The sequence below is a fragment of the Enterobacter sp. BIDMC92 genome, from assembly GCF_001030225.1.
In the GTDB taxonomy this organism is placed as follows: domain Bacteria; phylum Pseudomonadota; class Gammaproteobacteria; order Enterobacterales; family Enterobacteriaceae; genus Enterobacter; species Enterobacter sichuanensis.
The window spans coordinates 3,770,061-3,827,510 of sequence record NZ_KQ087598.1 but is presented as its reverse complement, the minus strand read 5'-3'; the positions used below and the strand labels follow the sequence as shown (position 1 = coordinate 3,827,510).

Here is a 57,450-nt window from a genome sequence, read left to right as displayed (position 1 = left end):
ACACGGGGAAGTGTTCGTTACTGAAGACGGCGCTGAAACCGATCTGGATCTTGGCCACTACGAGCGTTTCATCCGCACCAAAATGACCCGTCGTAACAACTTCACGACGGGCCGTATTTACTCCGACGTTCTGCGTAAAGAGCGCCGTGGTGACTACCTGGGTGCCACCGTTCAGGTTATTCCGCACATCACTAACGCTATCAAAGAACGCATTGTGGCGGGTGGCGAAGGCCACGACGTAGTACTGGTTGAAATCGGCGGGACCGTGGGTGACATCGAATCCCTGCCGTTCCTGGAAGCGATTCGTCAGCTGGCGGTAGACATTGGCCGTGAACACGCGCTGTTCATGCACCTGACCCTGGTGCCTTACATGGCCGCTGCAGGTGAAGTGAAAACCAAGCCGACGCAGCACTCTGTAAAAGAACTGCTCTCCATTGGTATTCAGCCAGACATCCTGGTTTGCCGTTCTGACCGTGCGGTTCCGGCGAACGAACGTGCGAAAATTGCATTGTTCTGTAACGTGCCAGAAAAAGCCGTTATTTCAATGAAAGATGTCGATTCCATTTATAAAATCCCGGGCCTGTTGAAATCGCAGGGCCTGGACGATTATATTTGTAAACGATTCAGCTTGAACTGTCCGGAAGCTAATCTGTCTGAATGGGAACAGGTTATTTACGAAGAAGCCAATCCGGCAGGCGAAGTGACTATCGGTATGGTCGGCAAGTACATCGAGCTGCCGGATGCCTATAAGTCAGTGATTGAAGCGCTGAAGCACGGTGGTTTGAAGAACCGTGTCTCCGTGAACATCAAGCTGATTGATTCACAGGATGTTGAAACGCGTGGCGTTGAAATCCTGAAAGATCTGGATGCTATCCTAATCCCTGGCGGCTTCGGCTACCGTGGTGTAGAAGGCAAGATCGCCACCGCGCGCTATGCGCGTGAAAACAATATTCCTTACCTCGGCATCTGTCTGGGTATGCAGGTTGCGCTGATCGAATTTGCGCGCAACGTAGCGGGAATGGAAAACGCGAACTCTACGGAATTTGTGCCAGACTGTAAGTACCCTGTGGTGGCGCTTATCACTGAATGGCGTGACGAAGAAGGTAACGTCGAAGTCCGTACCGAGAAGAGCGATCTGGGTGGCACCATGCGTCTTGGCGCACAGGCGTGCCAGCTGACTGACGATAGCGTGGTTCGCAAGCTGTATGGCGAGCCGGTCATCACCGAGCGCCATCGTCACCGCTATGAAGTCAACAACATGTTGTTGAAACAAATTGAAGCTGCGGGTCTGCGTGTTGCGGGCCGCTCCGGGGATGATCAGTTAGTCGAGATCATCGAAGTGCCAAATCATCCGTGGTTTGTTGCCTGCCAGTTCCACCCGGAATTTACTTCAACGCCACGCGACGGGCATCCGCTGTTTGCAGGCTTCGTGAAAGCCGCCAGCGACTACCAGAAGCGTCAGGCGAAGTAAAAAAAGTTAGAACGGCAACGCGTACCCTGGGTACGCGTTGTTTGTCTGGAGTTTTAGTTTAACTTGTACTGAGGAAAATCTAATGTCCAAAATCGTTAAAGTCATCGGTCGTGAAATCATCGACTCCCGTGGTAACCCGACCGTTGAAGCCGAAGTTCACCTGGAAGGTGGTTTCGTTGGTATGGCCGCTGCTCCATCAGGTGCTTCTACCGGTTCCCGCGAAGCGCTGGAACTGCGCGATGGCGACAAATCTCGCTTCCTGGGTAAAGGCGTACTGAAAGCGGTTGGCGCTGTAAACGGTCCGATTGCTCAGGCAATCATTGGCAAAGATGCCAAAGACCAGGCTGGCATCGACAAGATCATGATCGATCTGGACGGTACTGAAAACAAATCTAACTTCGGTGCAAACGCCATTCTGGCGGTTTCCCTGGCGAACGCCAAAGCGGCTGCAGCAGCGAAAGGTATGCCACTGTTCGAGCACATCGCTGAACTGAACGGCACCCCAGGCAAATACTCCATGCCTGTACCAATGATGAACATCATCAACGGTGGTGAGCACGCAGACAACAACGTTGATATTCAGGAATTCATGATTCAGCCAGTTGGCGCGAAATCCCTGAAAGAAGCGGTTCGTATGGGTTCTGAAGTATTCCACAACCTGGCGAAAGTGCTGAAAGCGAAAGGCATGAACACCGCTGTCGGTGACGAAGGTGGCTATGCGCCAAACCTGGGTTCTAACGCAGAAGCTCTGGCTGTTATCGCAGAAGCGGTAAAAGCAGCGGGCTACGAGCTGGGCAAAGACATCACCCTGGCGATGGACTGTGCAGCATCTGAATTCTACAAAGACGGTAAATACGTTCTGGCTGGCGAAGGTAACAAAGCGTTCACCTCCGAAGAGTTCACTCACTTCCTGGAAGACCTGACCAAACAGTACCCAATCGTGTCTATCGAAGACGGTCTGGACGAGTCTGACTGGACTGGTTTCGCATACCAGACCAAAGTACTGGGCGACAAAATCCAGCTGGTTGGTGACGACCTGTTCGTAACCAACACCAAGATCCTGAAAGAAGGCATCGAGAAAGGCATCGTTAACTCCATCCTGATCAAATTCAACCAGATCGGTTCTCTGACCGAAACCCTGGCTGCGATCAAAATGGCGAAAGACGCTGGCTACACCGCTGTTATCTCCCACCGTTCTGGCGAAACTGAAGACGCTACCATTGCCGACCTGGCTGTGGGTACTGCTGCAGGCCAGATCAAAACCGGTTCTATGAGCCGTTCTGACCGTGTTGCTAAATACAACCAGCTGATTCGTATCGAAGAAGCGCTGGGCGAAAAAGCACCATACAACGGCCGTAAAGAGATCAAAGGCCAGGCATAATTGCTTAAGCCTTAAAATGAAAATGCCAGTCGAATGACTGGCATTTTTTTTGTCTATTTGAAGTCGACCGCCATTTGTTCCGGTATGCTCAGCCCCCGGGTGGTTTGCACGCAGCGGGCGATATAATCCGTAAACCGGGGTGGCTTCGGCATCCCCATGCTCAGCAGCTTGTCGTTGCTAAAGCGAACGTTAAGCGTGGCGAACGCACCGTATAACCGCATGGCTTTAAGCATCAGACGTTCATTGCACGGGCCAAAAATGTCCTTCAGCTCGCGGCGCATTCTGACCAGCGTTTCGTAGCTGACCTGCGCATATTTATCACCCACGGGGGCTTTCTCCAGCGCCTGCGCCATCGCATTATCAATATCCGCAAAGCGAACGCTGTTCTCTTCACCCGCCGAAATATGCACCACTTCCCCCGGACGAGCATTGCTGTGAAGCAGCATCAACAGCGCATCGGCGCAGTAGTCCACCGGAACAACGTCGATTCGGTCTTCCATGGAGCACATAAACTTCTGCAGCATCAGACCCATGCTAAAGACCCAGAAAATGCTGCTCGATGGCGTGCAGCCGTGGCGGGTATGGCCAACAACGATGGACGGACGGGCAATCAGCAGCGGCAGGTCTGGACACGCCTGGCGCATCAGCTGTTCGATGGTTGACTTCGACCAGGTGTATTCCACCAGGTGTTCAGCATTCTCTCTGAATTCAGCGCTTTCGGCGACCAGGGAATCCTGCTCAGGCGTGCATGACATTGCCGTGCCGACGTGGAGGAAACGCTGTAGCGTTGAAACCTGCTCCATGCGGCTCGCCAGCGCCAGGGTACCTTCTACGTTGACTTTCCAGATCAGCGGGTTATTTCCAAATGAGGCAACGGCCGCACAGTTAACGACATGTGTGACCTGATCCAGACGCGGATCGTTCAGGAAGGCTTCCGGCTGGCTGAGATCGCCAATAAGGATATTCTCCACGCTCAGGGAGGCCAGTTTATCTTCGGGAACGTTAAACTTGCGCATGTTCTCCAGCACCCGCTCCAGCCCGCTCTGCGCATCGCCGGCTCGCGCGAGCAAAAGCAGTTTCACGGATTGATCGCCGGTTAGCACTTTTTCCAGTACTGCACCGCCCAGAAACCCCGTCACGCCTGTAATCATTAACATCTTCATTAATACCGTCTCATTATGATTGATGAGGCGGATTGTAGGCGTGCAAAAGTAAACGGCATTTAAATAATAAAACGCCGAAACCGACGGCCTCTTAAGCTTATTTTAAGGAAAGGAAATCAGGTGGAGATATTGGACATTGCAGGTGGGGCAAAAATTCAATTTATTAATTATTATATTTTAATTGTTTGATTTTAAAGTATTTTGAATGGTTTTGTTAGCGTGTTAAGCATAATTCAAAATGTAATTAATAAAATACTTTGTTACACCAAACATTTACCGGATAAATCATTTAAATAGAGCTTAACGCAAATCAGATGATATTAACCGCAGGCTATTTTATTTAGCCTGCGAAGGGTTTTCAGAGTAACAGAGGAAGCGTGGCGCTGGCGGTTTGCTGGCTAACGTCCCCGTAATGACTGTCCAGCGCAATCATGGATGTGGTCAGCAGCTCAACCAGCAGCATAACCCCAACCTTAGCATTGAGCGCGCCTGCGCTCAGTGGTCCCTCCGGTTTGGCGGCTACCAGCTGCATATCGCTCAGTGATGCCAGCGGGCTACGTGGCGTATTGCTGAGCGCCAGCACCGTAACGCCGCGCTTGCGGGCCAGTTTCACCACGTGAAGCAAATCCCGCGTTGAACCGGAGCTTGAGATGGCCACCACCAGGGTCTCTTTTGAAAGCGTGGTCGCATTCATGGCCGCGCGGTGCATATCGCTAAACAGCTGCGCCGGTTTGCCCAGCCGCAGCAGCTTATAGTGCAGATACTCCCCGAGTATGGCGCTGGCCGCAACGCCGTAAATCTGCACGGACTGTGCCTGATGCAGCGCCAGCGCGGCCTTTTCCAGCAGCGCGCGGTCGAGGAGTCGGGCGGTATCCTGCAAAGCCTGCACCGATTCCTCCACGACGTTATCAATTTCGTCCCCGGCCTGACGCGCGGGCTGGCCCTGCTGAATATCCAGCGCAAGCGCCATCTTAAATTCGTTATAGCCCTTGCAGCCCAGCGTGCGGCAAAGACGCGTGACGCTGGCCTCGCTGGTATGGCTTTCGCGGGCCAGCTCGGTGATCGTCAGGTAGAGCACCCGGGCTGGATCGCTGAGGACAAACTCACCGAGTTTCTGTTGTGTTGGGCTGTACCCGGAAGCCTCCTGGCGGAGCTTCAGCAGCAGGTTTTCATGATCCGACATGCCACGTCCTTAATGCGTTTCTCTGCGCCTAGTGTGGCGGAAAGCGGGGGAAAGATGCCAGTCATTTCGAAAAAGTATGATCGGGCTCCTGGTTTATGATGATAATTTTCACTAATAAATATTAATATGGTAAAAATTTTCATCTATAAAAAGGGGGATGAAAAAATGATGCAAATGTTCAGTGGGGCTTCTTCGGGCGGATGGTTTGAAAAAGCGCAGCGCTTTGGCAAATCCTTCATGTTGCCCATCGCCGTGTTGCCTGCGGCGGGTCTGCTGCTGGGAATAGGCGGCGCGCTATCGAATCCTAATACGCTGACGGCTTATCCATTTTTAGATGTGGGCTGGCTACAGGCGATTTTCACCATCATGAGCAGCGCAGGTTCAATCGTCTTTGCGAACCTCCCGGTGCTGTTTGCCGTTGGGGTGGCCGTCGGGCTGGCCAAAAGTGATAAGGGTACGGCTGGGCTGGCGGCGTTACTCGCATTTCTGGTGATGAATGCCACCATCAACGCGCTGCTGATCCTCACCGGCAAGCTGGCGCACGAGAACCCGGGAGCCGTGGGACAGGGCATGACGCTGGGCATTCAGACGCTGGAAACCGGCGTGTTTGGCGGCGTGGTGATTGGCCTGGTAACCTGCGCGCTGCATCATCGATTTAATAAGATTGCGCTTCCGCAGTTTCTCGGGTTCTTTGGCGGCTCACGTTTTGTTCCCATTATCAGCTCCCTGACGGCGATCCTCGTCGGGGCCGCAATGACCGTGGTCTGGCCGCATTTTCAGAAACTGATTTTTGGTCTGGGCGGGCTGGTGGATGCCACCGGTTATCTGGGGACGCTGCTGTACGGCTTTATTCTACGCATGCTGGGCCCGTTTGGGCTGCACCACATCTTCTATCTGCCGTTCTGGACCACCGCGCTCGGCGGCAGTGAGATGGTCAACGGTCACCTTGTTGAAGGCACACAGCGAATTTTCTTCGCCCAGCTGGCCGACCCTGCGACGCGTCAGTTCTATGAAGGTACGTCACGCTTCATGTCCGGGCGCTTTATTACGATGATGTTTGGCCTGCTCGGAGCGTGTCTGGCGATGTACCACACGGCAAAACCCGAGAATAAAAAACGCGTTGCCGGGCTGTTACTTTCAGCGGCGTTGACCTCGTTCCTGACCGGGATCACCGAGCCCATCGAGTTCTCCTTCCTGTTTATCGCACCGGTGCTGTACGTCATCCATGCGCTGTTTGACGGGCTGGCATTTATGCTGGCGCACATGCTGCATATCACCATCGGGCAAACCTTCTCCGGCGGTTTTATCGACTTCGTGCTGTTCGGCATTTTGCAGGGGGAGGCCAAAACCCACTGGATGTTCGTTCCGCTGGTCGGCGTGCCGTGGTTCTTCCTCTACTACTTCACGTTCCGCTACCTGATTAACCGCTTTGATTTTGCCACGCCGGGCCGTGAAAAGGAGACGATGTCTGACGAGGTGACTCTCCCGCAAAGCGATCGCGCCGCGGCGGTGATTGCCGGATTAGGCGGAAAAGACAATCTGGAAGAGGTGGACTGCTGTGCCACGCGTCTTCGCGTCACGGTAAAAGACGGCAGCAAAGTGAATGACGCGGCGCTGAAAGCCACCGGCGCGCGCGGCGTTATCGTGCGCGGAAACGGTGTTCAGGTCATCTATGGCCCGCACGTCACGATTATCAAAAACGAAGTGGAAGAGATCTTATCGTAATGAAAACTGTACTGGATATCCTGAAGGGAAAACTGGTTGTCTCCTGTCAGGCGCTGGAAAACGAACCCCTGCATAGCCCGTTTATTATGTCGCGAATGGCGCTGGCAGCGGCGCAGGGCGGAGCCGCCGCCATACGCGCCAACAGCGTAGTGGATATCGTGGCCATTAAGCAGCAGGTGTCGTTGCCGGTTATCGGCATCATCAAGCGGGATTATGCCGACAGCGAGGTGTTTATCACCGCGACGATGAAAGAGGTGGATGAACTTATGACCGTCTCTCCGGAGATCATCGCGCTTGATGCGACGGCGCGGGCACGCCCCGGCGGTGAATCGCTGGAAGCCCTGGTCACGCGTATCCGCGCACGCTACCCCACGGTAGTGATGATGGCAGATATTTCCTCAACAGAGGAAGCCGTAACGGCGCAGGCGTTAGGTTTTGATTGCGTCGGCACCACGCTTTATGGCTATACGGCGGACACCGCGGGCCATGCTCTTCCGGAAAATGACTGTGCGTTCCTCAAGGCGGTGCTGGCGGCCGTCACGATTCCCGTGGTGGCTGAAGGCAACGTGGATACGCCCGAGCGTGCGGCCAGGTGTCTGGCGCTGGGCGCGCATACGGTTGTCGTCGGCGGCGCGATCACCCGTCCACAGCAAATTACCGAACGGTTTATGGCGGCGATTGACGCGCAAAGCACCGATGGAGCATGACCATCCGGCGGGGATCTGCGATACTTATCGTTTATCCCCTTTACTGAGATGACTATGCAGTACCCGATTAACGAGATGTTCCAGACCCTGCAAGGCGAGGGTTACTTTACCGGCGTTCCCGCTATCTTTATCCGTTTACAGGGATGCCCGGTTGGCTGTGCCTGGTGTGATACCAAACATACGTGGGATAAGCTCGCAGATCGGGAAGTGTCGCTGTTTAGCATTCTGGCGAAAACCAAAGAGAGCGATAAGTGGGGCGCGGGCAGTTCAGAAGATCTGCTGGCCATCATTGGTCGTCAGGGCTGGACAGCGCGCCACGTGGTGATCACCGGCGGCGAACCCTGCATTCACGATCTGACCCCACTGACCGAGCTGCTCGAAAAAAACGGCTACAGCTGCCAGATTGAAACCAGCGGCACCCATGAAGTGCGTTGCTCGCATACCACCTGGGTGACGGTCTCGCCGAAAGTGAATATGCGCGGCGGATACGATGTGCTGTCTCAGGCGCTGGAGCGCGCGGATGAGATTAAGCATCCGGTGGGACGCGTGCGTGATATCGAAGCGCTGGATGAACTGCTGGCGACGCTGACGGACGAAAAGCAGCGGGTGATCGCCCTGCAGCCTATCAGCCAGAAAGAGGACGCGACGCGCCTGTGCATTGAAACCTGCATTGCGCGCAACTGGCGCCTGTCGATGCAGACGCACAAATATCTGAATATCGCCTGAAAAAAAGCCCGGTGGCGCTAGCGCTTACCGGGCCTGCGGTTCGAGGCGTTTGTAGGTCGGGTAAGGCGAAGCCGCCACCCGGCAAGCATCACTCGCCGCGATACACGCAGCCTGCCGTACAGGTCTCTTTGATCATCACCGCGCTCAGCAGCGGAACCAGCGGTTTCATCTGATCCCAAATCCATTTCGCCAGCACTTCGCTGGTCGGGTTTTCAAGACCCGGGATATCGTTCAGGTAGTAGTGATCCAGACGATCGTAAGTCGGTTTGAATGCAGCCTTCAGCTCGGCAAAATCCATGATCCAACCGGTATGCGGATCAACTTCACCGGTGATCTCAAGACGCACCATAAACGAATGCCCGTGCAGTCGGCCGCATTTGTGTCCTGCAGGAACATGCGGGAGGTGGTGGGCAGCTTCGAAGGTGAAATCTTTAAACAGTGTGGTGGACATGATCGCTCTCAGTAATGCGGAAAAAACCGCCGCATAGTACCGGAAAGCACAATTTTTCGCATTAACTAAAACGGCTCTGAAGCCTGAGCTTGCATTAACAGCGGTTTTATATGGTTTTTATTTAACAATTTCAAAAAGTTACTTAATCGGTTTTATCGCTAAGAATGATAACTAAAACAGGTTAGTCCATTTGGTTATTTATTATTTCCATCCCTTCTTTAATTGTTATTATCCTCGCCGTTAACCTTATCTCTAGTTTGGTCTTTTTGCATAAATTCCGCTTTGCTACTGGAACATAACGACGCATGACAACACAGGCCCCACCTTCAAATTTGCTTCCCCTGAACCCGGAGCAACTGGCGCGTCTTCAGGCTGCCACCTCTGACTTTTCTCCCACTCAGCTTGCCTGGGTCTCCGGTTATTTCTGGGGAATGCTCAATCAGCAGCCTGGCGCTGTGGCGGGGGCACCGGCAACGGCCGTTGAAATTCCGGCCATTACCCTGATTTCCGCTTCGCAAACAGGCAATGCCCGCCGCGTGGCTGAAGCACTGCGTGACGACCTGCTGGCCGCCAAACTGAACGTGAACCTGGTCACCGCCGGGGATTATAAATTTAAGCAAATCGCGTCGGAAAAACTGCTGGTGGTTGTCGCCTCTACCCAGGGTGAAGGTGAACCCGCTGAAGAAGCGGTGGCGCTGCATAAGTTCCTGTTCTCGAAAAAAGCTCCAAAACTGGATGGCACGGCGTTTGCCGTATTTGGCCTGGGCGATACCTCCTATGAATTCTTCTGCCAGTCCGGGAAAGATTTCGACAGTAAGCTGGCGGAGCTCGGCGCGGAGCGCCTGCTGGACCGCGTTGACGCAGATGTCGAATACCAGACCGCCGCAGCGGAATGGCGTGCCCGTATCGTTGAGGTGCTGAAAGCCCGCGTGCCAAAAGCGACGTCGGCGCAGGCGGCGTTCACCGCGACGGGGGCGGTCAACGACATCCACACCAGTCCCTACACCAAAGAGGCGCCGCTGACCGCGAGCCTGTCGGTGAACCAGAAAATTACCGGCCGCGATTCTGAAAAAGACGTGCGCCATATCGAAATCGATCTCGGTGACTCTGGCCTGCGCTACCAGCCTGGCGATGCGCTGGGGGTCTGGTATCAGAACGATCCGGCGCTGGTGAAAGAGCTTGTTGAGCTGCTGTGGCTGAAAGGCGACGAGCCGGTCACTGTGGAAGGCAAAACGCTGCCTCTCTCTGAAGCATTGCAGTGGCATTTCGAGCTGACGGTCAACACGCCGAACATCGTCGAAAATTACGCCACCTTAACCCGCAGCGAATCCCTGCTGCCGCTGGTGGGTGACAAAGCGAAGCTGCAGCATTACGCGGCGACGACGCCGATTGTCGATATGGTGCGTTTCTCTCCGGCGCAGCTGGATGCCGGTGCGCTGGTCGGCCTGCTGCGTCCGCTGACCCCACGCCTGTACTCCATTGCCTCGTCTCAGGCCGAGGTGGAGAGCGAAGTGCATATCACCGTGGGCGTGGTGCGCTACGACATCGAAGGCCGCGCCCGTACGGGTGGAGCATCGGGCTTCCTGGCTGACCGCGTAGAAGAAGAGGGCGAAGTGCGCGTCTTTATCGAGCACAACGACAACTTCCGCCTGCCGGCGAACCCGGAAACGCCGGTCATTATGATTGGCCCGGGGACCGGTATTGCGCCGTTCCGCGCCTTTATGCAGCAGCGTGCGGCAGACGGTGCGCCGGGTAAAAACTGGCTGTTCTTCGGGAACCCGCACTTTACGGAAGATTTCCTCTACCAGGTGGAGTGGCAGCGCTATGTCAAAGAAGGCGTACTGACCCGCATCGATCTGGCCTGGTCTCGCGATCAGAAAGAAAAAGTATACGTACAAGACAAACTGCGCGAACAGGGCGCAGAGCTGTGGCGCTGGATCAATGACGGTGCCCACATTTATGTCTGCGGCGATGCCAATCGCATGGCGAAAGACGTTGAGCAGACATTGCTGGAAGTGATTGCCGAGTTCGGCGGTATGGATGCCGAAGCGGCGGATGAATTTTTAAGTGAGCTGCGCGTTGAGCGCCGTTATCAGCGAGATGTCTACTAATGAGCGAAAAACATCCAGGGCCACTGGTGGTCGAAGGTAAACTGACAGACGCCGAGCGCATGAAGCTGGAAAGCAACTACCTGCGCGGCACCATTGCTGAAGATCTGAATGACGGTCTCACCGGCGGTTTCAAAGGCGACAACTTCCTGCTGATCCGTTTCCACGGCATGTACCAGCAGGATGACCGTGATATTCGTGCCGAACGTGCGGAACAGAAGCTGGAGCCGCGTCATGCGATGCTACTGCGCTGCCGTCTGCCGGGTGGGGTAATCACTACCAAACAGTGGCAGGCCATCGACAAGTTTGCCGGTGAAAACACGATCTACGGCAGCATCCGTCTGACCAACCGTCAGACCTTCCAGTTCCACGGTATTCTGAAGAAGAACGTGAAGCCGGTGCACCAGATGCTGCACTCCGTCGGGCTGGACGCGCTGGCAACCGCTAACGACATGAACCGTAACGTGCTCTGCACCTCTAACCCGTATGAGTCCGAGCTGCATGCCGAAGCGTACGAGTGGGCGAAGAAGATCTCTGAACATCTGCTGCCGCGTACCCGCGCGTATGCAGAGATCTGGCTAGATCAGGAAAAAGTCGCGACCACGGACGAAGAGCCGATCCTCGGTCAGACCTACCTGCCGCGTAAGTTCAAAACCACGGTAGTGATCCCGCCGCAGAACGATATTGATCTGCACGCCAACGACATGAACTTCGTGGCGATTGCCGAAAACGGCAAGCTGGTGGGCTTTAACCTGCTGGTGGGCGGCGGCCTGTCCATCGAACACGGTAACAAGAAAACCTACGCCCGCACCGCGAGCGAGTTCGGCTTCCTGCCGCTCGAGCATACGCTGGCCGTGGCAGAAGCGGTGGTTACGACCCAGCGCGACTGGGGTAACCGTACCGACCGTAAAAACGCGAAAACCAAATACACCCTGGAGCGCGTGGGCGTGGAGACGTTCAAAGCGGAAGTGGAGCGTCGCGCGGGCATCAAATTTGAGCCGATTCGCCCTTACGAGTTCACCGGTCGCGGCGATCGTATCGGCTGGGTTAAAGGCATCGACAATAAATGGCATCTGACGCTGTTTATCGAAAACGGCCGTATTCTGGACTATCCGGGGCGTCCGCTGAAAACCGGTCTGCTGGAAATCGCGAAGATCCATAAAGGTGAGTTCCGCATTACGGCTAACCAGAACCTGATCATTGCCGGCGTGCCGGAAAGCCAGAAAGCGAAGATCGAGAAGCTGGCGCGTGAACATTCCTTGATGGATGCGGTGAAGCCACAGCGTGAAAATTCGATGGCCTGCGTGTCATTCCCGACCTGCCCGCTGGCGATGGCCGAAGCGGAACGTTTCCTGCCGTCCTTCACTGACAAAGTGGAAGCGATTCTGGAAAAACACGGCATTCCGGACGAGCATATTGTTATGCGCGTCACCGGCTGCCCGAATGGCTGCGGTCGTGCGATGCTCGCCGAGCTGGGCCTGGTGGGGAAAGCGCCGGGGCGCTACAACCTGCATTTGGGCGGTAACCGTATCGGCACGCGTATTCCGCGTATGTTCCGCGAGAACATCACCGAGCCGGAAATTCTTGATTCCATCGACGAGCTTGTCGGGCGCTGGGCGAAAGAGCGCGAAGCGGGTGAAGGCTTCGGCGACTTTACGGTGCGTGCGGGCATCATTCGCCCGGTGCTCGATCCCGCCAGGGATTTCTGGGAGTAACCCATCCTTTGCCCGGTGGCGCTTCGCTTACCGGGCCTACGGGTTTTGTAGGCCGGGCAAACGCAGTGCCGCCCGGCAAAACAGGCAAACGAGGTTCTTATGTCCGTACTCGATCTAAACGCGCTTAACGCATTGCCAAAAGTCGAACGCATTCTGGCACTTGCTGAAACCAACGCTCAGCTGGAGAAGCTCGACGCCGAAGGGCGTGTGGCGTGGGCGCTGGAAAACCTGCCGGGAGACTACGTGCTGTCGTCGAGCTTTGGTATTCAGGCGGCGGTCAGTTTGCATCTGGTGAATCAGATCCGCCCGGACATTCCGGTGATCCTCACCGATACCGGCTACCTGTTCCCGGAAACCTACCAGTTTATTGACGAGCTGACGGACAAGCTCAGGCTGAACCTGAAAGTCTACCGCGCGGCTGAAAGCGCGGCCTGGCAGGAAGCGCGCTACGGCAAGCTGTGGGAACAGGGCGTTGAGGGCATTGAGAAATACAATGAGATCAACAAGGTTGAGCCGATGAACCGGGCGCTGAAAGAGCTGAACGCGCAGACGTGGTTTGCGGGGCTGCGCCGTGAGCAGTCCGGCAGCCGCGCCACGCTGCCGGTGCTGGCGGTTCAGCGCGGGGTGTTTAAAGTGCTGCCGATCATCGACTGGGATAACCGGACGGTGTACCAGTACCTGCAAAAACACGGGCTGAAGTACCATCCGCTGTGGGATCAGGGCTACCTGTCAGTGGGAGACACCCACACCACGCGCAAATGGGAACCGGGAATGGCAGAAGAAGAGACGCGATTCTTTGGGCTGAAGCGCGAGTGCGGGTTGCACGAAGGGTAATTTCATTGACTCCCTCTCCCTGTGGGAGAGGGTTGGGGTGAGGGCATCAGGCCGCACGGCGTTCAAAAACCTCAGGCTTTCCCCGCTTTCGCCAGCTCCTTCACCAGCGGCAGCATCACTTTTACCACATCCCGGCTGCGGTGCTCTATACGCTGCGGCAGGGCGCTATCAATGTGCTGTTGATTATCCAGCATCACGTTATGCCAGCTTGTCCCGTTCGGGAAGGCTTTCGATTTAGCCCGCTGCTGATAGCCATCTTTCTTGCCCAGCGACCAGTTTGTCGCTTCCACATACAGTACCGGAATGCCGGCCTTATCGAACACTTCGCCGTCGTTACAGCAGCCCGTTCCTCGCGGATAGCTGGCGTTCCCGCCAGGATTGGTCGTGGCATAAACGCCGTGGCTGCGGGCAATCGCCAGCGCCCGATCACGGGTCAGTTTCCGCACGGTACCTGGCGTACTCTGTCCGCTATTGAAATAGAGCTTATCGCCGACGATTAAATTATCGAGGTTAATCACCAGCAGCGTATTTTTCTTCTCTTCTGCACTCATGCGCTTAAGGAGATTCTCAGCGCCAAGCTTGCCTTCCTCTTCGCCGCTGGTCGCCACAAAGCGAATCCCATATTTTGTCGGGATGTCTTTCATCCGCTCGGCCAGTTCAAGCATCACGCCCAGGCCTGCGGCGTTATCGTCCATGCCCTGCAGCGTCAGCCCACCGAGGTTGTTATCCGAATCCGCGTCACTCAGCGGGGCGTAGGTATCAAGGTGCGCCATAATAATGATCTGCTCAGCCGCGCGACCTTCATGCGCCGCGATAACCGTACTGCCGGTCACGTTATGCCAGTTTTTGGTTTTATTTCTGGAGGTATAAACGTAGCGGCTGTGAAACGAACGGATATCACTCTGGTAACCCATATCGGCAAACTGCTGACGAATATAGTCGGCGGAGAGCATTTCCGCCGGAGAGCCGGTCATGCGTCCGGGAAAGACGGTAGCAATATGCCGCGCCTGCATATTGGCGATTTCACCATACGGTTGATTTTTTGCCTGAGCCGGAAGGATAAAGCAAACGCCGAGCGCCAGGGCAGCGATACGGTGGCGCGTTGCGGAAAACATAGGGAGTCCTTAAAAAACAGAGCAAAATTTTAACCCGCCTAGTATGAAACTGTGATCGCCCATACACAATTTGAATTGCTCTTAAATGCCCGAAATTTCGCGTGTTAAGCACTTTTTGATATTTGCTTTTTCATTGCGTTATTCCATTGAGTAACTACTCATTCCAATTCGTAATTTCATTCGGTCTAAGCCGCCCCCTATAGTCCCTCTATTCCTTGTTGTGAGTGAGTTGTTGCTTGTGGACTATCTGCCCTTATTTGCCGCGATTAAAGAGAAACCGGTGCTGGTTGTTGGTACCGGTGACATTGCCGATCGCAAAATCGCGTTTCTGCAGCGTGCGGGCGCGCAGGTGCAGACCGTCGCAGAGGCAGATTTTGACGAATCACAGATCGACAGCGTGGTGCTGGTGATTGCGGCAACGGAAAATCGCGAACTCAACCGGCGGATCTCCGAGGCCGCGCAGGCGCGTTACCGCCTGGTGAACGTGGTCGACGACCAGCCTCTGTGCTCGTTTATCTTTCCCTCAATCGTCGACCGATCGCCGCTGCTGGTGGCTATCTCTTCCGGCGGCACCGCACCGGTGCTGGCGCGCGTGCTGCGTGAAAAAATCGAAGCGCTGCTGCCAACCAGCCTTGGACGAATGGCGGAGAAAGCCAGCTATTGGCGCAACCATCTGAAAACCCGCCTGACCAGCGTGACGGAACGCCGTCGCTTCTGGGAGCGCGTGTTTCGCGGCCGCTTTGCCAGCCTGATGCATGCCGGTAATGAGACGGCGGCACAAAAAATTCTTGAAGACGAACTGGATAGCCCCGGCAGCACGGGCGGGGAAATCATTCTGGTGGGGGCCGGACCAGGTGATGCAGGACTCCTGACGCTGCGTGGCCTGCAGGTACTGCAGGATGCGGACGTGGTGTTCTATGACCATCTGGTCACCGACGGCGTGCGCGAACTGATCCGTCGTGATGCGGAGCAAATCTGCGTCGGCAAACGGGCAGGCGAGCACTCTGTTCCCCAGCATGACACCAACCAGATGCTGATTGCGGCCGCCAGAGCGGGCAAGACCGTGGTGCGCCTGAAAGGCGGCGATCCGTTTATTTTCGGTCGCGGCGGCGAAGAGCTGCAGGCGGCAGCCGAAGCGGGCGTGCCGTTCCAGGTGGTGCCAGGCATCACGGCGGCCTCTGCGGTAACGGCCTACGCCGGTATTCCGCTCACGCATCGCGATTACGCCCAGAGCGTGACCTTTGTGACCGGCCATTACAAGGCGGACAGCACGCCGTTTGACTGGTCGCACCTCGCCCAGAGCCGACAGACGCTGGCTATCTACATGGGCACCATGAAGGCGGCGGACATCAGCGAACAGCTTATTCAGCACGGCCGTGAGGCGACGACGCCAGTCGCCGTGATTTCCCGCGGTACGCGCGTCGATCAGCACGTTGCTGTCGGCACACTTCAGGAACTCGCAACCCTGGCGAAAGACGCCCCGATGCCCGCCCTGATCGTGGTTGGGGAAGTGGTGCAACTGCACAGTACGCTCGCCTGGTTTCAGCACACAACCGACACAGAAGGCTTCGGCGCTTCTGTCATAAATTTGGCTTAAGGAACGGTTATGGACCAAAAACGTCTTACTCACCTGCGACAGCTTGAAGCGGAAAGTATCCATATTATCCGCGAAGTGGCCGCCGAGTTTTCTAACCCGGTGATGATGTACTCCATCGGTAAAGATTCCAGCGTCATGCTGCATCTGGCGCGTAAAGCGTTTTATCCGGGTACGCTGCCGTTCCCGCTCCTGCACGTGGATACCGGCTGGAAATTCCGCGAGATGTATGAGTTCCGCGACCGTACCGCGAAAGCCTACGGCTGTGAGCTGCTGGTGCATAAAAACCCGGAAGGGGTGGCGATGGGCATTAACCCGTTCGTGCACGGCAGCGCCAAACACACCGATATCATGAAAACCGAGGGGCTGAAGCAGGCGCTGAATAAATACGGTTTTGATGCGGCCTTCGGCGGCGCGCGCCGTGACGAAGAGAAATCCCGCGCCAAAGAGCGCATTTACTCCTTCCGCGACCGCTTCCACCGCTGGGACCCCAAAAACCAGCGTCCGGAGCTGTGGCACAACTACAACGGTCAGATCAATAAAGGCGAAAGCATTCGCGTCTTCCCGCTCTCCAACTGGACCGAGCTGGATATCTGGCAGTACATCTATCTGGAAAATATCGAGATCGTTCCGCTGTATCTGGCGGCTGAACGCCCGGTGCTGGAGCGCGACGGCATGCTGATGATGATCGACGACGATCGCATCGACCTGCAGCCGGGGGAAGTGATCAAAAAACAGATGGTGCGTTTCCGTACCCTGGGCTGCTGGCCGCTGACCGGCGCGGTGGAATCCAGCGCGCAGACGCTGCCGGAGATCATCGAAGAGATGCTGGTGTCGACCACCAGCGAGCGACAGGGGCGCGTGATCGACCGCGACCAGGCAGGCTCGATGGAGCTGAAGAAACGTCAGGGTTATTTCTAAGGAGCCGCCATGAACACCACTATTGCTCAACAAATTGCCAAAGAAGGCGGCGTGGAAGCGTATCTGCACGCGCAACAACATAAAAGCCTGCTTCGTTTTCTGACCTGCGGCAGCGTGGATGACGGGAAAAGTACCCTGATTGGCCGCCTGCTGCACGATACGCGCCAGATTTATGAAGATCAGCTCTCTTCCCTGCATAACGACAGTAAGCGTCACGGTACCCAGGGCGAAAAACTCGACCTGGCGCTGCTGGTGGATGGCCTGCAGGCGGAGCGCGAGCAGGGCATCACCATCGACGTGGCCTATCGTTATTTCTCCACCGAGAAGCGCAAATTTATTATCGCCGACACCCCGGGGCACGAGCAGTACACCCGCAATATGGCGACCGGTGCGTCGACCTGTGATCTGGCGATCCTGCTGATCGACGCCCGTAAAGGCGTGCTGGATCAGACCCGTCGCCACAGCTTTATCTCCACGCTGCTGGGGATCAAACACCTGGTGGTGGCCATCAATAAGATGGATCTGGTGAGCTTCAGCGAAGAGACGTTCGACGCGATCCGCCAGAGCTACCTGACCTTTGCTGAACAGCTGCCGGGCAACCTCGACATTCGCTTTGTGCCGCTCTCGGCGCTGGAAGGGGATAATGTCGCCTCCCAGAGCGCGAACATGCCGTGGTACAGCGGCCCGACGCTGCTGGAAGTGCTGGAGACCGTTGAGATCCAGCGCGTGGTCGACACCCAGCCGATGCGCTTCCCGGTGCAGTACGTCAACCGTCCGAACCTCGATTTCCGCGGGTTCTCCGGTACCCTCGCTTCGGGGGTCGTGAAGGTGGGGCAACGCGTCAAGGTGCTGCCATCCGGTGTGGAATCAACCATTGCCCGTATCGTTACCTTTGACGGTGACCTGCAGGAAGCGGGTGCTGGTGAAGCGGTAACGCTGGTGCTGAAAGACGAGATTGATATCAGTCGCGGAGACCTGCTGGTGGATGCCCAGGAAACGCTGGCGGCCGTGCAGGGTGCTTCCGTGGACGTGGTATGGATGGCGGAGCAGCCCCTGACCGCGGGTCAGAGCTATGACATCAAAATTGCCGGCAAGAAAACCCGCGCCCGCGTGGATGGCATTCAGTTCCAGGTGGACATCAACAACCTGACCCAGCGCGAGGTCACCGAGCTGCCGCTGAACGGCATTGGTCTGGTCGATCTGACCTTCGACGAACCGCTGGTGCTGGATCCGTATCAGCAGAACCCGGTGACGGGCGGGCTGATCTTTATCGACCGCTTGACGAACGTCACCGTCGGTGCGGGAATGGTGCGCGAGCCAAACGAGCAGGCGAGCGTGGCCTCGGAATTCAGCGCCTTTGAGCTGGAGCTGAACGCGCTGGTGCGTAAGCACTTCCCGCACTGGGGCGCACGCGATTTGCTGGGAGGTAAGTAATGGCCGCCCATGATGAGAACGTCGTCTGGCATCCTCATCCGGTCACCGTCGCCCAGCGCGAACAGCTCCACGGCCACCGTGGGGTTGTGCTGTGGTTTACCGGGCTCTCTGGCTCCGGTAAATCCACGGTCGCCGGGGCGCTGGAAGAGGCGTTGCATCAGCAGGGAGTAAGCACCTACCTGCTGGATGGCGACAACGTGCGCCACGGGCTGTGCAGCGATTTGGGGTTCAGCGATGACGATCGTAAAGAGAACATCCGCCGGGTCGGGGAGGTCGCCAGCCTGATGGCGGACGCCGGGCTGGTGGTGCTGACGGCGTTTATCTCACCGCACCGCGCCGAGCGCCAGATGGTGCGCGAACGTGTGGGTCAGGATCGCTTTATCGAAGTGTTTGTCGACACCCCGCTGGAGGTTTGCGAAGCGCGCGATCCGAAAGGGCTGTACAAAAAAGCCCGTGCCGGTGAACTGCGCAACTTCACCGGCATTGACGCGGTCTACGAAGCGCCTGAATCGCCTGAAATCCACCTGGAAGGTCAACAATTGGTAACAAATTTAGTAAGCCAATTATTAGACCTGCTCAGACGGGACGATATTATCAGATCCTGAGACGGTATCGTTCGGGAGCTGTCTTCCCGAACGATGAGTCACGGTCACAGGATTAGCTATGCGCAACAGTGAAAATTACATCATCACCACCGGGTCGGAGCCGCTGGCGACCGACGACGAGACGACCTGGTCATTTCCTGGGGCCATCATTGGCTTCGTCTCATGGTTGCTGGCGCTTGGCATTCCGTTTCTCATCTACGGCGGTAACACGCTGTTCTTCTTTCTCTACACCTGGCCTTTCTTCCTGGCGTTAATGCCCGTGGCGGTGGTTGTCGGCATTGCGCTGCACTCGCTGCTCAATGGCCGCCTCCTGTACAGCACCGCGATCACGATTGTGACGGTGGTTCTGATGTTTGGCCTGTTATTTTTGTGGCTCATGGGCTAACTTCAGCCATAATTCAAACCGTAACCAACTGTGTGGCGATATTGTGCAGGACGATTCTGCGGAAAAAATGTGGTACATTTGCCCGCGATGTTGCGGCATCTCTGTTACCCCGGCGTTGTGCTCTGGGGAAGTCTTGGGATGAGGATGCCGTTTTTCAGGGGGCAGGATGGGTAAACTAACGCTGCTGTTGCTGGCTTTGCTAATCTGGCTGCAATATTCGCTGTGGTTCGGTAAGAACGGACTGCACGACTATAGCCGGGTGAGTGATGACGTCGCGGCTCAGCAGGCAACAAACGCCAAACTTAAGGCGCGAAACGATCAACTCTTCGCTGAAATTGATGACCTCAATGGCGGGCAAGAGGCGATTGAAGAACGCGCACGCAATGAACTCAGTATGACTAAGCCGGGCGAAACCTTTTATCGTCTGGTTCCGGATGCGTCTAAACGCAATCAGGGCTCAGCACAAAACAATCGATAATCAGGCCCAGGATTACGACATGGCAGTAACTTTTTCGGACGTATGCGCCGTGGTGCCGGCCGCAGGTTTTGGCCGGCGCATGCAGACAGAATGTCCCAAGCAATACCTCTCTATTGGCGATAAAACGATCCTCGAGCACGCCGTGGCGGCGCTGCTGGCGCACCCACGGGTGACGCGGGTGATCATCGCCATCAGCCCGGGCGATGCGCGCTTCGCGCAGTTACCGCTGGCCAATCACCCACAGATTACCGTTGTCGATGGCGGTGCCGAGCGCGCCGATTCCGTGCTGGCAGGTATTCAGGCTGCCGGAAACGCGCCGTGGGTGCTGGTGCATGACGCGGCGCGTCCGTGTCTGCATCAGGACGATCTCGCTCGCCTGCTGGCGTTGAGTGAAACCAGTCGGGTGGGTGGCATTCTCGCTGCCCCTGTGCGTGACACCATGAAGCGTGCCGAGCCGGGCAAAGCGGCTATCGCCCACACCGTTGAGCGCGTCGATTTATGGCACGCGCTGACGCCACAATTTTTCCCCCGCGAATTACTCCATGACTGCTTAACGCGAGCGCTGAATGAAGGGGCGACCATTACGGACGAGGCCTCGGCGCTGGAGTATTGCGGTTTCCACCCAACGCTGGTTGAAGGACGTGCTGATAATATAAAAGTGACGCGTCCGGAAGATTTACAGCTCGCGGAATTCTATCTTACCCGTTCGACCCATCAGGAGAAGGCATAATGCGAATTGGACACGGTTTTGATGTACACGCCTTTGGCGGAGAAGGCCCAATTATCATTGGCGGCGTGCGCATTCCTTATGAAAAAGGGCTGCTGGCGCATTCTGATGGTGACGTGGCGCTGCATGCGCTTACCGACGCCTTACTGGGCGCTGCGGCGCTGGGCGATATTGGCAAACTGTTCCCGGACACCGACCCGGCCTTTAAAGGGGCGGACAGCCGCGAGCTGCTGCGCGAAGCGTGGCGCCGCATCCAGGCGAAAGGCTACACCCTCGGCAACGTTGACGTCACGATTATTGCTCAGGCACCGAAAATGCTGCCGCATATTCCGCAGATGCGCGTGTTTATTGCTGAAGATCTGGGCTGCCATATGGATGACGTCAACGTCAAAGCGACGACCACCGAAAAGCTGGGCTTTACCGGCCGCGGTGAAGGCATTGCCTGTGAAGCCGTGGCGCTGCTGGTGAAGGCGAGCAAATGACAGATTTCGACAACCTGACCTACCTGCACGGTAAACCGCAGGGGCACGGGGTGCTGAAAGCCAGCCCTGAAGACTTCCTCGTGGTGGAGGATCTGGGCTTTGAGCCGGATGGCGAAGGTGAACATATCCTGGTGCGCATTCTTAAAAATGGCTGCAACACCCGTTTTGTGGCCGACGCTCTGGCAAAATTCCTCAAAATTCATGCCCGCGAAGTGAGCTTTGCTGGTCAGAAAGATAAACACGCCGTCACCGAACAGTGGCTCTGCGCCCGCGTTCCCGGCAATGCGATGCCAGATTTAAGCAAATTTGAACTTGAGGGCTGTAAGGTACTGGAATATGCCCGTCACAAGCGCAAACTGCGTCTGGGGGCGTTGAAAGGTAACGACTTTACGCTGGTGCTGCGTGAAGTGACCGACCGCGATGACGTGGAGAAACGCCTGAATGCCATCAGCGCGCAGGGCGTGCCGAACTACTTTGGCGCGCAGCGTTTTGGGATCGGCGGCAGTAACCTGCAGGGCGCATTGCGCTGGGCGCAAAGCGATGCGCCGGTTCGTGACAGGAATAAACGCAGTTTTTGGTTGTCGGCGGCCCGCAGTGCGTTGTTTAATCAGATTGTGAGCGAAAGGCTGAAAAAACCGGACGCGAATCAAGTTGTTGTTGGCGATGCGCTACAATTAGCGGGACGCGGAAGCTGGTTTGTGGCAACGGCCGAAGAGATGGCCGATGTACAGTCGCGCGTGGACGCCAAAGCGCTGATGATTACCGCCGCGTTGCCCGGTACAGGCGACTGGGGAACCCAGGGCGAAGCCCTGACGGCGGAGCAGTCTGCCGTTGCGGATGCGCAGGCATTACAATCCTTGCTGGTGCGGGAAAAAGTCGACGCAGCACGCCGCGCGATGCTGCTTTATCCGCAGCAGTTAAGCTGGAACTGGTGGGATGACGTGACCGTCGAGTTACGTTTCTGGCTGCCGGCAGGTAGCTTTGCCACCAGTGTTGTCAGGGAACTTATCAACACGTCGGGTGATTATGCGAATATTGCTGAGTAACGATGACGGGATCCACGCGCCAGGCATTCAGACGCTGGCGAAACACCTCCGCGAATTCGCGGATGTGCAGGTCGTGGCTCCCGATCGTAACCGCAGTGGAGCGTCTAACTCGCTGACGCTGGAGTCGTCGCTTCGCACCTTTAGCTTTGAAAATGGCGATATTGCCGTGCAGATGGGCACGCCAACCGACTGCGTTTTTCTGGGCGTGAACGCGCTGATGCGGCCGCGTCCGGATATTGTCGTCTCCGGCATTAATGCCGGGCCCAACCTTGGCGATGACGTGATTTACTCCGGTACCGTGGCGGCTGCGATGGAAGGGCGTCACCTCGGTTTTCCGGCGCTGGCGGTCTCGTTAAACGGCCACACCCATTACGATACCGCCGCCGTGGTGACCTGTTCGATCCTGCGGGCCCTCAGCCGCGAGCCGTTGCGCACCGGACGCATCCTCAATATCAACGTGCCGGATCTGCCCCTGAGTGAGATTAAAGGCATTCGCGTCACCCGGTGCGGAAGCCGGCATCCGGCCGATCAGGTGATCCCGCAGCAGGATCCGCGCGGCAACACGCTTTACTGGATTGGTCCTCCCGGCGAGAAGTGCGATGCGGGCCCGGATACCGACTTTGCCGCTGTGGATGAAGGCTATGTTTCGGTGACGCCGTTGCACGTAGATTTAACCGCGTATAGCGCGCATGATGTAGTGTCGGGCTGGCTGGATCGCGCAGGAGTGAACGCGCAATGGTAAACAAACGTGTACAAACTCTTCTGGAGCAACTCCGCGCGCAGGGGATCCGCGACGAGCACGTGCTTGACGCGCTCGCCCGGGTTCCGCGTGAGAAATTTGTCGACGAGGCGTTTGAACACAAAGCGTGGGAAAACGTGGCGCTGCCCATCGGGCAGGGCCAGACGATTTCTCAGCCTTATATGGTAGCGCGGATGACGGAGCTGCTGGAGCTCACGCCCAACTCCCGCGTGCTGGAGATCGGTACCGGGTCGGGGTATCAGACCGCGATCCTGGCGCATCTGGTACATCATGTCTGCTCCGTTGAGCGGATTAAAGGTTTACAGTGGCAGGCGCGTCGCCGCCTGAAACAACTTGATTTACATAATGTTTCGACACGACACGGTGATGGATGGCAGGGTTGGCAGGCTCGCGCCCCGTTTGACGCCATCATCGTGACGGCGGCCCCACCTGAAATACCTGTGGCACTGTTGTCGCAGCTGGATGAGGGGGGCATTCTTGTTCTGCCCGTCGGGGACGAGCAGCAGCTTCTGAAGCGCGTTCGTCGCCGCGGCGGCGAGTTTATTATCGATACCGTGGAAGCCGTGCGCTTTGTGCCTCTGGTAAAGGGGGAGTTAGCCTGAGACTCGGAATTATCCAGGGTTATTAAGGCAAATTCAGCGTATGGTGTGGCGCGAAAGATTCGTGCCATCACGGTAAATTTTAAGTCACTGGTAGTTAACACATTCCTGGGGGATAAATGAGCGCGGGAAGCCCTAAATTCACCATCAGCCGTGTTGCGGCATTATCACTGGTTTCGCTCTGGCTGGCAGGCTGCACAAGTTCTAATAACGCGCCTGCGCCCGTCAGTTCCGTCGGCGGAAACAGCGGCTCCGGTAACACGTCCAGCGGAATGTTAATCACGCCGCCGCCTAAAATGGGCACTGCTGCACCGCAGCAAACACCACAAATTCAGCCTGTGCAACATCCTGTTACACAGCCAATGCAGGTTCAGCCAGTTGAACAACCTGTTCAGACCCAAAATGGCCGCATAGTCTATAACCGCCAGTATGGGAACATTCCGAAAGGCAGTTATACCGGTGGCAGCACCTATACCGTGAAGCGTGGCGACACGTTGTTCTATATTGCCTGGATCACCGGGAACGATTTCCGTGACCTCGCCCAGCGCAATAACGTGCAGGCCCCATACGGTCTGGAAGTCGGGCAAACGCTGCAGGTTGGCAATGCAACGGGTACGCCGCTTACGCCTGGCAACACCGTTTCCGCAGCCGACGTGACCGCGCAAAATAACAGCGTTAAGCCTGCACAAAAATCCACCACGGTGGTTGCTTCACAACCTGTAATTACGTATTCTGAGGATTCAGGTGATCAGACTGCTAACAAAATGTTGCCGAATAATAAAGGGACTGCGACTGTTGTCACAGCACCGGTAACGGCACCTGTGGTTAGCTCTACTGAACCGACTGCCAGCAGTATGACATCCAGTTCGCCAATCTCTGCATGGCGCTGGCCAACTGACGGCAAGGTTATCGAAAACTTCTCTTCCTCCGAAGGAGGAAATAAAGGGATCGATATCGCAGGGAGTAAAGGACAGGCTATCATCGCGACCGCAGACGGACGCGTTGTGTATGCCGGTAACGCTCTGCGCGGTTACGGTAATCTTATCATCATCAAACACAACGATGATTACCTGAGTGCCTACGCCCATAACGACACAATGCTGGTCCGGGAACAACAAGAAGTTAAGGCGGGGCAAAAAATCGCTACCATGGGTAGCACCGGAACCAGTTCTACACGCTTGCATTTTGAAATTCGTTACAAGGGGAAATCCGTAAACCCGCTGCAGTACTTGCCGCAGCGATAATTTGACGGGGCATGCCAGCCAGGGTGTCTCGTCCAGGGATCACGGGTAGGAGCCACCTTATGAGTCAGAATACGCTGAAAGTTCATGATTTAAATGAAGACGCGGAATTTGATGAGAACGGAGTAGAGGCTTTTGACGAAAAAGCCTTAGTAGAAGAGGAACCCAGTGATAACGATTTGGCTGAAGAAGAGCTGTTATCGCAGGGCGCCACACAGCGTGTGCTGGACGCGACTCAGCTTTACCTTGGGGAGATTGGTTACTCCCCACTGCTAACGGCCGAAGAAGAAGTCTATTTCGCACGTCGTGCTTTGCGTGGTGATGTGGCCTCGCGTCGTCGCATGATTGAAAGTAACCTGCGACTGGTCGTGAAAATTGCCCGCCGTTACGGCAATCGTGGTCTGGCTCTGCTGGATCTGATTGAAGAGGGCAACTTAGGTCTCATCCGCGCAGTTGAGAAGTTTGACCCGGAACGCGGGTTCCGTTTCTCAACCTACGCGACCTGGTGGATTCGTCAGACCATCGAACGGGCTATTATGAACCAGACCCGTACGATCCGCCTGCCGATTCACATCGTCAAAGAGTTGAACGTGTATCTGCGCACCGCGCGCGAGTTGTCCCATAAACTGGACCACGAGCCAAGCGCAGAAGAAATTGCCGAACAACTCGATAAACCGGTTGATGACGTAAGCCGTATGCTGCGTCTCAACGAGCGCATTACCTCCGTTGACACCCCACTGGGTGGCGACTCCGAAAAAGCGCTGCTGGACATCCTGGCTGATGAAAAAGACAACGGCCCGGAAGACACCACGCAGGACGATGACATGAAGCAGAGCATCGTCAAATGGCTGTTCGAACTGAACGCCAAACAGCGTGAAGTGCTGGCACGTCGTTTCGGTTTGCTGGGGTATGAAGCTGCGACACTGGAAGATGTCGGCCGTGAAATTGGCCTGACCCGTGAACGTGTTCGTCAGATTCAGGTTGAAGGTCTGCGCCGTCTGCGTGAAATCCTGCAGGGGCAAGGTCTGAATATCGAAGCGCTGTTCCGCGAATAAGCAACCTTTCGTCAAAAAAGGCCCGTCGTGAGACGGGCCTTTTTCTTTTCTGGTTGATTGAGCACCGCGGTTGACCGGTGTGCGTTTTCATGGGGTCATGGCTATTCCTTAGCCATCATTTTGCTGATCATTGCCGTGAACTGCTTGCGCTCATTCTCGGTTAAACGTCCTAAAAACGCTTCATCCACCGCGTTGCCCACCGGTTTACAGCCTGCAAGCAGGGCTTCACCTTCTGGTGTCAGGAAGACAAAGCGGCGGCGCTTATCTGCCGGGTCGTGCTCGCGTTTGACCAGCCCGCGCGCCTCCATGCGGCTCAGCATTTCCGCCAGAGTCGCTTTCGTGCTGACCGCCACTTCAGTCAATGCCACCTGTTCAATACCCGGATGCTCAGCAATTGAGCGCATCACCGCATATTGCGGCTTGGTCAGTTCCGGTAAGGCATGTTGCCACTGCGCGGTATGCTGTTGAAAAAGCTGACGTAACAGGTGGAACGCCTCTTGTCTTAGTTCCATGAACACTCCGACGGAAAAAATCTCCCTCTATCATAGCCGCTATTGCTATGGATTTTAACGCAGCAACTTTTAGCAATTCGTGTGATCGTGTACGAACGATCTTGTCAGAAAAACGATCCGGGAGTAGTTTATCTATAATGTTCGTATACGAACAAAATGTTGAGGTGCTGAATGAGATTGATCGTGGGAATGACGGGGGCAACGGGGGCTCCGCTGGGCGTGGCGCTGCTGCAGGCGCTGCGGGAAATGCCGGAGGTGGAGACCCACCTGGTGATGTCGAAGTGGGCAAAAACCACCATTGAGCTGGAAACGTCCTGCACCGCGCAGGATGTCGCTGCTCTGGCTGACGTGGTCCACAGCCCGGCGGACCAGGCCGCGACCATCTCCTCCGGTTCGTTTCGCACCGACGGCATGATCGTCATTCCCTGCAGCATGAAAACGCTGGCGGGCATCCGTGCCGGTTACGCCGAAGGGCTGGTGGGCCGTGCGGCCGATGTGGTGCTGAAAGAGGGGCGCAAGCTGGTGCTGGTTCCCCGTGAAACGCCGCTCAGCACCATTCATCTGGAGAACATGCTCGCACTTTCCCGCATGGGTGTGGCGATGGTGCCGCCTATGCCTGCGTATTACAACCATCCGCAAACCGCCGATGACATTACCTGGCATATCGTGACGCGCGTGCTTGACCAGTTTGGTCTGGAGCATAAAAAGGCGCGCCGCTGGAACGGGTTACGCGAAGCGAAACATTTTTCACAGGAGAATAAAGATGGCATTTGATGATTTGAGAAGCTTCCTGCAGGCGCTCGATGAGCAAGGGCAACTGCTGAAAATTGAGGAAGAGGTGAACGCTGAGCCAGATCTGGCGGCGGCAGCCAACGCGACGGGACGCATCGGTGACGGCGCGCCGGCGTTGTGGTTCGATAACATTCGCGGCTTCACCGATGCCCGGGTGGTGATGAACACGATAGGCTCCTGGCAGAACCATGCCATCTCAATGGGGCTTCCGGCCAATACGCCGGTGAAAAAACAGATCGACGAGTTTATTCGTCGCTGGGATAAATTCCCCGTCACGCCTGAACGGCGGGCTAATCCGGCCTGGGCGCAGAATACGGTCGACGGTGAGGACATTAACCTGTTTGATATTCTGCCGCTGTTTCGCCTGAACGACGGTGACGGTGGTTTCTATCTCGACAAAGCGTGCGTCGTCTCGCGCGATCCGCTTGACCCGGATAATTTCGGCAAGCAGAACGTCGGGATCTACCGCATGGAAGTGAAGGGCAAGCGTAAGCTTGGCCTGCAGCCGGTACCGATGCACGATATCGCCCTGCATTTGCACAAAGCGGAAGAGCGCGGTGAAGATCTGCCGGTGGCGATTACGCTCGGCAACGATCCCATTATCACTCTGATGGGCGCGACGCCGCTGAAATACGATCAATCCGAGTATGAAATGGCGGGTGCGCTGCGTGAAAGCCCGTACCCGATAGCCACCGCGCCGCTGACCGGCTTTGATGTGCCGTGGGGCTCTGAAGTGATCCTGGAAGGGGTGATTGAGGGCCGTAAACGTGAAATCGAAGGGCCGTTCGGTGAGTTTACCGGGCACTATTCCGGCGGGCGTAACATGACGGTAGTGCGAATTGATAAGGTCTCTTACCGCACCAAACCGATTTTCGAATCTCTCTACCTTGGCATGCCGTGGACCGAGATTGACTATCTGATGGGGCCGGCCACCTGTGTGCCGCTCTACCAGCAGCTGAAAGCAGAATTCCCGGAAGTGCAGGCGGTGAACGCGATGTATACCCACGGTCTGCTGGCGATTATCTCCACCAAAAAACGTTACGGCGGCTTTGCCCGCGCGGTCGGTTTACGCGCTATGACCACGCCGCACGGTCTGGGCTACGTGAAGATGGTGATTATGGTGGATGAGGATGTCGATCCGTTCAACCTCCCGCAGGTGATGTGGGCGCTGTCGTCGAAAGTAAACCCGGCAGGGGATCTGGTGCAACTGCCGAATATGTCGGTACTTGAACTCGATCCGGGCTCCAGCCCGGCAGGCATTACCGACAAACTGATTATCGATGCCACCACGCCTGTGGCACCGGACAACCGTGGCCATTATAGCCAGCCGGTACAGGATCTTCCTGAAACCAAAGCCTGGGCTGAAAAACTGACCGCCATGCTGGCAGCACGTCAATAAGGAGGAAAAGATGATTTGTCCACGTTGTGCCGATGAACATATTGAAGTGATGGCAACCTCACCGGTGAAAGGGGTCTGGACGGTTTATCAGTGCCAGCATTGTCTGTATACCTGGCGCGATACCGAACCGCTGCGTCGTACCAGCCGCGAGCACTATCCGGAAGCGTTTCGTATGACGCAGAAGGATATTGATGAGGCACCGCAGGTGCCAACGATCCCGCCGTTGTTGTAAAAAAAAGCCCGGTAAGCGCATCGCTACCGGGCAAATACCGCAGAGAACTAAACCAGACTCTTCAACCGATAAATCCACTCCAGCGCCTGGCGCGGCGTCAGGGAGTCGGGGTCGAGATTCTCTAGGGCTTCCACCGCCGGTGACGTCTCTTCCGCAGGCGCCAGCAGCGACATCTGCGTGCCATCAATTTGCGTCGCCGCCGCGTTGGGTGACAGGCTTTCCAGCTCACGCAGCTTCTGACGTGCGCGCTTGATCACTTCTTTCGGTACCCCTGCCAGCGCCGCGACGGCCAGGCCATAGCTCTTGCTCGCCGCGCCATCCTGCACCGTATGCATGAAGGCGATGGTGTCGCCATGCTCCAGCGCATCAAGGTGAACGTTAGCCACCCCTTCCATTTTTTCCGGCAGCTGCGTCAGCTCGAAATAGTGGGTAGCGAACAGCGTCATGGCTTTGATTTTATTCGCGAGACTTTCCGCGCAGGCCCAGGCCAGCGACAGACCATCATAGGTTGATGTTCCGCGTCCCACTTCGTCCATCAGCACCAGGCTGTGCTCCGTCGCGTTATGCAGAATGTTAGCCGTTTCGGTCATCTCGACCATAAAGGTTGAGCGACCGCTCGCCAGATCGTCCGCTGCACCCACGCGGGTAAAGATCCGGTCGATGGGGCCAATCTCCACTTTTTGCGCCGGAACGTAGCTACCAATATAGGCGAGCAGGGCAATCAGCGCCGTCTGGCGCATATAGGTACTCTTACCGCCCATGTTCGGACCGGTAATGATCAGCATTCTTCGCTGCGGTGACAGGCTCAGCGGGTTGGCGATGAACGGTTCATTCAGCACTCGCTCAACCACCGGGTGACGGCCTTCGGTAATCCGAATGCCGGGTTTGTCGGTAAAGGTTGGGCAGGTATAGTTCAGCGTTTCAGCGCGCTCAGCCAGGTTCACCAGCACGTCCAGCTCTGCCAGCGCACTGGCGCTTAACTGCAGGTCGGCCAGATGCGGCATTAGCATGTCGAACAGCTCGTCATACAGCTGTTTTTCCAGCGCCAGCGCTTTGCCTTTGGAGGTGAGGACTTTGTCTTCGTACTCTTTCAGCTCAGGAATAATATAGCGTTCAGCGTTTTTGAGCGTCTGGCGACGCACGTAATGAATCGGTGCCAGATGGCTCTGCCCGCGGCTGATCTGAATATAGTAACCGTGTACCGCGTTATAGCCGACCTTCAGGGTGTCGAGTCCAAGACGTTCGCGCTCGCGGATTTCCAGTTTATCAAGATAGTCCGTCGCGCCGTCGGCCAGCGCGCGCCATTCGTCCAGCTCCGCATTGTAGCCAGGGGCAATCACGCCGCCATCACGAACAAGTACCGGCGGCGCATCGATAATGGCGCGTTCGAGCAGCTCGCGAAGCTCGGTAAATTCGCCCATGGTGTCGCGGAGTTTCTGTACCGGCTCGCTGTCAACGTCACTCAACTGAGCACGCAGCTCTGGCAGTTGCTGGAATGCGTGACGCATCCGCGCGAGATCGCGTGGACGCGCGGTCCGCAGAGCCAGACGGGCCAGGATACGCTCCAGGTCGCCCACCTGGCGCAGGACGGGCTGTATCTCGGTATAGCGATCCTGCAACGCGGCAATCGTCTGCTGACGGCAAACAAGCGTTCCGGTATCGCGAATCGGCATGTGCAGCCAGCGTTTCAGCATGCGGCTGCCCATGGGGGTCACCGTACTGTCGAGGACCGAGGCAAGCGTATTTTCGACGCCCCCCGCCAGGTTCTGGGTGATCTCCAGATTACGGCGCGTGGCGGCATCCATGATGATGCTGTCCTGCTGGCGCTCCATGGTGATCGAGCGGATATGCGGCAGGGCGGTGCGCTGGGTATCTTTCACGTACTGCAGGAGGCAACCTGCCGCACACAGCCCGCGTGGGGCATTTTCGACACCAAAGCCAATCAGATCGCGGGTGCCAAACTGCAGATTCAGCTGCTGGCGCGCGGTATCAATTTCAAACTCCCACAGCGGACGACGGCGTAACCCGCGGCGGCCTTCAATGAGCGCCATTTCGGTAAAATCTTCGGCATAGAGCAATTCTGCCGGATTGGTGCGCTGTAGTTCAGCAGCCATCGTTTCACGGTCAGCCGGTTCACTCAGACGAAAACGTCCGGAGCTGATGTCGAGCGTCGCGTAGCCAAAGCCTTTTCCGTCCTGCCACAGTGCGGCAAGCAAATTATCCTGACGCTCCTGCAGCAGAGCTTCATCACTGATGGTGCCTGGCGTGACGATACGCACGACTTTGCGTTCCACCGGACCTTTGGACGTCGCGGGATCGCCGATCTGTTCGCAAATGGCGACGGACTCCCCCTGATTCACCAGCTTCGCAAGGTAATTTTCTACCGCGTGATGGGGGATACCTGCCATAGGAATGGGCTCACCCGCCGATGCACCACGTTTGGTCAGCGAGATGTCGAGCAACTGCGATGCACGCTTAGCATCGTCATAAAACAGCTCGTAAAAATCGCCCATACGGTAAAACAGCAGGATTTCCGGATGCTGTGCTTTCAGCTTCAGATACTGCTGCATCATTGGCGTGTGGTCTAATAGATCCTTGTCAATAGACTCATTCATATTGATTTTACTCGTTTTTTAAGTCTTTTGGGTACTCAGGTGGCCCCATGTGAAACCCTTAAAAACCCATGTGAATTGTTAAATTTGTATACCAGAAGTATTCTAGCTACTATCTCGTATACACACTTGAACTGCTGGTATACATCGATGAAAATGACACTCAATCAGTCGATTATAATCAATAAGTTATCTATCGACGTCAAACCAAGTCTCGATCAAGATGGGCGAGTAGTGTACTTACCCAACATAGACAGAAAACCTTATCTTATCACTGACAGCCATCGTGATTCACCAGTCGGCTTCGGTGTCAAAATCAGTGCAACGAAAAAGACCTATATCGTTCAGCGACGAGTGTCTTCTCCTGGCAATCGCCCTAAGACAGGGGGAAAATCTCCATCGGAGGTTATCAGGTCTACAATTGGCAATGTCTCTGATTTCGCTAACATCGATCAAGCCCGCGAGGTTGCTCGCAATTTAGTTAAAACCATGAAGTTGACCAAAAGGAACCCTAACAAGATAAAACGGGAGTCCGATGCTTCTGAACTCACTATCAGTGAAGTGTTTGCACAATACCGCCAGCATCTGCAGGGTAGAGCGAAACCAGCTAAACCCAACACCTTGGCGGTATTAGATAAAGCAGAAAACAGGCTTTCTGAGTGGGCTGGTTTGCGAGTTAAAGATCTTACTGGTAATGAAATTCTTCGGAAGTTTGATGAGATTGCTTCAAGAGCCAGAACAGCAGCGGAACAGACCTTTAGGTGGGCGAATGTTGCTGTAAAACACGCAATAGAGATTGAAGCTGGGAATGCTCAGACCCAGCAACGACAACCTTCTCTATCTTACAACCCTTTCAGTATCTTAAAGGTACAGAAAAAGTTTAGGACACGTTCTGAGCTTGAAGATAGTTATCGGGCAAAAGGTGTCAGAAACCCCTTATCACCAAAGGATACACTTGGTCGGTTCTTGACTGCATTGTTCAACAAGAGAAGCTTCAACCGGCTTGGGTGCGATTATCTGCTACTTACCGTTCTCTTAGGTGCTCGTAAGGAAGAAACAGCTTCTCTGTGTTGGCGAGAGTCTCTTACAAAGGAAGAAGCTAAAACGACAAGCTATGTTGACCTGAGTAACAGAACTATCCGTTTTTACGACACTAAGAATCGAAACGATCACGAGCTTCCGATTTGTGATGCTGTCAAAAGAATTTTGGAAGATAGAAGAGACATAGTAAACGATACGGTAACCCGGAAGGACAAACAGAAGTGGGTTTTCCCGGCCCGTTCTTCTCGAAGTAAAGTTGGTCACTATTCCGATAGTAAAAGTCTAAGGGAATATATCTGCCAAGAGGCGGGAATCCTGAAGCTTGGTATGCATGATCTACGAAGGACATTTGGTAGGGTTGCTGAAGAACTTGTTTCATATGCCGTCGTTAAGAGACTGCTCAATCACAGAAATACAACAGATCCAACAGAAAGGTATGCAGAACCTGATCAAGAACGGATTTTTGAAGCATTACAAAGGATTGAGTTGCATATGCTTATGACTGCTCCTAAATTATACAATGTGTTACTTGCTTCGGCTAAGTATCCTCCATTACCTGAAACGAGGGAGTGAAGATGAGTGTGGTGGAAGTTTTGCGGGAGTATTCAGAGGTATGGAAACTATTTGGTCAAATGCCTGATTCTGCCACTGTAAATAGTGAGCTTGCTTCTGTCTTTCTTGGCATAAGCATCAAAACCCTTGCCCGATATAGACAAAATGGGGGAGGGCCACCTTATATCCAATACCAAGCAGAAGATACGAAAGCGAGAAATCAGCGGGTTCTCTATGTATTAGGTGATCTGCGAGTTTGGAGAGATATCCATAAAGTAAGTAGTTCAATGCATGGTGCTCAGGTTCGTGGCTTGGCTTTTACATCATTGACCGATTTTATAGAAGAACATCCTTTTATTGTTAAAAATAAAATCATCCAAAAAAGGAAAATAAAAAGGTTAGGAGTTAGAGATTCAGATACTGACATATACGATGATGTCATCTTAGGGCATATACTCTGTGTGGAAGAAACAGTTTTAACAATCCAAATATCTAATAACGACTTGCAAGTTATTTGGATTTCAATTGAAGAAGCGTTGAAAAAACATTGGGAAGATAACGATAATAAAAATATATTTTTAGAATGTTTTAAGCTGTGCTCACAAGAAATCATTACAAATGCAGAAATAATTAGTGATTATAATTTTTTAAAACAGCAATTGAGGTGATAATGAAAATTACACAAATGGAGATCAAAGGCTTTAAGAGCTTTGATAATGTAGGGCAAACTATAAATATAAATTCATTCACCAGCTTAATTGGAGGGAATGGAACAGGTAAAACGGCTGTTCTCCTCGCATTGACAAGGATGTTTGGTGTCAAAAGCTCCGATAGAATTATTCAAGTTGATGATTTTTATGTTCCTCCTGGAGATGAAATCGATACTCAAGATGAAAGAGATCTATCAGTTCGTGTAAAATTCGAATTTGCAGACCTAAAAGACGGTGAGGACGATTCGGTTGCAGATTTCTTTAAGCATTTAATTTCAAGTGAAGCAGGAGAGATCCCATTCTGTATAGCAAAATTAAAAGCAAAATGGACAAAGACTAATCTTGCTGAAGGCGATATAGAAAGCGATCTGGTATGGGAAATAGGGGAGTCTGAAAAAAATATAACGGCATATGAAAGATCAAAAATTCATGTCCACTATGTCCCTGCTTACCGAGATCCGGCCCAACAACTGAAGCAAACAGCCGGAACCATCATGCACCGTCTGATAAATGCAGTCGAATGGTCTGAACAAATGGGGGCAACAGTTGCTGAGGTTGCTGTTTCAATCGGAAATCAGTTCCAAGAAGAAGTCGGAGTCCAGACAATAACATCTTCATTAGGCAGAAATTGGAAATCCCTTTTCACTGGTGGTTACTTCGAAGAACTCCAAATTAAGCCAGTAGTAAATGGTATTGAAGATGTATTAAAACATATCGACACTGTGTTTTTACCAAGTCCAGATACTCAACCATTGCCAACTGAAAGATTGAGTGATGGTATGAAATCATTATTTTATTTATCTTTAGTTAAATCTGCATTTGATATTGAAGATGAGATAATAAATTCTGATGGCAAACAATTATCGATATCAGTAGAAGCATTAGACCCTCCAAATTTAACGATAATATTAATAGAAGAACCCGAAAACCACCTTTCACCACAATACTTAGGAAGAATAGTTAAGCTGTGTGAAGAGATATCAGAAAATGATCGAGCACAAGTTGTTTTGACAACACATGCACCATCTTTACTTAATCGGGTCGAACCTGATAATATAAGATATTTCCGGCTTAATGATAATAAAAACACAGTTGTCAAGGAAATATTATTACCAAGCGATGATGAAGATGATGCAGACAATGTTGATACTTTCACATATGTTAAGGAAGCTGTAAAAGCATATCCGGAAATTTATTTTGCAAAAGTTGTCATTCTTGGTGAAGGTGACAGCGAAGAGATTGTTATACCGAAAATAGCACAAGTAAATGGAATTGAACTTGATACTTCATTAATAACATTTGCGCCATTAGGTGGGCGATATGTTAATCATTTCTGGAAACTTTTAAATGAGCTTTCAATTCCTCATGTAACTCTTCTTGATTACGATTTCAGAAGAGGCGGCGGTGGATGGGGAAGAATAAAATATATCATTAACCAATTGCTTAAAGTCGGATGTGATGAAGATATAGTACTTCAAACAGAAGGAGGCAAACTCACTTTAAAAGAACTTAATGGAATGCATGAATGGAAAGAAAACGAGAAAGATGAAAAGTCATGGATAGATTTTTTCGAAACCTACAATGTTTATTTTTCATATCCATATGATTTAGATTGGATAATGTTAAATTCATTCCCAACAAGCTACCATTCTTTTATTCCTGATAATGGTGGCCCAAAAATCCTCCCAAAAACTGATGCTCAGTATATTGATAAAACAAAAAATGCTATCGCTTCAGTATTGAAGAAAGATGCTGAAGATATAGATATCGATTCTTTTGAGGATCATGAGGAATATTATTGGTATCGATATTTATTCCTTGGCAGAGGTAAACCTCTCTCTCATAACTATGTTTTGAAGAAACTCGATAACGATTCATTGAAAAATAATGCACCAGATGTATTGAAAAATTTGATCGAAAAAGTGAGGGGGCTTCTCTAATGACAATAATAAAAGATGATGATTGGGTTCTTAAAGACATTCAAGAAGTTGAAGAAGAAGCTATGAGGGTAATAAGAAACAGTGCAGAACATAATCTCGTTCTTGCTGGCCCTGGAGCAGGTAAAACAGAATTGTTAGCACAGAAAGCATGTTTTTTAATTGAAACAGGAAAGTGTAGAAGCAAAAAAATAATTGCATTATCTTTCAAAAAGGATGCGGCCAAAAATCTTCAAGATAGAGTAAACTCACGGCTTGATTCAAAATATAGACACAAATTTGAATCAACAACATTTGATGCATTCTGTAAAAGTATTGTTGATCGCTTTAAAAGCACTATTCCGGAATCTTATCGTCCATCAAATGACTATGAAATAATCTTTCCAAATAATAATGACTTAGTTGAAGAAATTAAAAGAGAGGCCGTAGGCTTTGAAGGATTAACATCTGAAGAATTAAATAAATTACAACCTTATAATTTTGAAGAGAATTATATAGTAACTCCTTATGATAAAGCATTAGAACATTCTGTTGATGGCAGGATAAGACGGTTTGTGTGGTTACACTTATTAAAACCAAAATCAAGGCTTTCATTTAAGATGATTAATTTTCTTGCTAATTATATTATTAGTAGGAATCAATATTTATCTAATGCTATAAATTCAACATATGACTATGCTTTTATCGATGAGTTTCAGGACACAACATATAGGCAATATGAGATTTTTAAGAGCATATTCTTGGGTAAAAAAATAAAAATAACAGCAGTCGGTGATACAAAACAAAGAATAATGGGTTGGGCAGGTGCAATGCACAATGCTTTTGATGTGTTTAAAAAGGATTTTGGAGTCGAACAACCTAATGAATTAGTTAGCAATAGAAGGTCATTAAAAAACCTCATAAATTATCAACGCATGATGGAAGCTTTCATGAATCATGCTGATATAAAGCCTGATATGATGTTGATTGAAAATGAAGGTTCAGCTAAGTTACTACAATTTGACGAAAGTAGTATTGAAGGGGCATATATAGCATTATGTATCCAGCAATGGATTGCTGAAGGGGTAAATGAAAGAGATATATGTATACTGCTAAGAAACCCGGCTAAACAATATACAGACGATATCATTTCAGCATTGCAATATTTGAAAATACAATGTCGCCTTGAGAACGAGTATCAGGATCTTTTAAATGAAGCTGTAGTACAGTTACTTTTACAAATGCTAATGTTTGTCTGTAATAGAAAATCCATAGAAAGCTGGGCCACTACAATGGAGCTTCTATGTAATATAAGAGGAGTAAGTAAAAGAGGTGATGTTACACGGTTAGAAAAAGAACTTAGCCAGTTTATTAAATCTCATCGGGTAATTAAAGAAGAAATTGTCGATTATTTATATTCATTATTAAGTATATTTGGTGTCGATAAAATAAAGTCTTACTTTCCGCAGTATATGAGTGGGAATGGTTTAGAATATAGCATAGAATTACTTTCTCGCCACCTCGATAAGTTAGATGTAAAAGAAAACACATCAGAAGCCATTGATTTATTACTTGGCAATAAAACGATACCTCTTATGACCATCCATAAAAGTAAAGGGTTAGAGTTCAGGAAGGTCATCGTTGTGGGTCTTGAACCTGGTGCCTATTTTGGTAAAGAAGAAGAGCAAATAGAAAATCAAAAAACAGTCTTTGTGGCATTTTCAAGAGCCATTGAAGAAGTATTAATGACTCGTTGTAAAATAAGAAACAATAGTTATGGCAGGTCTTTCAAGCAGAATTGTAATGATATACCGTTAATAACAAACATGATAACTTATTGTGGTATCGAGGCTGAAGACTATCAAGGTTGAAAAATGATGGCGATTCCAGATCGCCATCATTTCTATTTTGTTTTTTGCATATCAAAATTGAAATTGCTTCCGATTTCGTTTATAACATTCCAATGTTAACTGGCTTTTTGAAGATTTTATTATTTTATAGGATTGATTTTTCCCATCTGCCATACTCTCCTCAATACTTGGTAACTTTTCATTGTTTATCTCCTCTATTTTCATTGGGTCTAAACCTTCGTTATTTAAAACCAGCTTGATAGGTTTTGTTTTTAAGCTGTTTAATGATGTAATTAATTCATTATCATATAGTTGCCAATCACCAGCACCGTCAGAAAGATAGTCTATGAATATATGGTCACCTTGAGCTGGAGTGACCACGCTCCGGTAGACAGTTTCTGTCCTCTCGGCGAGGCCTTTTCGAAGGCCTCCGGGCTGACGCCACCGAGATGGCTGTGGCGTCGGTTACGGTTGTAGAACACTTCAATGTAATCGAAGATATCCGCCCGGGCCATTTCCCGGGTTTTATATATCCGCTTCCTGATGCGCTCTTTTTTGAGTGAACTGAAGAACGATTCTGCCACTGCATTATCCCAGCAGTTTCCGCGACGGCTCATGCTTGGCGCCAGATTGTTGGCCCGGCAGAACCGCTGCCAGTCATCACTGCCATACTGACTACCCTGATCGCTGTGCACAATGACGTTTTCTGAAGGCTTACGCCGCCAGACCGCCATCAACAACGCATCCAGTGCCAGCTCGCGCGAAAGTGTTGGTTTCATCGACCAGCCCACCACATTACGGGCGAAGAGAGCGATGACCACTGCCAGATACAGCCAGCCCTGCCAGGTGCGGAGTAGAGTAAGAGGCAGGGCGTAGTCGGACTATTTCCCTGCCTCTCCTCTCCGAACCGGACGTGCACCTTTCAGCGCATCCGGCTCTCCATTTAAACGCTGGCGAACGCCATTGCCACTTCAGTGTAGCGCGATGTATACGTGTTTCTGGTTTCCGTCCTCAGGTAAGGGTTACCTTCGGGCAGTCGCCAGCGGAACAGCTTCTTGCCTTGCCCCACCAACCGGTACAGCACTTCACCGCAGAGCTTGCCGTTATTGGTTTTACCAAATAAAACCCACGTTTTGCTCTGACCTGGTTTCGGCGATTTACACCACCACCTCATCAGGGATGCAATACCGGTACGGTATTTGCGGGCCAGCCAGTGAGCCAGCTTCCAGAACACCACTCGGTCAATATAACTGAAGACTTTGGCCTTAAAATCAACGAACTGATAGAACATGGCCCAGCCCTTCAGTTTCCGGTTGAGGGTCTCAACCATATCGACTTTGCTTTCACTGTAATTGCCCGATAACAATGCCGTCAGCGATGCGGCGAAGTTTCTGGCTTTCTCCTTCGGGATCGTCGACACCACCCGCATATCGCAGTAACGACTGCGTTTGCGGATGATCTTGTGACCCAGAAAGATAAAACCGTCGTTTACATGGGTGATTCTGGTCTTGTCCATGTTCAGCCTGAGTTTCAAGCTGTCTTCAAGCACGCCACGACACTCCTCCCTGATGGCTTCCGCCTGTGCTCTGGTGCCTTTGACGATAAGTACAAAATCATCGGCATAGCGACAGTAAGCAACGGCAGGTTTCCATTGCCAGTTTTCCCTGACTGCAGTACTCCGGCCCCGCTGGATACTGTGATTCCAGTACCAGCGATCCTTTCTGGCCTTCCCGCTCAGGTAGCGTTTATGCAGGTGCTGATCGAACTCATTGAGCATGATATTCGACAATACCGGCGATATTACGCCGCCCTGTGGCACACCCTCACTGGCAGCGCGAAAGAGGCCAACATCGATATGTCCTGCTTTGATGGTGTTCCACAGCAGAGCCATGAAACGTGCGTCACTGATCCTGCGGCGTACGACTTTCATCAGCAGTCGATGGTGTACAGTGTCAAAGTAGCTGGACAAATCACCTTCAATCACCCAGCGTCCCCGGGTTTCTCCACAGTCGGTGAGCTGTAATTTCACCGTGCGGATCGCGTGGTGGACACTGCGTTCAGGCCGGAAGCCATACGAGAGCGTATGAAAATCACTCTCCCATATCGGCTCCATCGCCATCAGCATGGCCCGCTGAACAATACGATCCCGCAACGCGGGGATACCCAGTGGTCGCAGTTTGCCGTTGCTTTTCGGGATGTAAACCCGTCTGGCAGGCAAGGGCTGGTAATGACCTGAGAGAAGTTCATCCCTGAGGATTTGCAGCTCAACAGCCAGTCTGGGCTGCAGCGTTGCTTTATTCACACCATCAATGCCGGGAGTATGTGCCCCCTTTGATGAAAGTGTGATCCGTGCCGCTTCAGCCAGCCATTCTGGTCGTGTTATCAGACGGAGCAGCCGTTCAATCCGTCGGGACGGATCGGTGGCTGCCCATGTGGCAAGCTTGCGTTGCATTTCGCTGATTATCAAAGGTCTTCACCTCATTAGGTCAGTTAGTTCTCACCGCAAACACATCTAAACTGCTCCCCTTCGCCATGTAATGGGTTTTCCCCATCGCGGACTACTACGGAAGCTCCGCCAGCCAGCGCGTCATCGGAGCCATGCCTCCTTAACATCCGTCGCTGACCTTCCCCGGTTTACCTGTCTGGACTCAAACATACTGAGGAGGCTGCCCGTCGCACTCTTTATCCTTGCTTGCTGCAAGTTGGCAGAAGTCAGCAACGCGAGTGTGATAGGCGTTGCTGTCCCGGTGTTTCGCATACATGTCAAAACACTTTCGTCCGACATTGCATATCTGTCATTGTCGGTGCCTTCTGCACGGCCTGTCAGATCACGTAGGCCGTGGTGACGTTTTCAACCCACAGAGGCGGATTAACGGGTTCATGTTCTTCAGCCTTTCAGTACTCAACCTTGAGGATCATCTCGGCTTAGTGATCTCGCCTCAATCCCCGTTGTCAGCGGGTTACATCACCCTGCAGGCATGCCGCAGGTCACTGCCGCTCAGGTTCTCCACCGTCACACCCGGTGGGATTGTTGGGCTCCTCATCGTGAGTTACCGGTTCAATATTCCAGACAGACTCGTGGTTCATTTGAGCATCCATGCTCACCCTGAACTCCGGGCACACTATAGGTAATATCTGTAACCCAGACCTGATTGGGCTTCACTACAGTAAATTCACGCTGTACGCGGTTAGGCGCTATCAATGACGGCCGTTCCCGGGTCCCGCGTGGCACTTTATAACCATGTATGGCCTGTATCCTGTTTTTCCTCATGATTTTGGCGACCCGGTTTCTGCTGCACACTTCACCAATTTCACGAAGATCGCCGTGAATTCGGCGATAACCATAAACCCCACCACTCAGCGTATAGGAGTCGCGGATGAGCGCCAGCAGTCGCTGGTTATCCTTTTCTCCGGCAGATACAGGGTTATGGAGCCAGACATAAAATCCGGCACGGGCAACCTTGAGAACCCGACACATTGTAACGATCGACCAGATTTCACGGTGATCGTTGATAAAGCGGTACTTCAGTCGGGCTCCCTTGCAAAGTACCGCGCTGCCTTTTTCAGAATATCCCGTTCTTCCTCAGTGTGTTTAAGCTGCGCTTTCAGCCTGAGAATTTCTGTTCTGGCATCCAGTAAGTCCTGTGCCTGTTGCCCATTGTTGTCAGGCTTAACAGCGCGGAGCCATTTATAAAGACTGTGCGCCGAAACGCCGAGTCGTTCAGATACTTCAGCGATGGAATAGCCCCGCTCGGTGATTTGGCGGACAGCCTCTTCCTTAAATTCAGGGGTAAAACGTGGTGTGCCCATAGACTCCTCCTATGCTCAAACTATAGGGCAGATTTGTCTACGGGCTCGGGGGCACTCCATTACTAACTGAGCGCTGTATTAATTAGCGGGGGCAGGTCAGTGGAGCGAACTGAAAGCCGAGATTGACGATGTGGTTTAAAAACTTGAAGCGAGTACCGTGTATCCCATGTGGGTAAAGGCACCGCTGCGGCAGGAGTTGCCACAGGTGAGGGCATGGAGGCATTCGTCCCAACCGCTGCGCTAGCCATTGCGACAACCTTCGGCACCGCATCAACAGGGACCGCCATGGCGCTGCACACGCCCCTCAGATGCAGGAGTTGTCAGCCCGTGAAGAAAAGATAGAATTCATCGTCTCGGGGGTAAACACTCCATCAAATATACTTGCTCATTCTCACAAGTTGTTTCTTTTGAGGAGTGTGTTCGGAGTATACGATAGTCATATTTCTGAAACTTGTGGTGGGATCCGCTTAATGTCAGATCAAAATGAAATTACTCACTTCAGTGAGGGGCAGGTCAGGCTCCCTGAAGGCTATCTGGACCGTACGGTCAACGTTTTTACCTGCCGGGACACTCAGGTGCCCTCCTTCAATATTGCCCGCGATACGCTCGACCAGGGCGAGAACCTGACGGCATACACGGATCGCCAGCTGGCTCTGATGCAAAAGCACCTGAAAGGCTGGAAGCAGAGTGAACGCAGTGCCGTGATGCTGGGCGATAATCTTTTACTGGGTGAAAGTGTGCACGCCACTTTTCTGCGCGAGGGTAAGCGCATCTGGCAGCAGCAGGCCGTTTTCAATACGCAGGGTGCGCATATTCTTGTTTTTACCATGTCGTCAGCAGAAAAGCTTACCGAAAGGGATAGCTGCCTGTTTGATGACCTGCTCAGAAGCTTTCGTCCCCACGCTTAACGATAAGGAATATTGTTATGTTTGAAGCCGCGCGTGTCGGTGATGATATAGGCCATTCCGGCGCGCTGGCCGGGATGATCCTTGGTACCCTTGTCGGCGGCGCGATTGCGGCACTCGGCGGCATCGCGGCCGGTGCGCTGATGGTCGCAGGCATCGGTGCCTCCTGTTTTGGCATCGGTGTGCTGCTTATCGGTGCCAGCCTCGCAGTCGGTTTTCTCGCCGGGGAGGTGGCGACCGGCGTGCGCGACGGCATTGCCGAAGGTATGGCAGCGAACATGACGAAGAAAGGCGTCATCACCACTGGCTCTCCTGACGTCTTTATCAACGGTAAGCCCGCCGCTATTGCCACGGACAGCATGGTGGCGTGCGACGACGACGGTTCGCAGCAGATGGCGGAAGGCTCCTCACGTGTTTACATTAATGGCCTGCCTGCTGCCCGTATCGGGGACCGCACCACTTGCGATGCGAAGGTGATGACCGGCTCCGGCAACGTTCGTATTGGTGGCGACCCGGAACAGACTCTGTCGATAACCCCGGAAGTCCCCGAAGTGCTCTACAAAATATCAGACCTGACCCTGCTGTTTGCCGGGCTGGCTGGCGGCTGGGGTGGCGCGGCCGGAAAGGTCGGCGCGGTGGGTAAGCTGTTGTCGAAACTGCCGGGTATCAGCAAAATCGGCCGCATCGCCTGCCGCTTCGGCGCGATGCTGACTGCCATCGCGGCGGGAGGAATTATTGCCCGCCCGGTGGATATCATCAGTGGGCAGAAGTTTCTCAGCGGCGACGACGAGCTGGACTTCGTCCTGCCGTCGCGTCTGCCGGTGCGCTGGCAGCGTTACTGGCGCAGCGGTAACCCGGGCGACAGCGTGCTCGGTCGCGGCTGGAATCTCTTCTGGGAGACCCGTCTGGAGCGTTACCAGGAGGGCCTGGTGTGGCGGGCCCCGACCGGGGATTATGTCTCCTTTCCGAAGGTGCCGAAGGGTTACCGGACCTACTGCGAAGCCGAAAAGCGCTGGCTTGAGCACCATCAGGACGATACCTGGTCTGTGTATGATATCAGCGGCGAACGCTGGCACTACGCCCCGCTTGAGTTCGATAAACCCTCCCTGCTGCAGCGCATCTCCGGACCCTGCGGCAACGATATCCTCTTCGAGTGGAACGATAACCTCACCCTGCATGCCCTGACGGACAGCGCCGGGCAGCGCGTGGTCTGCCGCTATGACGACGACAGGCTCACCGGTGCCTGGCTGGATGATGACATCTGCCTGGTCAGTTATGCTTATGACGAACAGCGCCAGCTGGTCTCAGTGACCGGCCGGGGCGGCAGCGTGCGCAGGCGTTTCCGCTGGCAGGATGGCCTGATGCGTGCCCACGAGGATGCAAACGGCCTGGTGAGCGAATACCGCTGGCAGGAGATTGCCGGTCTGCCGCGCGTGACGGCTTTCCGCCACAGCGGCGGCGAGCAGCTGACTTTTGAGTATGATTTTGACAACGGCACCCGCCGGGCCATCCGTGACGACGGGGCGCAGGCGCACTGGCTGATTGATGACGATGACAACGTCGCCGCCTTCACCGACTTCGATGGCCGCAAGACAGCCTTTATTTACCGCGACGGCGAGCTGTGTGACGTCATTCTGCCGGGCGGTGCCATGCGCCAGAGCCGGTGGGACAGGTACGGGCGCATGATCCAGGAGACGGACCCGGCAGGACGGCGGACGGAATATTACTGGTACCGCCTCACCGATCGCCTCACCCGCACGGTCTGGCCGGACGGCACGTCAGAGCAGAGCCTGTATGACCTGCAGGGACGACTGCTTTCTGAAACCAACACCGAAGGCAACCGCACCACTTACCACTACCCGGACGATGAAGAACCTTTACCGGACAGTATCACCGATGCGACAGGCGGGGTGGTGCGTCTGGCATGGAACGGTCAGGGACTGCTGACAAGCCGCACCGACTGTTCCGGCAGTGTCTCTTGCTATACATACGACCGCCTCGGGCAACTTCTGTCGAGTGAAGATGCAGAGGGTAATGTCACCCGCCGTGTATGGAACAGCGCCGGGCAACTTTCTGCTGTTATCCGCCCGGACGGCAGCCGCGAAACATTACACTGGAATGCACGCGGTCAGCTTGCCGCCTGGCGCGACCCGCTGGAGAGCGAGGTGCGCTGGGACTATAACCCGCTCGGCCTGCCGGTGAGTGTCACCGACCGCATCGGGCGCACCCGGCGCTGGCATTACGACCCGCGCGGCAACCTGCTCAGACTCGAAAACGGCAATCGCGGAGAATACCGCTTTACATACGACGCCGCAGGCCGTCCGCTCAGCGAAACCCGCCCGGACGACACGTCGCGCCAGATGATATGGGACAGCCGTGGATTCCTCTGCGAACTGCATGAAAACGGCAGGCCTGCCGGTGATGGCGGCATCGCCCGGCGTATACGAACCTTCAGTTACGATGAAAGTGGCCTGCTTACCGGGCGTACTACGCGCAATGCGGAATACCGTTATGACCACGACCTGAACGGTCAGCTCACCCGTATCCGGCGCACCCCGACTGCCGAAGGTGTTGCGCTGGGCATTGAGGGTGATGAAATCGACTTTACCCGCGATGCGTCAGGTCGCCTGGTAAATGAGTCTGGTGTTAACGGCGAACTCAGCTACGAATGGGATGCACTGGGCAATCTGACAAATCTGACCCTCCCCGGCGGGCAGCAGCTCTCCTGGCTGCACTACGGCTCCGGTCACGTCAGCGCCATCCGCTTCGGGTCGCAGCTTGTCACCGAATTCACCCGCGACCGTCTGCACCGGGAAGTGAGTCGTACCCAGGGCGCGCGCGAACAGTCCCGCAGCTATGACAGCCTCGGCAGACGTACCGCGCAGCGCAGCACATTTATCACAGAGGTGGCCCTGCCGGAGCAGGCTATACTGGATCGCCTGTACCGCTATACCGGGCGCGGCGAACTGGCGGGCGTCAGCGATACCCTGCGCGGGGAGGTGAATTACGGCTACGACGCTGAAGGCCGCCTGCTGAAGCATTATGAGTCCCGGCAGGGCAACAGCAGTGCGCTCTTTGCCTATGACGCCGCTGATAACCTGGCCGCGAACGACGAGCCGGTTACCGATAACCGCCTGCAGCACTGGCAGAACCTGTTTATGCAGTACGATGCCTGGGGCAACCTGACGCGCAGGCGCAGCGGGTTGTATGAACAGCACTATACCTATGATGCGGAAAACCGGCTTCTGTCCGCGCGCGGAACGGGGCCGCAGGGACGCTTTGAAGCGCACTACCATTATGACGCGCTCGGCAGGCGCATCCGCAAGACAGTCACCACCGGGCACGGCATCAGTGAAATGCGTTTTCTCTGGCAGAGTTACCGCCTGTTGCAGGAGCAGCATGACGGCGGGCAGTGCAGCACGTATATCTATGACCCGAACGAGGCCTGGAGCCCGCTGGCGCGGGTTGACCACCTGCAGGACGATACGGACGGGGAGATCTACTGGTTCAGCACCGACCTCAACGGCGCGCCGCTCGAAGTGACGGACGAAAACGGCAGCATCCGCTGGAGCGGGCAGTACGGCAGCTTCGGTGAGGTGCGCTACCAGACAGATGGCTTCACGCGGGTAGCTAAGAACATAGCCCTGGCGCACCAGCCCCTGCGTTATGCCGGGCAGTATGCAGACAGCGAAACAGGGCTGCACTACAACCTGTTCCGTTACTACGACCCACAGATCGGACGGTTCATCGTTCAGGACCCGATTGGGTTAAGTGGTGGGTGGAACCTGTACCAGTATGCGCCGAACCCACTTGGGTGGGTTGATCCATGGGGGCTGGCAGGAGTAGATCTCTCTGGGAATGACTTGAGTGGTCGTCCATTAAGCAGCCCGAATTACAGCGTCTGGTACCAAACTAATATCCCGGAAGATCTACATGATGCTTCTCGTCGTGTACATTTTCAAAATGCTAATGAACAACTTTATAATACTATTAAGGAACATCCTGAGCTGGGTAGCAAGTTGCCTCCTGAGGTAGTGTCGCATGTACAACCTGGTGCCAAGGGGGCATTTAAAGATACAAGTCCACCGAAACATACTTGGCATCATAATGCACAAGATCCAAGCAAAATTGAATTAGTTCCCAGGCCACAACATAAGGCTGGCGGGCCTGTGCAGCAGAGCCTGCACCCGAGTGGGCAAGGCGGTTTTAAAAAGCTTCAGTCTGGTACAAACTGTAGTTAAATTCAGGAGGATATATGCCGTTAATCACGATTAGAGAGTTACTCACGAATCCGCAAGCAAATCCGGAAGGCTGGCTTTTCCTGCCACCTGATAGCGAAAACTGGTCGTTAGACACTGAAGGAATTTTTTCTACAGATGGGAGTGATAACGAACCGGGTTCTGACAATCATCTTCCAGTACAAGCGAAGCAAGATGGTTGGCTTGAAACGTTGGACAATGCCACTATTGAAGATATTGTTGATAGCGCCCAGGAACAGTTAGGTACTCCAAGCGAAGAGCAGCTTTTTCAAGCGTTCAAATATTACTTCGATAATGATGCCTTCATTGAGTTTTGAAGCTTTTCGATAATAAAGCTTAACGATACGATTGTTTTATCGGTTGCGCCTGTATGTCTGAACAAAGGTGCCACACATATCACTTCACTGTAACCACCGAAATGATCATCCTGGTGGACAGCCCTTGGTGATGAAATCTCAGCGTGTCCCGGCTGAACGCATGCTCCAGCTCTTCCCTGGTGGGTTCGTGATCAGAATCCATCAGGGTTTCATCGTTCTGTTTTTCACCGTTGCTGCTGTGCTCATAGGCTATTTTATATTTCTTCATTTTGCATCACTACTTGACCTTAAATGCATTTCACGCAGTTCGCACATAGCATCGCTTCCGGGCGTGTGACGCACGGGTACCGATGGTCAGCCGGCTCGACAAAGAGCAGCGGCACGTCTGCGCCCGCGCAATTTACTGTATTTGTAACCCTGAATGATGCAGTGAGTGTTTTCCCGTCTGATGCTACCTGCAGATCCCCGTAACTGAAGGTTGTGAAACTTAGTCCGTGACTGAATGGAGACAATGGCGGCTGCTGAGTACGGGCGTGCCAACGGTAGCCAACGTAAAATCCTTCAACGTTGTAATCCATATGAATAATGCCGCCTTTGACGGGCGTACCCCCAAAAAAATATCAGAGTATTGCGCGAGTATTATCGTTGCGAGTAAAGCGCCACAAATTTACTCGGGCAGCTAACAGAGAAGGTGTAACATAGACGCAATCAATCAGACATTATTGTCAGCCGTTCTGGGGTTGTGGAGCGCAGCATGGCCTGAGACGCGATAAAAACCAAAAACAGGGAACACGATGAAATTCACCGAAGATACTCGGGTAAATTTCTGTTTCCGTTTAAGAAGCGTAATCGTGCAGGATGACTGGCCGGTCTTTTTTCCTGAGATAATCCTTTTTATTTTAATGAAGTACCGGTACTAATGCGCTAACTGGCTGCTTTGACAAGGATTATTCACAGAGTATAATTGCCATCTATATCAACAGTTTTTGAATCTGTTTACTGTATAGTGAGTATTCTATGTTCTGGATAATTAACGATAATATTAAATTCTGTCCAGAGAAAAACTTACTTGTCTCTTTGACCCGCCCTGAGTTAAGCGTAATTCTCACAACGCCAGCCAGTCGGTGTCTGGTTCTTCTGCTTGAATCTTCCCCGGAAGTGGTCCACCAAAAGACGTTCTTTGATAAAGTCTGGGGTGAGGACGGGATGTTAGTTCCTGCCAATACGCTTTATCAGAATATCTCCATTATCCGGCGCGGGCTACGCTCAACGGGAGAAACAGACGATACGCTGGTGGCCACGGTCCCGAGAAAAGGTTTCCAGATTGAAAAAGGCGTCAGCGTTGCCCGCATTGAAAACGACGTGGCCGAATCAGTAAACGCGCCTGAAAGCGTGGTATCAGAAGCGCCTCCTGTCACCGTGTCGAAAGAGAGCATCGCTGAAACCGCTGTCGCACAGGTGAGTGCTAAGGCGCCGCGTTATCAATATCGTCGCTATGTTTCGCTATTACTTATGGTCCTCTCTTTTGGGGTGGGGTATTTTATTCTCCATCTGGCCGTGCATGACTACTCAAAGAAAGATTTTTTTAAAGATTACACAATAAACAGCACAGAAAACGGGTGTCATTTTTTCTCGCGAAACGACGATATTAAAAGTATCGGAAACTTTACGCGTTATAAAAAAATTATCCTGCAAACGGGGCTCGATTGTAAAAAATATCCGTGGGTCTACTTCTCCTCATCCAGTACTGCTCCGGCACTGTCGGTACTTATTTGCAGAAAACCTTATGAACAAGAAGAAGATGCCGGTTGCGTTACGCTTTATTTCAGGGGGTACAATCAGTGACTAAAAGGTCAACTGCGATAATGTGTCTCTTACTGTTTGTCGTTGGCGCGCTGGCGTCATGGCTTTACCATTATCACTTAGAAAAAAAACATAATACGGAAGCCTGTTCCGTCTCTATCGTTGTTTTTCATGAAGATGTTCGTGCAAACCTTACCCTGGACTTTATGTATACCATGCAGCAGCAGACCGGTGTGGTAGCGGTCAGCGGTACGTATTTTAAAAATGATAAGCCGACGGCAGTTATCCGAAGAGATGTGTCCTATGTCTGGACGGAAAACAAAGATTCCTTCCATTTTACGTCGGTAAAGATCCATGATGTGAATGACGAATCGCTGCCAGATAACGTTCTCGGCGACGTGTTGCCTGATTTCTTTATTTACCCGAACCATAAGTTAAACTATTCAATCCTGAAACAAGGGCCCAGAGGTTTTCTATTTACCGTAGGAAAGCGTCCTATTTTCTTCTGCTCTCGCTGATGATACCGCTTTGGTATCATCAGGAGGTTACGCTGGCTTACGTGTGACGCTATGCTTCGCCAGGGTTCAGTAACTCAATAACGATTTTCCCCTGTTCGACCCCTACACGCACCTGCGAGTGGGTGGTAAAACCTGCCTGTTCAAGCCAGTCGCCTTTTAAGCTCAACGCCGCATGTACGCTGTAACGTGTCGGAATTTTGGTTTTCCGGTCTTCGTGACGTTTTCTGAAATAACCGACTTTTAAGCGGCGATAGTGTTTAGTGGTGGCGATCTCTTGCATACATCCTCCATAACGACGGCAGCTGGGCTCTTAATACCTGTATAAAATACCAGTAAAGCGTGGCTGATGGAGGCTTAAAAGTGGAAGGCGGGTTCAGAAAATGACATGCAACAACTGAAAAAAGAGGCATTAAAAGGTATTATGAATGCATGTTATTAACCAGTGAGCCGCTATGTCTGGTAAACGAATTTCTCGCGAAAAAAAGACGATCGCCAGAATGATCGCCCTGTATGAAAAACACTGTCCTGACGCGTCTCAGGACGAAGGGCATTATCAGGCGCTGAATGCCTACGCCGATAAGCGTCTGGATAAATGCGTATTTGGTGAAGAAAAGCCTGCCTGCAAACAGTGTCCGGTGCACTGCTACCAGCCTGCAAAACGGGAAGAGATGAAGCAGATTATGCGCTGGGCTGGCCCGCGTATGTTATGGCGTCACCCGATCCTGACCGTTCGTCATCTGATTGATGACCGTCGTCCCGTGCCGGAGCTGCCTGAAAAGTATCGCCCGAAAAAGTGACCGGTTCAGCGTCTCAGCGGGCGGCAAATCACGTTCAGGGCCAGCGCGCTGCAGAGTGGGAAAAGGGCCAGCAGCAGCCAGGGATGCATTGCCTGCGTTGAGGGCACCAGCGCGCGATCCAGCAGGCTACCAAACAACAAGTTTCCTGCCAGTACCGCAATGCCGCCAGCGGTGGCGAGTGCGCCATAATGTGCCCCCAGCGTGGACTCCTCGGCAAACCTCGGTATCAGATCCTTTGCCGAGGGTACCAGCAGCATCTGTCCCAGCGTCAGCAGCGTCACAAAACAGACCGACGGCAGCAGGCGCAGCCAGCCCTCTGGCGGTGCCGTCGACGCAAACATTGCCACGCTTGCAAAGGCGGCGGAGAGCAGCAAAAAGCCCACCGGCAGGATCCTCACAGCGCCTACACGCCGGGCGAAACGCGCCAGCGGCAGCTGTAAGGTGATGATCAGAACGGAGGCCAGCATAAAAAGCGGGCCGAGATCTTTCTCGTTACCGCCAGAGCGCTGGATCTCTACCGGCAGCGCCAGATAGAGCTGGTTATAGCTTAAAAGCCACGAACTGTAGGCAATGATAAAGGCGACAAAGCGCGGCTGGCGGAATGTCGTCCACCAGGGAACGAGCTTTAGCGTCTGCGCGGCGTGGCGTGACGCGGGCAGGCAAAAATAGAGCACCACCAGCGCAACGATAAAGACGCCTGCCCCCGCGAGAGCCACCTGACGAAAGCCCAGGCCGGTTAGCAGGGCGCCAGCAACCGGGCCCAGTACGGCACCGAGTTCCCCGCAAACCGCAAAGAGCGCGAACCACTCCGCCCGGCTTCGTTTACCTTTCGCCTCGCTGTGCGTGCCTGCTTTCGCCAGCAATGCCTCAATAGACGGAGAAAACAGCGCGCCGCCCACGCCTGTCAGACACGCGCCCAGAATAATCGGCCACAGCGATTCCCCGAACGCCAGCAGCAGATAGCCCGCGACGCGGATAACACACCCGCTCAGGATCACGACTTTCGCGCCAAAGCGGTCCGAGAGCGCGCCCCCGACGATAAACATCCCCTGCTGGGAGAACGTGCGTAGCCCCAGGATCAGCCCGATCAGCCCGCCGGAGAGCAGCATATCGTCGCGCAGGAATATCGCCAGGAAGGGGACAACGGCGTAAAAGCCAATGTTAAAAACAAACTGGCTGCCCAGTAAAACGGACGGCCAGAGCGCGGTGGCAGGGCGAAGGGGCATCGTCGTTCACTCGCCCCTAAACGATAAAGTGGATATGCTTTTTGCCATGGAACGGCGAGATCTCAATTTTGGTTTTTACCCGAAATACATCCCAGAGCAGCGCCTCGGAGAGGATCTCCTGCGGCGTTCCCGTGGCCACAATTTGCCCGTTCTGCATCACTATCAGCGAGTCACAAAACATCGAGGCGTGGTTGAGATCGTGGATGGCGACAATGCTGGTGACCGGTAATTCGCTGATCAACTGCATCAGCTGCATCTGATGATGAATATCCAGGTGGTTGGTCGGTTCATCGAGCAGGATTTCCGTCGGGGTCTGGGCCAGGGCGCGGGCAATATGGACGCGCTGGCGCTCGCCGCCAGAGAGGCTCAGCCAGCCCTGATCGCTTTTATCCAGCATATCCACCCGTTGCAGTGCGGCGGTGACGGTTTCGTCATCATGCCTGCTCCAGTTGGAAAAAGCGGAGTGGTGCGGAATACGCCCGAGCTTCACCACGTCGCGCACGCGCATGTTCGCGTCGGTCATCCCGTGCTGTTCAACGAAGGCTACCCGGCGGGCAAGCTGTTTTTTGGCGATGCGGGCGATGTCCTGACCGTCCAGGGTAACGCTGCCGCAGTCCGGGCGGCGCAGACCAGCCAGAATGCGCAGAAGCGATGATTTACCGCAGCCGTTGGGGCCAAGCAAGCCGACCGTTTCCCCGCGAGACACCGTCAGCGAAACGTCATTAACGATGACTTTTTTACCCACCTTCCAGGTAATATGTTCAGCGCAGATACTCATCACTTATTCCTTGAGCGGTAGATAATCACGGCAAAGAACGGAACGCCAACCAGCGCGGTCACAACGCCGACGGGCAGGCTTTGCGGGGCGATCAGCATGCGCGAGGCGATGTCCGCCAGCACCATCAGGATCGCCCCTGCCAGCGCGCTGGCGATCAGCAATGTACGATGCAGCGGCCCGAACAGGAAACGCATGACGTGCGGCACTACCAGCCCGACAAAGCCGATTGATCCCGCCATGCTGACGATGGTCGCGGTGATCAGTGCGGTGGTGGTAAAGAGCACCAGACGTACCCACGGGACGGCGATGCCCAGCGACGCCGCGGCGTCATCGCCGAACGTAAAGGCATCCAGCGCCCGGGAATAGTAGAGGCACACGGCTAACCCAATCAGTACCACCACCAGTGCAAGCTGGAATTCGGGCCAGCGCACGCCGCTGAAACTGCCCAGCAGCCAGAACATCACGTCACGCGCCTGCTGGGCGCTGGCGGAAGTGCTGATGGTGTAGGCGGTAATGGCGTTGAAAAGCTGCGAGGCGGCAACGCCCGCCAGAATGGTTCGTTCATTTCCGCCACGCGCGCCGTTGGTCAGAAACGCGACAAACGCAAAGGCGGCGAACGCCCCGGCAAAGGCACCCGCAGAAAGCGACACCGCGCCGGTGCCGATCCCCAACACCACCACGGAGACCGCGCCAGTCGACGCGCCGGCGGATACGCCCAGCACGTATGGCTCCGCCAGCGCGTTCTTCAGCAGGCTCTGCAATACGGCGCCGCAGATGGCCAGCCCCGCGCCGCAGCAGGCTGCAACCAGCGCGCGGCTCAGGCGAAAGTCCCAGATGACGCTCTCATAGATTCGGTTGAGCGGAACCCCGGTGAACCCCATCTTATTGCTGATGGCATAAAAGACGTTCTGCAGCGGAATAGACAGCTCACCGACACTGACGCTCAGCGCGATAACCAGAAATAGCAGGACAAAGGCAAGCAAACACGAGGTCGTCAGAACCAGGCTCTGCCTGGCCTGAAGGACGGCGGTGGTCATCAGTTCAGCCCCAGTTTTCTGAGCTGTTCGCCAACCTGCTGAGCCCCGTAAATCGTGCGGATCGTCGGGTTCATCGCCTGGCCGTCCATCACCACGATATGACCCTTTTTCACCGCGTCCAGCTGGCTGACTGCCGGATCGCTTTTGAGGAATTTGATTTTTTCTTCCGCGTTATCCAGCGCCCAGCGGTTGCGGTCGAGGCTTGAGACCACAATGACATCCGGATTAGCGGCAATAATGCTTTCCCAGCCCACGGTTGGCCATTCGGTCTCGGAGGTGATGGCGTTATGGCCGCCCAGCAGGCTGGAAATAAATCCGGAAGGGCTATTTTTACCGCCGACGTAGGCGTCCGCAGAAGGGGAGGAGCTTGAGAACCAGAAAACAAAGGAGAGATCTTTTTTGTTTTTACTGAATTCCTGGCGCAGGTCAGCCTCACGTTTTTTGAAATCGGCAATCACGGCCTGACCGCGATCTTCCACGTTAAAGATTTTGGCGAAATCCTCAATCTCCTGATAGAGATAGGTCATATCCCACAGTTTCTGGCGGCTGCCGTACATATCGCCGGTGGCTTTTTTGGTCGCGCACATGCCCGGGGACACGTAGCTGTTCACGCCCAGGGTCATCAGATCGTCGCGTTTGGCAACCTTACTTTCAGGCCCCAGCAGCAGGGGAGTCTGCGCGGGGACAAAGTCAGGATTTTGTGCGAGAACAGATTCAAGCGTAGGAATTTCTACCGTCAGGGTTTTAATTTTCGCGTTCTGTTCCGCCAGCTGCGGCAGCACTTTGGTCGGCCAGAAGGCGCTGGCCTTCACTTTGTCTTCCAGGCCCAGCAGGAGCAAAATTTCGACGGTATTCTGACCCAGGGCCACGACGCGTTCCGGCGCTTTAGTGAATGTCTCTTTATAGCCACAGTTTTCAATGGTCAGAGGATATGTGGTTGCCAGAGCAGAACTGACCGACGCAACCGCCAGGCCTAACGCGCAGATGACCTTCTTCATGAAACGCTACCCTTGATTAATATTGTTATTGATGCAAATGAAACTCATTATTAAGGCGGAATTTTATACAGAGGAAACGATTTTGTGTCAATGAGGGACAATTGCGCAGGGTGACAAAAGGCGGTGTCAGAAAACACCGCCGGGATAAGGCGTTAGACCAGGCTCTCTTTATCGATCCCAAGACGCTTCATGCGCGACAGCAGGGTGGTGCGTTTTAACCCCAGTCGCTGGGCGGCACCTTTCGGTCCGGCGACCACGCCGTTGGTCTCTTTCAGAACGCGCATAATGAGCTGATATTCATCTTCTCCCTCTTTTGCCGTCTCGGCGGCGGGCGCGGTTACGTCAGGTAGCGTCACTTCAGGCAGTGAGAGTTGCAGCACGTTGCCGCGCGTCAGCAGCACCGCACGTTCGATGACGTTTTCCAGCTCGCGCACGTTGCCGGGCCATTCCATCGAAGAGAGGGTGCGTAACGTCTCGGCAGGAATACTGTCGATGTTGCGCCCCATCCGGCGGGCAATCTTCGCGGTAAACGCTTTGACCAGCAGGGGGATATCTTCCGGACGTTCGCGCAGCGGCGGCAGGCAGATCGGGAACACGTTCAGGCGATAGTAGAGATCGCTGCGAAACTCGCGGTCGGCGACCATTTTTTTCAGGTCTCGGTTGGTGGCGGCAATCAGCCGCACGTCAGTCTGGATAAGCTTGTTGCTGCCCAGGCGCTCAAACTCCTGCTCCTGCAGGACGCGCAGCAGCTTTGGCTGTAGCTCCAGCGGCATATCGCCCACTTCGTCGAGGAACAGCGAGCTCTTGTCGGCCAGTTCAAAGCGGCCCAGACGCTGGCTGCTGGCCCCGGTGAACGCGCCGCGTTCGTGACCGAACAGATCGCTTTCCAGCAGCCCCGCCGGCATGGCGGCGCAGTTCATCTTCACCATCCGTCGGCTGTTGCGGTTGCTCAAGTTGTGAATGGCGCGGGCTATCAGCTCTTTACCCGTGCCGGTTTCGCCCAGAATCAGCACCGTGCTGTCGCTTTGCGCCACCATCTCCACCTGCTTGAGCACGCTGTACATCGCATCGCTGCGCCCGATGATTTCACCAAACTCGCTGTCCACGTTGTTGAGCTGTTCGGTCAGGGCGAGGTTCTCATCCACCAGCCGCTCTTTCAGGCGATGAATCTCCTGATAGGCGAGGGCGTTATCCAGGGCAATGGAAATACGCTCGGCGATCTGACGCAGCAGCTTCAGGTTGGCGGTGGTAAATACTCCCTCCTCACACTGCGCCAGCTTCAGCACGCCGAGCATGGTGTCGCCGGACATCAGCGGCAGCAGGCACAGGGTCTGGATTTTGTTGCCCCAGGTGTTAAACAGCATCCGCTCGTAGGGTGCCACCGTATCCTGCTCGTTCAGGTTGAGCAGGAGGATCTCTTTGCTTTTAAAGACCCGCTCAGAAAGCGTACCGGCTTCGTCCACTTCACTCTGCTCATGGGCAGGGTTAGCCTCATCCAGATAGTGGGTGGAGTAGATGTTCAGCTTGCCCTTACGGTGCCCCCGCAGCGCAATACTGATAGCGTCGATTTTGAAATAGTGGTGGATCTCTTTTGACACCTCGCTGACCAGCTCATCCATATCGAGCCTGGAGAGCACGGCGTTGGTGATGGCGACCAGAATACGAAAGTTGTCGCGCTCGCGGCTCAGCAGGTCGTAATCGACGTTATTGTTTACGCGGCTTTGGATCTGCTCCGCGACGACGGCCACAATCTGGGTGAAGGTATGCAGGCGCTCGTATTCCGCCTCGCTCCACGGCTGGTCGGTGGTGCGGATAAACTCGCAGCCGCCAAAAATCTGGCCCTCTGCCGCCAGCGGCAACATGCAGTAATGCCCGAAGGGCTGATACAGATTGCTTTCCGCCAGCCGCGGCCACGCCTGTCGGAACGCCTCAAAGTTGCAGTGCAGCGCTTCAGGCCGGGAGAGAATGCGGCGCACCGGGCCATGCGCCAGATACGTTTCATCCTCGTATTCAAACGTTTTGCCATTATCACGCGTTGCGTAGTAGCTCGCGCGATGCGTTCCGCTATGCCAGAGCACAATCGCGGCGCTGTCGGCCAGCGCTGATTGCCTGACCAGACGCGTCAGGGCATCGCTCAGCGCGCCGAGATCGGGCTGCTGTAAAAGTGTGCGCGTGATGTCAAACAGCCCCTGCTGTCCAAGATCGCTCATCGGTGTATATGGCATAGTGCTTTCCAGTAGAAACGAGCAAAAATTCCACGCTGGCCGCTTATGGCGCGGCCTAGCAAATTCGGGGTAAGGGTTCCGCGTGCGGCAAATCCAGCGTCCGTTTCACGCCATACAGCCCGGTCAGGCGCACCCCTTTGCGCTCAACCACTTCACCAATTATCGCCGCCTCTTTTCCAAACGGATGTGCCCGCAGCTGTTCCAGAACGGCGGGTGCAGAAGCGCGTTCAACGCCAATCACCAGCTTGCCTTCGTTGGCAAAGTTGAGCGGGTCAAGCCCCAGCAGCTCACACAGACCGCGAACGGCGGGCGTTATGGGCAGGCTGCGCTCGGTGAGTTCAATCCCGCATCCGCAGCTTGCCGCAAATTCATGGACCACGGCATTCACGCCGCCGCGTGTGGCGTCCCGCAGCGCTTTCACGCCGGGAACTGCACGCAGCGTCTGGATCAGCGGGGTCAGCACCGCGCAGTCGCTGCGCAGTTCGCCGTCCAGCCCCAGACCTTCGCGCAGGTTGAGGATGGTCGCGCCGTGGCAGCCCAGCGTGCCGGTCACGATCAGCACGTCGCCCGTGCTGAGGCGCTGCGCGCCCCAGTGAATATCGGCGGGGATCGCCCCGATGCCGGCGGTGTTGATAAACAGCTTGTCGGCCGCGCCGCGCTGCACCACTTTGGTATCGCCGGTGACGATAGCTATCCCTGCCTCGCGGGCGGTCTGCGCCATACTGTTGACCACCGCCGTGAGCGTCTCCATCGGTAACCCCTCTTCGAGGATAAATCCGCAGGAGAGGTAGCGCGGAATGGCGCCGCTGACGGCGATGTCGTTCGCCGTGCCGCAGACAGCGAGCTTGCCGATATCGCCGCCCGGGAAGAACAGCGGGTCAATCACGTAGCTGTCGGTGGAGAACGCCAGCCTGTCGCCCTGCGCGGTGAGGGTCGCGAGGTCAATGCGCGCCTGGTCTTCCTGCTCGGCGAGCCAGGGGTTGCTGAAGGCCTCCATAAACAGCCGGTTAATCAGCTGCTGCATCGCCTGTCCGCCGCTGCCGTGCGCCATTTCAACCGTCTTCATGCTTCACTCTCCTGGTTGCGATACTGATACCACGCGGCACACGCCCCTTCGGAGGAGACCATCAGCGCGCCAAACGCCGTTTGCGGGTTACAGGTGTTGCCGTATAGCGGGCAATGATGAGGCTTGCATTTACCGGTGAGCACCTCGCCGCAGCGGGCCCGCGGATCGTCGCAAACCTGCTGCGGCTGC

General features: G+C 54.0%; 51 protein-coding genes and 2 pseudogenes (2 of these 53 running past the window's edge). 34 read left to right on the top strand and 19 right to left on the bottom strand.

The annotated features are described in order from the left end of the window. On the top strand, positions 1–1,471 hold the 3' portion of the coding sequence (pyrG, locus tag SP99_RS17865; protein ID WP_025757058.1) for a glutamine hydrolyzing CTP synthase. It extends 167 nt beyond the left edge of the window; the window shows 1,471 of its 1,638 coding nt (coding positions 168–1,638); its start codon lies off the left edge, out of view; its stop codon occupies positions 1,469–1,471. A gap of 82 nt (positions 1,472–1,553) precedes the next feature. Next, entirely contained in the window at positions 1,554–2,852 is a 1,299-nt protein-coding gene (gene eno / locus SP99_RS17860; protein ID WP_025757059.1) for a phosphopyruvate hydratase, read from the top strand. 53 nt (positions 2,853–2,905) lie between these two features. Here the strand turns inward: eno and SP99_RS17855 are convergent, their stop codons facing one another. Both SP99_RS17855 and SP99_RS17850 read right to left on the bottom strand, forming a co-directional pair. Beyond that, positions 2,906–4,015: an SDR family oxidoreductase gene (locus SP99_RS17855; RefSeq protein ID WP_047959370.1), complete on the bottom strand. Its 1,110-nt coding sequence runs from the start codon at positions 4,013–4,015 to the stop codon at positions 2,906–2,908. Between the two features lie 358 nt (positions 4,016–4,373). Next, entirely contained in the window at positions 4,374–5,198 is an 825-nt protein-coding gene (locus SP99_RS17850) for a MurR/RpiR family transcriptional regulator (protein WP_047959369.1), read from the bottom strand. Positions 5,199–5,363: 165 nt separating this feature from the next. On the opposite strand from SP99_RS17850, the gene SP99_RS17845 reads away from it, so the two are divergent. The 3 genes from SP99_RS17845 to queE are packed head-to-tail and all read left to right on the top strand — an operon-like array spanning position 5,364 to position 8,356. Further along, positions 5,364–6,923, top strand: a complete 1,560-nt coding sequence (locus SP99_RS17845) for a maltose/glucose-specific PTS transporter subunit IIC (RefSeq protein ID WP_047959853.1) — start codon at positions 5,364–5,366, stop codon at positions 6,921–6,923. Continuing rightward, on the top strand, positions 6,923–7,630 hold the full coding sequence (locus tag SP99_RS17840; protein ID WP_047959368.1) for an N-acetylmannosamine-6-phosphate 2-epimerase: 708 nt from the start codon (positions 6,923–6,925) through the stop codon (positions 7,628–7,630). The genes SP99_RS17845 and SP99_RS17840 overlap by 1 nt, the downstream gene beginning before the upstream one ends. A 54-nt stretch (positions 7,631–7,684) precedes the next feature. Continuing rightward, positions 7,685–8,356, top strand: a complete 672-nt coding sequence (gene queE / locus SP99_RS17835; RefSeq protein WP_023309006.1) for a 7-carboxy-7-deazaguanine synthase QueE — start codon at positions 7,685–7,687, stop codon at positions 8,354–8,356. A gap of 88 nt (positions 8,357–8,444) precedes the next feature. Here queE and queD read toward each other — a convergent pair whose 3' ends face one another. Continuing rightward, positions 8,445–8,807, bottom strand: coding sequence for a 6-carboxytetrahydropterin synthase QueD (gene queD, locus SP99_RS17830; protein ID WP_003862700.1), 363 nt, complete (start codon positions 8,805–8,807; stop codon positions 8,445–8,447). A gap of 305 nt (positions 8,808–9,112) precedes the next feature. Between queD and cysJ the strand changes: the two genes are divergently transcribed. The 3 genes from cysJ to cysH all read left to right on the top strand — a co-directional run bounded on the left by cysJ (position 9,113) and on the right by cysH (position 13,464). Further along, entirely contained in the window at positions 9,113–10,918 is a 1,806-nt protein-coding gene (cysJ, locus tag SP99_RS17825; protein WP_047959367.1) for an NADPH-dependent assimilatory sulfite reductase flavoprotein subunit, read from the top strand. Next, positions 10,918–12,630, top strand: coding sequence for an assimilatory sulfite reductase (NADPH) hemoprotein subunit (gene cysI / locus SP99_RS17820; protein WP_047959366.1), 1,713 nt, complete (start codon positions 10,918–10,920; stop codon positions 12,628–12,630). The genes cysJ and cysI overlap by 1 nt, the downstream gene beginning before the upstream one ends. A 99-nt stretch (positions 12,631–12,729) precedes the next feature. Further along, entirely contained in the window at positions 12,730–13,464 is a 735-nt protein-coding gene (cysH, locus tag SP99_RS17815; RefSeq protein ID WP_025757067.1) for a phosphoadenosine phosphosulfate reductase, read from the top strand. A 71-nt stretch (positions 13,465–13,535) separates the two neighbouring features. Here cysH and SP99_RS17810 read toward each other — a convergent pair whose 3' ends face one another. Continuing rightward, positions 13,536–14,579, bottom strand: coding sequence for an aminopeptidase (locus SP99_RS17810; RefSeq protein ID WP_047959365.1), 1,044 nt, complete (start codon positions 14,577–14,579; stop codon positions 13,536–13,538). A gap of 238 nt (positions 14,580–14,817) precedes the next feature. Between SP99_RS17810 and cysG the strand changes: the two genes are divergently transcribed. From cysG to rpoS, 13 genes are all read left to right on the top strand, one after another. Continuing rightward, positions 14,818–16,176: a siroheme synthase CysG gene (gene cysG, locus SP99_RS17805; protein WP_047959364.1), complete on the top strand. Its 1,359-nt coding sequence runs from the start codon at positions 14,818–14,820 to the stop codon at positions 16,174–16,176. A 9-nt stretch (positions 16,177–16,185) separates the two neighbouring features. Further along, positions 16,186–17,094, top strand: coding sequence for a sulfate adenylyltransferase subunit CysD (cysD, locus tag SP99_RS17800; protein WP_006811770.1), 909 nt, complete (start codon positions 16,186–16,188; stop codon positions 17,092–17,094). Between the two features lie 9 nt (positions 17,095–17,103). Next, positions 17,104–18,528 carry a sulfate adenylyltransferase subunit CysN gene (gene cysN, locus SP99_RS17795; RefSeq protein ID WP_025757070.1) on the top strand — a complete coding sequence of 475 codons (1,425 nt, stop codon included), beginning with the start codon at positions 17,104–17,106 and terminating at the stop codon, positions 18,526–18,528. After that, a complete protein-coding gene (gene cysC / locus SP99_RS17790; protein WP_021241908.1) occupies positions 18,528–19,133 on the top strand; it encodes an adenylyl-sulfate kinase in 606 nt (201 codons plus the stop codon). Before cysN ends, cysC begins: the two co-directional genes overlap by 1 nt. Positions 19,134–19,191: 58 nt before the next feature. Beyond that, complete coding sequence (locus tag SP99_RS17785) at positions 19,192–19,518, top strand: DUF3561 family protein (protein WP_045286500.1); 327 nt, start codon at positions 19,192–19,194, stop codon at positions 19,516–19,518. Positions 19,519–19,684: 166 nt separating this feature from the next. Then, entirely contained in the window at positions 19,685–19,996 is a 312-nt protein-coding gene (gene ftsB, locus SP99_RS17780; protein ID WP_008499609.1) for a cell division protein FtsB, read from the top strand. Between the two features lie 19 nt (positions 19,997–20,015). Beyond that, the gene (ispD, locus tag SP99_RS17775) at positions 20,016–20,726 is read left to right on the top strand and encodes a 2-C-methyl-D-erythritol 4-phosphate cytidylyltransferase (RefSeq protein ID WP_025757072.1); all 711 of its coding nucleotides are present in this window, start codon (positions 20,016–20,018) and stop codon (positions 20,724–20,726) included. Further along, the gene (gene ispF, locus SP99_RS17770) at positions 20,726–21,205 is read left to right on the top strand and encodes a 2-C-methyl-D-erythritol 2,4-cyclodiphosphate synthase (RefSeq protein WP_008499607.1); all 480 of its coding nucleotides are present in this window, start codon (positions 20,726–20,728) and stop codon (positions 21,203–21,205) included. Before ispD ends, ispF begins: the two co-directional genes overlap by 1 nt. Continuing rightward, a complete protein-coding gene (gene truD, locus SP99_RS17765) occupies positions 21,202–22,251 on the top strand; it encodes a tRNA pseudouridine(13) synthase TruD (RefSeq protein ID WP_025757073.1) in 1,050 nt (349 codons plus the stop codon). Before ispF ends, truD begins: the two co-directional genes overlap by 4 nt. Then, positions 22,232–22,993 (top strand): 5'/3'-nucleotidase SurE, encoded by a 762-nt coding sequence (gene surE, locus SP99_RS17760; RefSeq protein ID WP_025757074.1) that lies wholly within the window; start codon positions 22,232–22,234, stop codon positions 22,991–22,993. The genes truD and surE overlap by 20 nt, the downstream gene beginning before the upstream one ends. Beyond that, the gene (locus tag SP99_RS17755) at positions 22,987–23,613 is read left to right on the top strand and encodes a protein-L-isoaspartate(D-aspartate) O-methyltransferase (RefSeq protein WP_025757075.1); all 627 of its coding nucleotides are present in this window, start codon (positions 22,987–22,989) and stop codon (positions 23,611–23,613) included. The genes surE and SP99_RS17755 overlap by 7 nt, the downstream gene beginning before the upstream one ends. Before the next feature lie 116 nt (positions 23,614–23,729). Then, positions 23,730–24,854, top strand: coding sequence for a murein hydrolase activator NlpD (nlpD, locus tag SP99_RS17750; RefSeq protein ID WP_045286502.1), 1,125 nt, complete (start codon positions 23,730–23,732; stop codon positions 24,852–24,854). Positions 24,855–24,913: 59 nt separating this feature from the next. Further along, complete coding sequence (rpoS, locus tag SP99_RS17745) at positions 24,914–25,906, top strand: RNA polymerase sigma factor RpoS (protein ID WP_008499600.1); 993 nt, start codon at positions 24,914–24,916, stop codon at positions 25,904–25,906. Positions 25,907–26,007: 101 nt separating this feature from the next. On the opposite strand, the gene SP99_RS17740 is transcribed toward rpoS, so the two are convergent. Then, a complete protein-coding gene (locus tag SP99_RS17740) occupies positions 26,008–26,418 on the bottom strand; it encodes a MarR family winged helix-turn-helix transcriptional regulator (RefSeq protein ID WP_047959363.1) in 411 nt (136 codons plus the stop codon). A gap of 171 nt (positions 26,419–26,589) precedes the next feature. Between SP99_RS17740 and SP99_RS17735 the strand changes: the two genes are divergently transcribed. The 3 genes from SP99_RS17735 to SP99_RS17725 are packed head-to-tail and all read left to right on the top strand — an operon-like array spanning position 26,590 to position 28,841. Then, complete coding sequence (locus SP99_RS17735) at positions 26,590–27,192, top strand: non-oxidative hydroxyarylic acid decarboxylases subunit B (protein ID WP_047959362.1); 603 nt, start codon at positions 26,590–26,592, stop codon at positions 27,190–27,192. Next, on the top strand, positions 27,182–28,609 hold the full coding sequence (locus tag SP99_RS17730; protein ID WP_047959361.1) for a non-oxidative hydroxyarylic acid decarboxylases subunit C: 1,428 nt from the start codon (positions 27,182–27,184) through the stop codon (positions 28,607–28,609). Before SP99_RS17735 ends, SP99_RS17730 begins: the two co-directional genes overlap by 11 nt. Before the next feature lie 10 nt (positions 28,610–28,619). Next, on the top strand, positions 28,620–28,841 hold the full coding sequence (locus tag SP99_RS17725) for a non-oxidative hydroxyarylic acid decarboxylases subunit D (protein ID WP_003862116.1): 222 nt from the start codon (positions 28,620–28,622) through the stop codon (positions 28,839–28,841). 47 nt (positions 28,842–28,888) lie between these two features. On the opposite strand, the gene mutS is transcribed toward SP99_RS17725, so the two are convergent. After that, the gene (mutS, locus tag SP99_RS17720) at positions 28,889–31,456 is read right to left on the bottom strand and encodes a DNA mismatch repair protein MutS (protein ID WP_047959360.1); all 2,568 of its coding nucleotides are present in this window, start codon (positions 31,454–31,456) and stop codon (positions 28,889–28,891) included. Between the two features lie 147 nt (positions 31,457–31,603). Between mutS and SP99_RS17715 the strand changes: the two genes are divergently transcribed. The 4 genes from SP99_RS17715 to SP99_RS17700 are packed head-to-tail and all read left to right on the top strand — an operon-like array spanning position 31,604 to position 37,543. Beyond that, positions 31,604–33,067: a tyrosine-type recombinase/integrase gene (locus SP99_RS17715; protein WP_047959359.1), complete on the top strand. Its 1,464-nt coding sequence runs from the start codon at positions 31,604–31,606 to the stop codon at positions 33,065–33,067. Between the two features lie 2 nt (positions 33,068–33,069). Next, positions 33,070–33,714 (top strand): hypothetical protein, encoded by a 645-nt coding sequence (locus tag SP99_RS17710; RefSeq protein WP_047959358.1) that lies wholly within the window; start codon positions 33,070–33,072, stop codon positions 33,712–33,714. A 2-nt stretch (positions 33,715–33,716) separates the two neighbouring features. After that, positions 33,717–35,696, top strand: a complete 1,980-nt coding sequence (locus tag SP99_RS17705) for an ATP-dependent nuclease (protein ID WP_047959357.1) — start codon at positions 33,717–33,719, stop codon at positions 35,694–35,696. Then, positions 35,696–37,543, top strand: a complete 1,848-nt coding sequence (locus SP99_RS17700) for a UvrD-helicase domain-containing protein (RefSeq protein WP_047959356.1) — start codon at positions 35,696–35,698, stop codon at positions 37,541–37,543. The genes SP99_RS17705 and SP99_RS17700 overlap by 1 nt, the downstream gene beginning before the upstream one ends. A 51-nt stretch (positions 37,544–37,594) precedes the next feature. Here the strand turns inward: SP99_RS17700 and SP99_RS24025 are convergent, their stop codons facing one another. The 4 genes and pseudogenes from SP99_RS24025 to SP99_RS24440 form a co-directional block, all read right to left on the bottom strand. Continuing rightward, the gene (locus tag SP99_RS24025; RefSeq protein WP_231584253.1) at positions 37,595–37,903 is read right to left on the bottom strand and encodes a hypothetical protein; all 309 of its coding nucleotides are present in this window, start codon (positions 37,901–37,903) and stop codon (positions 37,595–37,597) included. After that, a pseudogene (locus tag SP99_RS17695) lies at positions 37,867–38,385 on the bottom strand (IS3 family transposase); the annotation flags it as partial. The gene SP99_RS24025 and the pseudogene SP99_RS17695, both read right to left, overlap by 37 nt. Positions 38,386–38,465: 80 nt before the next feature. Then, positions 38,466–39,974 carry a group II intron reverse transcriptase/maturase gene (gene ltrA / locus SP99_RS24020; RefSeq protein ID WP_047959925.1) on the bottom strand — a complete coding sequence of 503 codons (1,509 nt, stop codon included), beginning with the start codon at positions 39,972–39,974 and terminating at the stop codon, positions 38,466–38,468. Between the two features lie 672 nt (positions 39,975–40,646). Further along, positions 40,647–41,332 (bottom strand): annotated as a pseudogene (locus tag SP99_RS24440) (IS3 family transposase); the annotation flags it as partial. Positions 41,333–41,802: 470 nt separating this feature from the next. Between SP99_RS24440 and SP99_RS17685 the strand changes: the two are divergent. From SP99_RS17685 to SP99_RS17675, 3 genes are read left to right on the top strand one after another with little or no spacing between them, the layout of a single operon-like run. Continuing rightward, positions 41,803–42,240 carry a DcrB-related protein gene (locus SP99_RS17685; protein WP_047959354.1) on the top strand — a complete coding sequence of 146 codons (438 nt, stop codon included), beginning with the start codon at positions 41,803–41,805 and terminating at the stop codon, positions 42,238–42,240. A 17-nt stretch (positions 42,241–42,257) separates the two neighbouring features. Next, a complete protein-coding gene (locus SP99_RS17680; protein ID WP_082137919.1) occupies positions 42,258–46,478 on the top strand; it encodes an RHS repeat-associated core domain-containing protein in 4,221 nt (1,406 codons plus the stop codon). 14 nt (positions 46,479–46,492) lie between these two features. Next, positions 46,493–46,813, top strand: a complete 321-nt coding sequence (locus SP99_RS17675; RefSeq protein WP_047959353.1) for a DUF7716 domain-containing protein — start codon at positions 46,493–46,495, stop codon at positions 46,811–46,813. A gap of 79 nt (positions 46,814–46,892) precedes the next feature. Here SP99_RS17675 and SP99_RS17670 read toward each other — a convergent pair whose 3' ends face one another. Then, on the bottom strand, positions 46,893–47,081 hold the full coding sequence (locus SP99_RS17670) for a hypothetical protein (RefSeq protein ID WP_047959352.1): 189 nt from the start codon (positions 47,079–47,081) through the stop codon (positions 46,893–46,895). 749 nt (positions 47,082–47,830) lie between these two features. Between SP99_RS17670 and SP99_RS17665 the strand changes: the two genes are divergently transcribed. After that, a complete protein-coding gene (locus SP99_RS17665; RefSeq protein WP_047959351.1) occupies positions 47,831–48,658 on the top strand; it encodes a winged helix-turn-helix domain-containing protein in 828 nt (275 codons plus the stop codon). Between the two features lie 20 nt (positions 48,659–48,678). Continuing rightward, positions 48,679–49,134, top strand: a complete 456-nt coding sequence (locus tag SP99_RS17660; protein ID WP_082137918.1) for a hypothetical protein — start codon at positions 48,679–48,681, stop codon at positions 49,132–49,134. A 49-nt stretch (positions 49,135–49,183) separates the two neighbouring features. On the opposite strand, the gene SP99_RS17655 is transcribed toward SP99_RS17660, so the two are convergent. Further along, a complete protein-coding gene (locus SP99_RS17655; protein ID WP_025757083.1) occupies positions 49,184–49,414 on the bottom strand; it encodes a SymE family type I addiction module toxin in 231 nt (76 codons plus the stop codon). Between the two features lie 172 nt (positions 49,415–49,586). On the opposite strand from SP99_RS17655, the gene SP99_RS17650 reads away from it, so the two are divergent. Continuing rightward, a complete protein-coding gene (locus SP99_RS17650) occupies positions 49,587–49,931 on the top strand; it encodes a nitrous oxide-stimulated promoter family protein (protein WP_032672451.1) in 345 nt (114 codons plus the stop codon). A 5-nt stretch (positions 49,932–49,936) separates the two neighbouring features. Here SP99_RS17650 and SP99_RS17645 read toward each other — a convergent pair whose 3' ends face one another. The 7 genes from SP99_RS17645 to hypD all read right to left on the bottom strand — a co-directional run. After that, on the bottom strand, positions 49,937–51,157 hold the full coding sequence (locus tag SP99_RS17645; RefSeq protein WP_047959349.1) for an MDR family MFS transporter: 1,221 nt from the start codon (positions 51,155–51,157) through the stop codon (positions 49,937–49,939). 16 nt (positions 51,158–51,173) lie between these two features. Then, the gene (locus SP99_RS17640; protein WP_047959348.1) at positions 51,174–51,935 is read right to left on the bottom strand and encodes a siderophore ABC transporter ATP-binding protein EitC; all 762 of its coding nucleotides are present in this window, start codon (positions 51,933–51,935) and stop codon (positions 51,174–51,176) included. Continuing rightward, positions 51,935–52,972 (bottom strand): FecCD family ABC transporter permease, encoded by a 1,038-nt coding sequence (locus SP99_RS17635; protein ID WP_047959347.1) that lies wholly within the window; start codon positions 52,970–52,972, stop codon positions 51,935–51,937. Before SP99_RS17635 ends, SP99_RS17640 begins: the two co-directional genes overlap by 1 nt. Beyond that, on the bottom strand, positions 52,972–53,970 hold the full coding sequence (locus SP99_RS17630) for a siderophore ABC transporter substrate-binding protein EitA (protein ID WP_047959346.1): 999 nt from the start codon (positions 53,968–53,970) through the stop codon (positions 52,972–52,974). Before SP99_RS17630 ends, SP99_RS17635 begins: the two co-directional genes overlap by 1 nt. Positions 53,971–54,122: 152 nt before the next feature. Beyond that, positions 54,123–56,195, bottom strand: coding sequence for a formate hydrogenlyase transcriptional activator FlhA (gene flhA / locus SP99_RS17625; protein ID WP_045286034.1), 2,073 nt, complete (start codon positions 56,193–56,195; stop codon positions 54,123–54,125). 55 nt (positions 56,196–56,250) lie between these two features. After that, a complete protein-coding gene (hypE, locus tag SP99_RS17620; RefSeq protein ID WP_047959345.1) occupies positions 56,251–57,261 on the bottom strand; it encodes a hydrogenase expression/formation protein HypE in 1,011 nt (336 codons plus the stop codon). After that, positions 57,258–57,450 carry the end of a hydrogenase formation protein HypD gene (hypD, locus tag SP99_RS17615; protein WP_047959344.1) on the bottom strand. It continues 929 nt past the right edge of the window, so the window shows 193 of its 1,122 coding nt (coding positions 930–1,122); its start codon lies beyond the right edge, outside the window; its stop codon occupies positions 57,258–57,260. Before hypD ends, hypE begins: the two co-directional genes overlap by 4 nt.

What these genes read in the sequence shown, in the direction of transcription:
- cysJ (WP_047959367.1), top strand. Translation starts at nt 9,113, where the DNA reads ATGACAACACAGGCCCCACCTTCAAATTTGCTTCCCCTGAACCCGGAG.
- cysI (WP_047959366.1), top strand. Translation starts at nt 10,918, where the DNA reads ATGAGCGAAAAACATCCAGGGCCACTGGTGGTCGAAGGTAAACTGACA.
- SP99_RS17740 (WP_047959363.1), bottom strand. Translation starts at nt 26,418, where the DNA reads ATGGAACTAAGACAAGAGGCGTTCCACCTGTTACGTCAGCTTTTTCAA.
- nlpD (WP_045286502.1), top strand. Translation starts at nt 23,730, where the DNA reads ATGAGCGCGGGAAGCCCTAAATTCACCATCAGCCGTGTTGCGGCATTA.
- flhA (WP_045286034.1), bottom strand. Translation starts at nt 56,195, where the DNA reads ATGCCATATACACCGATGAGCGATCTTGGACAGCAGGGGCTGTTTGAC.
- mutS (WP_047959360.1), bottom strand. Translation starts at nt 31,456, where the DNA reads ATGAATGAGTCTATTGACAAGGATCTATTAGACCACACGCCAATGATG.
- SP99_RS17855 (WP_047959370.1), bottom strand. Translation starts at nt 4,015, where the DNA reads ATGAAGATGTTAATGATTACAGGCGTGACGGGGTTTCTGGGCGGTGCA.
- SP99_RS17650 (WP_032672451.1), top strand. Translation starts at nt 49,587, where the DNA reads ATGTCTGGTAAACGAATTTCTCGCGAAAAAAAGACGATCGCCAGAATG.
- SP99_RS17785 (WP_045286500.1), top strand. Translation starts at nt 19,192, where the DNA reads ATGCGCAACAGTGAAAATTACATCATCACCACCGGGTCGGAGCCGCTG.
- SP99_RS17735 (WP_047959362.1), top strand. Translation starts at nt 26,590, where the DNA reads ATGAGATTGATCGTGGGAATGACGGGGGCAACGGGGGCTCCGCTGGGC.
- cysH (WP_025757067.1), top strand. Translation starts at nt 12,730, where the DNA reads ATGTCCGTACTCGATCTAAACGCGCTTAACGCATTGCCAAAAGTCGAA.
- ftsB (WP_008499609.1), top strand. Translation starts at nt 19,685, where the DNA reads ATGGGTAAACTAACGCTGCTGTTGCTGGCTTTGCTAATCTGGCTGCAA.
- truD (WP_025757073.1), top strand. Translation starts at nt 21,202, where the DNA reads ATGACAGATTTCGACAACCTGACCTACCTGCACGGTAAACCGCAGGGG.
- SP99_RS17630 (WP_047959346.1), bottom strand. Translation starts at nt 53,970, where the DNA reads ATGAAGAAGGTCATCTGCGCGTTAGGCCTGGCGGTTGCGTCGGTCAGT.
- ispF (WP_008499607.1), top strand. Translation starts at nt 20,726, where the DNA reads ATGCGAATTGGACACGGTTTTGATGTACACGCCTTTGGCGGAGAAGGC.
- SP99_RS17640 (WP_047959348.1), bottom strand. Translation starts at nt 51,935, where the DNA reads ATGAGTATCTGCGCTGAACATATTACCTGGAAGGTGGGTAAAAAAGTC.
- SP99_RS17710 (WP_047959358.1), top strand. Translation starts at nt 33,070, where the DNA reads ATGAGTGTGGTGGAAGTTTTGCGGGAGTATTCAGAGGTATGGAAACTA.
- SP99_RS17645 (WP_047959349.1), bottom strand. Translation starts at nt 51,157, where the DNA reads ATGCCCCTTCGCCCTGCCACCGCGCTCTGGCCGTCCGTTTTACTGGGC.
- SP99_RS17850 (WP_047959369.1), bottom strand. Translation starts at nt 5,198, where the DNA reads ATGTCGGATCATGAAAACCTGCTGCTGAAGCTCCGCCAGGAGGCTTCC.
- SP99_RS17675 (WP_047959353.1), top strand. Translation starts at nt 46,493, where the DNA reads ATGCCGTTAATCACGATTAGAGAGTTACTCACGAATCCGCAAGCAAAT.
- hypE (WP_047959345.1), bottom strand. Translation starts at nt 57,261, where the DNA reads ATGAAGACGGTTGAAATGGCGCACGGCAGCGGCGGACAGGCGATGCAG.
- rpoS (WP_008499600.1), top strand. Translation starts at nt 24,914, where the DNA reads ATGAGTCAGAATACGCTGAAAGTTCATGATTTAAATGAAGACGCGGAA.
- SP99_RS17705 (WP_047959357.1), top strand. Translation starts at nt 33,717, where the DNA reads ATGAAAATTACACAAATGGAGATCAAAGGCTTTAAGAGCTTTGATAAT.
- ispD (WP_025757072.1), top strand. Translation starts at nt 20,016, where the DNA reads ATGGCAGTAACTTTTTCGGACGTATGCGCCGTGGTGCCGGCCGCAGGT.
- SP99_RS17655 (WP_025757083.1), bottom strand. Translation starts at nt 49,414, where the DNA reads ATGCAAGAGATCGCCACCACTAAACACTATCGCCGCTTAAAAGTCGGT.
- eno (WP_025757059.1), top strand. Translation starts at nt 1,554, where the DNA reads ATGTCCAAAATCGTTAAAGTCATCGGTCGTGAAATCATCGACTCCCGT.
- queD (WP_003862700.1), bottom strand. Translation starts at nt 8,807, where the DNA reads ATGTCCACCACACTGTTTAAAGATTTCACCTTCGAAGCTGCCCACCAC.
- surE (WP_025757074.1), top strand. Translation starts at nt 22,232, where the DNA reads ATGCGAATATTGCTGAGTAACGATGACGGGATCCACGCGCCAGGCATT.
- SP99_RS17670 (WP_047959352.1), bottom strand. Translation starts at nt 47,081, where the DNA reads ATGAAGAAATATAAAATAGCCTATGAGCACAGCAGCAACGGTGAAAAA.
- ltrA (WP_047959925.1), bottom strand. Translation starts at nt 39,974, where the DNA reads ATGCAACGCAAGCTTGCCACATGGGCAGCCACCGATCCGTCCCGACGG.
- SP99_RS17845 (WP_047959853.1), top strand. Translation starts at nt 5,364, where the DNA reads ATGATGCAAATGTTCAGTGGGGCTTCTTCGGGCGGATGGTTTGAAAAA.
- SP99_RS17840 (WP_047959368.1), top strand. Translation starts at nt 6,923, where the DNA reads ATGAAAACTGTACTGGATATCCTGAAGGGAAAACTGGTTGTCTCCTGT.
- SP99_RS17635 (WP_047959347.1), bottom strand. Translation starts at nt 52,972, where the DNA reads ATGACCACCGCCGTCCTTCAGGCCAGGCAGAGCCTGGTTCTGACGACC.
- SP99_RS17755 (WP_025757075.1), top strand. Translation starts at nt 22,987, where the DNA reads ATGGTAAACAAACGTGTACAAACTCTTCTGGAGCAACTCCGCGCGCAG.
- SP99_RS17680 (WP_082137919.1), top strand. Translation starts at nt 42,258, where the DNA reads ATGTTTGAAGCCGCGCGTGTCGGTGATGATATAGGCCATTCCGGCGCG.
- cysD (WP_006811770.1), top strand. Translation starts at nt 16,186, where the DNA reads ATGGACCAAAAACGTCTTACTCACCTGCGACAGCTTGAAGCGGAAAGT.
- SP99_RS17665 (WP_047959351.1), top strand. Translation starts at nt 47,831, where the DNA reads ATGTTCTGGATAATTAACGATAATATTAAATTCTGTCCAGAGAAAAAC.
- SP99_RS17715 (WP_047959359.1), top strand. Translation starts at nt 31,604, where the DNA reads ATGAAAATGACACTCAATCAGTCGATTATAATCAATAAGTTATCTATC.
- SP99_RS17685 (WP_047959354.1), top strand. Translation starts at nt 41,803, where the DNA reads ATGTCAGATCAAAATGAAATTACTCACTTCAGTGAGGGGCAGGTCAGG.
- SP99_RS17725 (WP_003862116.1), top strand. Translation starts at nt 28,620, where the DNA reads ATGATTTGTCCACGTTGTGCCGATGAACATATTGAAGTGATGGCAACC.
- SP99_RS17700 (WP_047959356.1), top strand. Translation starts at nt 35,696, where the DNA reads ATGACAATAATAAAAGATGATGATTGGGTTCTTAAAGACATTCAAGAA.
- cysN (WP_025757070.1), top strand. Translation starts at nt 17,104, where the DNA reads ATGAACACCACTATTGCTCAACAAATTGCCAAAGAAGGCGGCGTGGAA.
- SP99_RS17810 (WP_047959365.1), bottom strand. Translation starts at nt 14,579, where the DNA reads ATGTTTTCCGCAACGCGCCACCGTATCGCTGCCCTGGCGCTCGGCGTT.
- cysC (WP_021241908.1), top strand. Translation starts at nt 18,528, where the DNA reads ATGGCCGCCCATGATGAGAACGTCGTCTGGCATCCTCATCCGGTCACC.
- SP99_RS17730 (WP_047959361.1), top strand. Translation starts at nt 27,182, where the DNA reads ATGGCATTTGATGATTTGAGAAGCTTCCTGCAGGCGCTCGATGAGCAA.
- queE (WP_023309006.1), top strand. Translation starts at nt 7,685, where the DNA reads ATGCAGTACCCGATTAACGAGATGTTCCAGACCCTGCAAGGCGAGGGT.
- SP99_RS17660 (WP_082137918.1), top strand. Translation starts at nt 48,679, where the DNA reads ATGTGTCTCTTACTGTTTGTCGTTGGCGCGCTGGCGTCATGGCTTTAC.